This is a genomic window from Pseudomonas sp. ICMP 8385, assembly GCF_002699915.1.
GTDB classification, from domain to species: Bacteria; Pseudomonadota; Gammaproteobacteria; order Pseudomonadales; family Pseudomonadaceae; genus Aquipseudomonas; species Aquipseudomonas gessardii.
Window position 1 is genome coordinate 1 of record NZ_LKBY01000114.1, and the last position, 57,671, is coordinate 57,671.

44 protein-coding genes and 2 pseudogenes are annotated in these 57,671 nt (G+C 62.4%); 17 read left to right on the top strand and 29 right to left on the bottom strand.

Features of this window, described 5'->3' with window-relative positions; all coding sequences use genetic code 11:
• Positions 1–73: 73 nt before the first annotated feature.
• Positions 74–616, top strand: a pseudogene (locus AO268_RS21740) (LysR substrate-binding domain-containing protein); the annotation flags it as partial.
• 5 nt (positions 617–621) lie between these two features.
• Here AO268_RS21740 and AO268_RS21745 read toward each other — a convergent pair.
• The 3 genes from AO268_RS21745 to AO268_RS21755 form a co-directional block, all read right to left on the bottom strand.
• Positions 622–1,821: a benzoate/H(+) symporter BenE family transporter gene (locus AO268_RS21745; RefSeq protein ID WP_076962708.1), complete on the bottom strand. Its 1,200-nt coding sequence runs from the start codon at positions 1,819–1,821 to the stop codon at positions 622–624.
• 53 nt (positions 1,822–1,874) lie between these two features.
• Complete coding sequence (gene pdxR / locus AO268_RS21750) at positions 1,875–3,377, bottom strand: MocR-like pyridoxine biosynthesis transcription factor PdxR (RefSeq protein ID WP_099169842.1); 1,503 nt, start codon at positions 3,375–3,377, stop codon at positions 1,875–1,877.
• Between the two features lie 90 nt (positions 3,378–3,467).
• A complete protein-coding gene (locus AO268_RS21755) occupies positions 3,468–3,926 on the bottom strand; it encodes a GNAT family N-acetyltransferase (RefSeq protein ID WP_099169817.1) in 459 nt (152 codons plus the stop codon).
• Between the two features lie 193 nt (positions 3,927–4,119).
• Here AO268_RS21755 and AO268_RS21760 point away from each other — a divergent pair, with 193 nt between their 5' ends.
• Entirely contained in the window at positions 4,120–5,538 is a 1,419-nt protein-coding gene (locus tag AO268_RS21760; RefSeq protein WP_099169818.1) for an ArnT family glycosyltransferase, read from the top strand.
• A 3-nt stretch (positions 5,539–5,541) separates the two neighbouring features.
• On the opposite strand, the gene AO268_RS21765 is transcribed toward AO268_RS21760, so the two are convergent.
• The gene (locus tag AO268_RS21765) at positions 5,542–6,765 is read right to left on the bottom strand and encodes an OprD family porin (protein ID WP_099169819.1); all 1,224 of its coding nucleotides are present in this window, start codon (positions 6,763–6,765) and stop codon (positions 5,542–5,544) included.
• A 172-nt stretch (positions 6,766–6,937) separates the two neighbouring features.
• Here AO268_RS21765 and AO268_RS21770 point away from each other — a divergent pair, with 172 nt between their 5' ends.
• The 5 genes and pseudogenes from AO268_RS21770 to AO268_RS33840 all read left to right on the top strand — a co-directional run bounded on the left by AO268_RS21770 (position 6,938) and on the right by AO268_RS33840 (position 13,399).
• Positions 6,938–7,840 carry a LysR family transcriptional regulator gene (locus tag AO268_RS21770; protein ID WP_099169820.1) on the top strand — a complete coding sequence of 301 codons (903 nt, stop codon included), beginning with the start codon at positions 6,938–6,940 and terminating at the stop codon, positions 7,838–7,840.
• Between the two features lie 160 nt (positions 7,841–8,000).
• Positions 8,001–9,440: a YfcC family protein gene (locus AO268_RS21775; protein ID WP_099169821.1), complete on the top strand. Its 1,440-nt coding sequence runs from the start codon at positions 8,001–8,003 to the stop codon at positions 9,438–9,440.
• A gap of 19 nt (positions 9,441–9,459) precedes the next feature.
• Positions 9,460–11,277: a CocE/NonD family hydrolase gene (locus AO268_RS21780; RefSeq protein WP_099169822.1), complete on the top strand. Its 1,818-nt coding sequence runs from the start codon at positions 9,460–9,462 to the stop codon at positions 11,275–11,277.
• 337 nt (positions 11,278–11,614) lie between these two features.
• A pseudogene (locus AO268_RS33835) lies at positions 11,615–12,544 on the top strand (methyl-accepting chemotaxis protein); the annotation flags it as partial.
• Positions 12,536–13,399, top strand: a complete 864-nt coding sequence (locus AO268_RS33840; RefSeq protein WP_373562149.1) for a methyl-accepting chemotaxis protein — start codon at positions 12,536–12,538, stop codon at positions 13,397–13,399. The pseudogene AO268_RS33835 and the gene AO268_RS33840, both read left to right, overlap by 9 nt.
• A gap of 1,295 nt (positions 13,400–14,694) precedes the next feature.
• Here the strand turns inward: AO268_RS33840 and AO268_RS21790 are convergent.
• The 5 genes from AO268_RS21790 to AO268_RS21810 all read right to left on the bottom strand — a co-directional run bounded on the left by AO268_RS21790 (position 14,695) and on the right by AO268_RS21810 (position 21,453).
• Positions 14,695–15,063, bottom strand: coding sequence for a glyoxalase superfamily protein (locus AO268_RS21790; protein ID WP_076962699.1), 369 nt, complete (start codon positions 15,061–15,063; stop codon positions 14,695–14,697).
• A 70-nt stretch (positions 15,064–15,133) separates the two neighbouring features.
• Complete coding sequence (locus AO268_RS21795; protein WP_141562835.1) at positions 15,134–17,668, bottom strand: dermonecrotic toxin domain-containing protein; 2,535 nt, start codon at positions 17,666–17,668, stop codon at positions 15,134–15,136.
• A gap of 43 nt (positions 17,669–17,711) precedes the next feature.
• Positions 17,712–19,175, bottom strand: a complete 1,464-nt coding sequence (locus AO268_RS21800; protein ID WP_099169825.1) for an N-acyl-D-amino-acid deacylase family protein — start codon at positions 19,173–19,175, stop codon at positions 17,712–17,714.
• A gap of 1 nt (position 19,176) precedes the next feature.
• Positions 19,177–20,037, bottom strand: coding sequence for a MurR/RpiR family transcriptional regulator (locus AO268_RS21805; protein ID WP_076962696.1), 861 nt, complete (start codon positions 20,035–20,037; stop codon positions 19,177–19,179).
• Positions 20,038–20,049: 12 nt separating this feature from the next.
• Positions 20,050–21,453, bottom strand: a complete 1,404-nt coding sequence (locus tag AO268_RS21810) for a GntT/GntP/DsdX family permease (protein ID WP_076962695.1) — start codon at positions 21,451–21,453, stop codon at positions 20,050–20,052.
• A 195-nt stretch (positions 21,454–21,648) separates the two neighbouring features.
• On the opposite strand from AO268_RS21810, the gene AO268_RS21815 reads away from it, so the two are divergent.
• Complete coding sequence (locus AO268_RS21815) at positions 21,649–22,032, top strand: lysozyme inhibitor LprI family protein (RefSeq protein ID WP_076962694.1); 384 nt, start codon at positions 21,649–21,651, stop codon at positions 22,030–22,032.
• Positions 22,033–22,054: 22 nt separating this feature from the next.
• Here the strand turns inward: AO268_RS21815 and AO268_RS21820 are convergent, their stop codons facing one another.
• The 4 genes from AO268_RS21820 to AO268_RS21835 all read right to left on the bottom strand — a co-directional run bounded on the left by AO268_RS21820 (position 22,055) and on the right by AO268_RS21835 (position 25,993).
• Positions 22,055–23,500, bottom strand: a complete 1,446-nt coding sequence (locus AO268_RS21820; RefSeq protein WP_099169826.1) for a SulP family inorganic anion transporter — start codon at positions 23,498–23,500, stop codon at positions 22,055–22,057.
• 76 nt (positions 23,501–23,576) lie between these two features.
• Positions 23,577–24,473, bottom strand: coding sequence for a LysR family transcriptional regulator (locus AO268_RS21825; RefSeq protein WP_076962692.1), 897 nt, complete (start codon positions 24,471–24,473; stop codon positions 23,577–23,579).
• Positions 24,474–24,514: 41 nt separating this feature from the next.
• Positions 24,515–25,105 carry an NAD(P)H-dependent oxidoreductase gene (locus tag AO268_RS21830; RefSeq protein ID WP_099169827.1) on the bottom strand — a complete coding sequence of 197 codons (591 nt, stop codon included), beginning with the start codon at positions 25,103–25,105 and terminating at the stop codon, positions 24,515–24,517.
• Between the two features lie 123 nt (positions 25,106–25,228).
• On the bottom strand, positions 25,229–25,993 hold the full coding sequence (locus AO268_RS21835) for a sulfite exporter TauE/SafE family protein (RefSeq protein WP_099169828.1): 765 nt from the start codon (positions 25,991–25,993) through the stop codon (positions 25,229–25,231).
• A gap of 190 nt (positions 25,994–26,183) precedes the next feature.
• Here AO268_RS21835 and AO268_RS21840 point away from each other — a divergent pair, with 190 nt between their 5' ends.
• Positions 26,184–27,080, top strand: coding sequence for a LysR substrate-binding domain-containing protein (locus AO268_RS21840; protein WP_099169829.1), 897 nt, complete (start codon positions 26,184–26,186; stop codon positions 27,078–27,080).
• On the opposite strand, the gene AO268_RS21845 is transcribed toward AO268_RS21840, so the two are convergent.
• Together AO268_RS21845 and kynU are read right to left on the bottom strand one after the other, a co-directional pair.
• Complete coding sequence (locus AO268_RS21845; protein WP_099169830.1) at positions 27,026–28,432, bottom strand: amino acid permease; 1,407 nt, start codon at positions 28,430–28,432, stop codon at positions 27,026–27,028. The genes AO268_RS21840 and AO268_RS21845 overlap by 55 nt on opposite strands.
• A 149-nt stretch (positions 28,433–28,581) precedes the next feature.
• A complete protein-coding gene (kynU, locus tag AO268_RS21850) occupies positions 28,582–29,832 on the bottom strand; it encodes a kynureninase (RefSeq protein WP_099169831.1) in 1,251 nt (416 codons plus the stop codon).
• Between the two features lie 143 nt (positions 29,833–29,975).
• Here kynU and AO268_RS21855 point away from each other — a divergent pair, with 143 nt between their 5' ends.
• Positions 29,976–30,449, top strand: coding sequence for an Lrp/AsnC family transcriptional regulator (locus AO268_RS21855; protein ID WP_076962686.1), 474 nt, complete (start codon positions 29,976–29,978; stop codon positions 30,447–30,449).
• Positions 30,450–30,602: 153 nt separating this feature from the next.
• On the opposite strand, the gene catA is transcribed toward AO268_RS21855, so the two are convergent.
• The 3 genes from catA to AO268_RS21875 are packed head-to-tail and all read right to left on the bottom strand — an operon-like array spanning position 30,603 to position 33,006.
• Positions 30,603–31,532, bottom strand: a complete 930-nt coding sequence (gene catA, locus AO268_RS21865) for a catechol 1,2-dioxygenase (protein WP_076962685.1) — start codon at positions 31,530–31,532, stop codon at positions 30,603–30,605.
• Positions 31,533–31,574: 42 nt separating this feature from the next.
• A complete protein-coding gene (gene catC / locus AO268_RS21870) occupies positions 31,575–31,865 on the bottom strand; it encodes a muconolactone Delta-isomerase (RefSeq protein WP_029299901.1) in 291 nt (96 codons plus the stop codon).
• 13 nt (positions 31,866–31,878) lie between these two features.
• Positions 31,879–33,006: a muconate cycloisomerase family protein gene (locus tag AO268_RS21875; protein ID WP_076962683.1), complete on the bottom strand. Its 1,128-nt coding sequence runs from the start codon at positions 33,004–33,006 to the stop codon at positions 31,879–31,881.
• Positions 33,007–33,120: 114 nt separating this feature from the next.
• Here AO268_RS21875 and AO268_RS21880 point away from each other — a divergent pair, with 114 nt between their 5' ends.
• Positions 33,121–33,996, top strand: coding sequence for a LysR family transcriptional regulator (locus AO268_RS21880; RefSeq protein WP_076962682.1), 876 nt, complete (start codon positions 33,121–33,123; stop codon positions 33,994–33,996).
• 133 nt (positions 33,997–34,129) lie between these two features.
• Here AO268_RS21880 and AO268_RS21885 read toward each other — a convergent pair whose 3' ends face one another.
• Entirely contained in the window at positions 34,130–35,131 is a 1,002-nt protein-coding gene (locus tag AO268_RS21885; protein ID WP_076962681.1) for an AraC family transcriptional regulator, read from the bottom strand.
• Between the two features lie 309 nt (positions 35,132–35,440).
• Here AO268_RS21885 and antA point away from each other — a divergent pair, with 309 nt between their 5' ends.
• The 4 genes from antA to AO268_RS21905 all read left to right on the top strand — a co-directional run bounded on the left by antA (position 35,441) and on the right by AO268_RS21905 (position 39,953).
• Complete coding sequence (gene antA, locus AO268_RS21890) at positions 35,441–36,832, top strand: anthranilate 1,2-dioxygenase large subunit (RefSeq protein WP_099169833.1); 1,392 nt, start codon at positions 35,441–35,443, stop codon at positions 36,830–36,832.
• The gene (gene antB, locus AO268_RS21895; RefSeq protein WP_076962679.1) at positions 36,832–37,323 is read left to right on the top strand and encodes an anthranilate 1,2-dioxygenase small subunit; all 492 of its coding nucleotides are present in this window, start codon (positions 36,832–36,834) and stop codon (positions 37,321–37,323) included. The genes antA and antB overlap by 1 nt, the downstream gene beginning before the upstream one ends.
• Positions 37,324–37,473: 150 nt before the next feature.
• Positions 37,474–38,481, top strand: coding sequence for an anthranilate 1,2-dioxygenase electron transfer component AntC (gene antC, locus AO268_RS21900; protein ID WP_099169834.1), 1,008 nt, complete (start codon positions 37,474–37,476; stop codon positions 38,479–38,481).
• 71 nt (positions 38,482–38,552) lie between these two features.
• On the top strand, positions 38,553–39,953 hold the full coding sequence (locus AO268_RS21905; RefSeq protein ID WP_099169835.1) for an amino acid permease: 1,401 nt from the start codon (positions 38,553–38,555) through the stop codon (positions 39,951–39,953).
• Between the two features lie 159 nt (positions 39,954–40,112).
• Here AO268_RS21905 and kynA read toward each other — a convergent pair whose 3' ends face one another.
• Positions 40,113–40,970, bottom strand: coding sequence for a tryptophan 2,3-dioxygenase (gene kynA, locus AO268_RS21915; RefSeq protein WP_032862811.1), 858 nt, complete (start codon positions 40,968–40,970; stop codon positions 40,113–40,115).
• Positions 40,967–41,617, bottom strand: a complete 651-nt coding sequence (gene kynB / locus AO268_RS21920; protein WP_076962675.1) for an arylformamidase — start codon at positions 41,615–41,617, stop codon at positions 40,967–40,969. The genes kynA and kynB overlap by 4 nt, the downstream gene beginning before the upstream one ends.
• A gap of 376 nt (positions 41,618–41,993) precedes the next feature.
• Between kynB and AO268_RS21925 the strand changes: the two genes are divergently transcribed.
• Complete coding sequence (locus AO268_RS21925; RefSeq protein WP_076962673.1) at positions 41,994–42,338, top strand: cupin domain-containing protein; 345 nt, start codon at positions 41,994–41,996, stop codon at positions 42,336–42,338.
• Between the two features lie 48 nt (positions 42,339–42,386).
• Here AO268_RS21925 and mmsB read toward each other — a convergent pair whose 3' ends face one another.
• Together mmsB and AO268_RS21935 are read right to left on the bottom strand one after the other, a co-directional pair.
• On the bottom strand, positions 42,387–43,274 hold the full coding sequence (gene mmsB / locus AO268_RS21930) for a 3-hydroxyisobutyrate dehydrogenase (RefSeq protein WP_076962672.1): 888 nt from the start codon (positions 43,272–43,274) through the stop codon (positions 42,387–42,389).
• Positions 43,275–43,288: 14 nt separating this feature from the next.
• Positions 43,289–44,815 carry a CoA-acylating methylmalonate-semialdehyde dehydrogenase gene (locus AO268_RS21935; protein WP_099169837.1) on the bottom strand — a complete coding sequence of 509 codons (1,527 nt, stop codon included), beginning with the start codon at positions 44,813–44,815 and terminating at the stop codon, positions 43,289–43,291.
• Between the two features lie 131 nt (positions 44,816–44,946).
• Between AO268_RS21935 and AO268_RS21940 the strand changes: the two genes are divergently transcribed.
• On the top strand, positions 44,947–45,894 hold the full coding sequence (locus tag AO268_RS21940; RefSeq protein WP_076962670.1) for a LysR family transcriptional regulator: 948 nt from the start codon (positions 44,947–44,949) through the stop codon (positions 45,892–45,894).
• 89 nt (positions 45,895–45,983) lie between these two features.
• Here the strand turns inward: AO268_RS21940 and AO268_RS21945 are convergent, their stop codons facing one another.
• The 6 genes from AO268_RS21945 to recC form a co-directional block, all read right to left on the bottom strand.
• Positions 45,984–46,475, bottom strand: coding sequence for an OmpA family protein (locus tag AO268_RS21945; protein WP_099169838.1), 492 nt, complete (start codon positions 46,473–46,475; stop codon positions 45,984–45,986).
• 4 nt (positions 46,476–46,479) lie between these two features.
• Positions 46,480–47,748 (bottom strand): diguanylate cyclase domain-containing protein, encoded by a 1,269-nt coding sequence (locus AO268_RS21950; RefSeq protein ID WP_076962668.1) that lies wholly within the window; start codon positions 47,746–47,748, stop codon positions 46,480–46,482.
• Positions 47,745–48,317: a YfiR family protein gene (locus AO268_RS21955; protein ID WP_076962667.1), complete on the bottom strand. Its 573-nt coding sequence runs from the start codon at positions 48,315–48,317 to the stop codon at positions 47,745–47,747. The genes AO268_RS21950 and AO268_RS21955 overlap by 4 nt, the downstream gene beginning before the upstream one ends.
• Positions 48,318–48,455: 138 nt before the next feature.
• A complete protein-coding gene (gene recD, locus AO268_RS21960; protein WP_099169839.1) occupies positions 48,456–50,504 on the bottom strand; it encodes an exodeoxyribonuclease V subunit alpha in 2,049 nt (682 codons plus the stop codon).
• Positions 50,501–54,181: an exodeoxyribonuclease V subunit beta gene (gene recB, locus AO268_RS21965; protein WP_099169840.1), complete on the bottom strand. Its 3,681-nt coding sequence runs from the start codon at positions 54,179–54,181 to the stop codon at positions 50,501–50,503. The genes recD and recB overlap by 4 nt, the downstream gene beginning before the upstream one ends.
• Positions 54,178–57,627: an exodeoxyribonuclease V subunit gamma gene (recC, locus tag AO268_RS21970; RefSeq protein WP_099169841.1), complete on the bottom strand. Its 3,450-nt coding sequence runs from the start codon at positions 57,625–57,627 to the stop codon at positions 54,178–54,180. The genes recB and recC overlap by 4 nt, the downstream gene beginning before the upstream one ends.
• Positions 57,628–57,671 lie beyond the last annotated feature (44 nt).

Here is a 57,671-nt window from a genome sequence, read left to right on the forward strand (position 1 = left end):
TAGGACCTGGCCGTCACACAATCTCCCGCTATATCCCGGCTCATCCCACTGACTTCCTACCAGTGCCATATCTAGAACCTCCTCACAACCGATCGACTATCGCACCCGCCGTATCGACCTGGTGCTGTGCTACTCCAATGGCGAGCATCCGGGCCTGGAAAGTATCCGCCTGATGCCCGAGCGGATGGCCCCGGTGTGCAGCCCTCAATATGCCCAGGCCCATGGCTTGATCGGGCACCCGGAACGCCTGGCGCACTGCACGGTGCTGCACGATGTGGCGGCGTGGGACAACATTGCATTCGATGCAGAATGGCGTTTATGGCTGGATGCGGTGGGCGACCACAGCGAGCTGCCAAACCGCTTCATGACCTTTGACCGCTCCGACTTGAGCACCCTCGCGGCAATCAACCACGCGGGCGTCGCCATTGGCCGTGAGCAACTGGTACGCAAGCGCGTGCAGGATGGCGAGTTGGTGCTGCCGTTCGGTGAGTTCAGGGAGGCGGTGAACTATGGCTACTATCTGGTGCACCCCGCCCACGAAACCCTGCCCAGACGGCTCAAGGCGCTGATCGACTGGCTGACCGAGCAAGCCCTTTCATCCCAACGACCCGCCTGATGAGCTCACGTCACACTGCCCACGGTCCTGCGCCCACCGTGAATCACCCCATGCACCAACAACCCCGCCACCAGCCCCCAGAACGCGCCGCCAATGCCCAGCAACGTGACATTGGCCGCCGTCGCCAAAAAGGTGATCAGCGCGGTTTCCCGGGTACGTGTATCGGCCATGGCATTGGCCAGGCTTGAACCAATGGCCCCAAGCAGCGCCAGGCCCGCCAGGGTGGTGATAAACGCGCGGGGCAGGACCATGAACAAGGTCGCCAGCGTCACGCCAAATACCCCGACCAGGATATACAACGCCCCACACACCAACCCGGCGATATAGCGTTTGGACGGATCCTGATGGGTATCGCGCCCGGTGCAAATCGCCGCTGTGATCGCCGCGATATTGAACGCATGGGCCCCGAACGGCGCCATTAGCAGAGAACCCAGGCCGGTGACGGTGATGATCGGGTTCGCGCTGGTCTTGAACCCGTCGTTGCGCAGCACCAGCATGCCGGGGATGTATTGCCCAGTCAGGGTGATCACGAACAGCGGCAAGGCCACGCCAAAAAACGCCGCGATGGAAAAATGCGGCATTTCAAACACAGGGGCGGCCAGTTGCAGCTGCAGGCTGTGCAGGTCCAGCCGCTGTTGGGCGAGCAGCAAGCCCAGGCCAATCAACAGAATCCCGACCATCGCATACCGTGAAGTGAAACGGCGCAGCACCGCGTAGGACACCACCAAGGCAATCACCAGCAGCGGGTCCGCGCTGGCCCCACCAAACGCCGCCACGCCAAATTGCAGGAGAATCCCCGCCAGCAAACCCGCCGCAATGCCACCGGGGATCAGCCGCACCAAGCGCTCAAACGCACCGCTCAGGCCCAGCACGATAAAACCGATGGCGCACATCACATAGGCGCCGATCACCTCGGCATACGGTGTAAACGGCATGACCGTCGCCAGAAAGGCCACCCCCGGCGTCGACCACGCCGTGATGATCGGCTCGCGGTGGCGGTAGCTCAACCACGCGCCGGTCACGCCCACGCCGATACTCACCGACCAGACCCAGGACGCGGTTTGCGCCGCGCTCAGTTGCGCCAGGTGCGCGGCCTGGAACACCAGGACAAAAGTGCCGGCGTAATTGACGATGACGGAAATCAGCGCGCTGATGCTGGGGGACAGGTAGTCGGCGAGGCGCAGGCGTGAGGCGGGTCGGTTCATGGCGCATTCCTTTGGTTGAGGCCGCAAAGGCTAACAAGCACCGGACCGTCCTTTCAGTCCACTTCCCCACCTTGCACCAGACCACCCTTGAGGGCCTTGGCCAACTGTCGGCTGGCACTCTCTATTTCACTGGGCGTCAGCGCCGAGAACCCCAGCAGCCAGCCGCCCCGTGCCGGTGGCCGGGCATAGAGCCGCGTCAGGCCCGGCAACTGGATACCCACCCGCGCCGCCTGGCGAATCGTCTCCAGCTCCGACCATCCCTCATGCAGCACACAAGGCAACTGCAAGCCCCCGGGCGGCAAGCTGGCGGTGACCACATGGCTCAAGTGGCGGCCGACCGCCTCGGCCATGGCGTCACGTCGCTCGCCGTAGATTTTGCGCATGGCGCGTAGATGGCTGCCGAAATGCCCATCGCTCATAAAGCGCGCCAGGGTCAACTGGGTGATTTGCGGGGTGTGGCCGTCGAGGATGCTGCGGGCGTAAGTCATGGGCTTGACCAATTCCCGGGGCAGCACCATAAAGCCCATGCGCAAGCCGGGGTACAGGGATTTGCTGAAGGTGCCGAGGTACAACGTGCGCTGGTAGTTGTCCAGGCCCTGCACACAGGCGGTCGGCAGGCCTTCGTAGTGAAACTGGCTGTCGTAGTCGTCCTCGATGATCCAGCCTTGGCGCTGCGCGGCCCAGGCGATCAGGTCCAGGCGCCGCTCCAGCGCCAGGGTCGCGCCGCTGGGGTATTGATGGGACGGTGTGACATACACGGCGTTGGCGCCGCTGCGGTCGGCGCGCAAGGCGTCGATACACAGGCCCTTGGCGTCCACTGCCACCGGCACCACCTTGAGCTGGGCCATTTCAAACGCCTTGCGGGCGCCGAAGTAACCCGGGTCTTCCATCAGGATCGGCTGGCCTTCATCCACCAGCACCTGCGCGCACAAATACAGGGCCTGGCGCGTACTGGACAGCACCAGCACCTGATCCGGCGTGACCCGCGCACCGCGTTCCAGGTTCAGGTAATCGGCGATGGCCTGGCGCAGGGGTTCGGCGCCTTGCGGGTCGCCGTGCAACAGCAGGTTCGGGCGATAATCCTTCAAGGCCTGGCGGTGCAGGCGCTCCCAGATGCCCACGGGAAAAGTGCGCGTTTCCGGCAACCCCGTGGCAAATGCCTTGACCACCTGCTGGTCGGTAACGCCGCCGCTGGCGAGGATCTGCGCGCCCCTGGCACTCAACGCCGAGGCCTGGTTCGTCACCACCGGCCGGCGCTTGCGCGCCCCCAGCAGGCTCGGCCCGATCTTCTCGGAGACGAAACTGCCCGAGCCTTCGCGCCGGCACAGGTAACCGTCCAATTGCAGTTGGACGTAGGCCATTTCCACGGTATCCCGGGAGATGCCCAGTGACTTGCCCAGCGTACGCGTGGCGGGCAAGCGGCTGCCGGGCGCGAGGATGCCCTCGAGGATCAACTGGCGCAGCACGCGCTGCACCCGGACCCGCAAATCCAGGGTGGCCAGCTTGGGGTCTGCCAGACGGATCTTCAGCGTGTCCAGTTCAAGGTTGTGGGTCATTGACTTGGCCAAGAGGGTAAAAACCATGCATCTTTGTGCGATGCCGCCGATATGTCCACGACCAATATCGGCGAGCGTTGTGGGCGGGCGCTACAGGGCCATGCGATATTCGATGCAGCCCGAGTCCTCGGCGATCCAGTTGTAGAGTTTCTGCGCGCGCTTATTGGTCTGCTGGGTATGCCAGTACAACCGTGCGCAGCCGTGGTATTGCGCATAGCGCTGGACCCATTCGATCAGCAGTTTGCCGGTGCCGCCGCCGCGCACCGTGGGGGCCACGTACAGGTCTTCGAGGTAGCAGAAGTCGGCGACCGCCCAGGTCGAGCGATGCAACAGCGCATGCACCAGCCCCACCAACTCATCGCCCTGCACCGCCACGGCGCAGGTCATGGCTTCATCGGCATCGAGCAAGCGGCTGAAGGCGGTGCGGGTGGTGGCCTCATCCAGGCTGACTTGATAAAAGTCCTGGTACGCCAGCCACAGTTGCAGCCATTGCTCATAGTCTTCAGGTTGCACTGCCCTGACCACGATTGCCTGTGGATCGTTACTCATCGCGTTCTCCTATCGGGAACCCCAGGCCGGGATGGCTCGGGACAAGGCAATGGTAGGTTTCCCTGGCCGCGGCGAACCGACCACTTCGAGGCTACTTGGCAGGCCAATCCACAATAGGTTCTGCGTTCACAATTCGTTAAGGATTGCCTTCGTATACTCCAACACTGCCCCCTTGCCTGCGGTAACCCATCCCATGACCCGCCCTGCCCCACTGTTGCTGCTGCTTGCCGGTCTGCTGTTCTTCGTGGCCCTGGGCAATCACGAGTTGCAAGGCTCCACCGAAGCCCGAGTGGCGGGGATTGCCATGGCCATGCACCTGGATAACGACTGGGTGGTGCCGCGCCTGTTCGGTGAGCCCTTCCTGGAAAAACCACCCCTGAGCCTATGGCTGGATGCCGGGGCGATCCGCCTGTTTGGCGCCAGCACCGGCGCGGTACGCCTGGCCTCGGCGTTTGCCGGGTTGTTCAGTGTGATGCTGCTGTACGCCATGCTGCGCCGCTTCGGGCGGCCCAAGCCCCTGGCGTTTTGCGCGGCGTTAATGCTAGCGACCATGGCCAGTTACTGGAGCAATGTGCGCGGCGTGGGCGAGGATGCGTTGCTCAGCCTCGGCGTGACCCTGGCGCTGCTGGCGTTCTACCAGGCCACCCGGCCCGAGGCGCAACACACCTCCAACATGGGCAGCTGGCTGTTGTTTAGCGCCGGGATGGCAATCGCCACCTTGAGCAAAGGCGTGCTGGGCCTGGCGATGCCGGGCATTGTGATTTTTGCCTACCTGGCCTGCATCGGCCTGTTGGACAAGCGCGTGCAGCCCGGCCAATGGCTGCGCCCGGGCGTGTTCACTTTAGTGGCGTTGGTGCCTTTATGTATCTGGCTGGTTTTTTTGTATCAGCGCGGTGGGATGCAAGCGGTCGGTGAGGTGTTATGGACCAACAGTGTCGGACGTTTCAGCGGCTCCTTCGTCGAAGCCGGGCATTACGAGCCGATCTACTACTACCTCGCCAAATTGCCCGAAGCCTTTTTGCCGTGGAATATCCTGGTGTACCTGGGCCTGTGGCACTTTCGCAAACGCCTGGCGAGCAATCGTTACCTGCTGTTTTTCAGCCTGTGGCTGGTGGCGCAATTTACCCTGCTGACCTTCGCGTCGAGCAAGCGCACGGTCTACCTGATGTCGCTGACACCGGCGGCGGCCGTCCTGGCCACCGAGTATGGAGCCGTCCTGCTCGGGCGCCTGAGCGAACGCCTGCGCCGCCGCCTGATTGCCGGCGTGTTTACCCTGGTGATCGCCTGCTACCTGGGCGCCGCGATCTGGTATGCCCCCAAGGCCGACCGCCGTGAATCCTTCGTGCCCCTGACCAACCAGGTCCAGGCACTGCAAGCCCAAGGCCACACGGTGGTGCTCTACCAACCCAATGAGCGCGTGGCCGGCGCCACGGTGTTCTACACCATGCGCAACCTGCCGATCCTGCAATCGCCAGCGCAACTGCGCACCTATCTCGATGCCAAGCCGGGCAACGTGGCGCTGCTGGACCGCATCGAAGAACTGCCGACCCCGGTCACTCCCCTCCAGAAAATCACCGTGGGCAGCCGCCCCTACTACTTTGTCGAACAGTAAGGCCTACCAGAGCGCCAGGTCGTACGTCAGGTAGACCCGGTAGTTATCGCGGTCACTGGCATAGGTGGAACGGTAGGTGGCCTTGCGCAATTCCACGCCCAGGCCTTTGAGGGTACTGTCCTGGATCACGTAGCGCAGGTGGGTGTCGGACTCCCACTCGCGCGCTTCGCGGCCCTTGAAGTCGCCGTTCTGGCCCTTGTAGTAACGGGTCATGAAGCTCAGGCCCGGCAGCACGGCGGCGAAGTCATAGTCATAGCGCAGCATCCAGGTTTGCTCACCAGCCTGGATAAACTTGCCGACCCCAGCGTTGCTGAACGAGTACACCGTCGACACGCTGGCATAGGGCAGCGCGGTGTCGCCGCTGACTTTCTGGTAGCCCACGCCCAGTGCCTGCGGCCCCAGGCGATAGGTGAACAGGCCGCTGAACATGTCGCTGTCGACCTTGCCGTTGCGCGCCTCGCCGGCTTCATTGCTGATGAAGTAGCGCAAGTCACTGGTCAGGCTGCCCGGGCCCAGCGGCTGTTTATGCACCAGGCCGAGGAATTGCTGGCGATAGAATTCGCGCATTTCCCCGTAGTACCAAGTGCCACTGAGCGTAGGCGTGAAGGCATAGGTGGCGCCGGCAAAATCAAAGTCGCTGCCCTTTCTGCCGCTGTAGCCCTGTGGATAAATATCCACGCTGTCGGTGGAGTTGCGCTGCTTGAATTGATCCAGGTGCCCGCTGTGCAGGTACAGGTTGCGGATGCCGCTGTATTCGACCTGGGTGCCGCGAAATGTCTGGGGCAGCAGGCGCCCGTCGTTGTGCACCAGCACCGGGATCTTGGGCAACAGGGTGCCGGTTTTCACCACGGCCGCGCCGATGCGCATTTTTGCGGTCACGCCAAGGCTGGAAAACTCATTGGCGGCGCGCCCATCGTCGTGGACCGGCAACAGGCCGGTGCCCGCATGGGTGCGGCTGGAATCGAGCTTGATCCCCGACAGCCCCAGGGCATCCAGGCCAAAGCCTACGGTGCCTGCGGTGTAGCCTGACTGCAGGTTGAGCAGAAAGCCTTGCGCCCACTCCTTGCGGTCCTCGCCACCGTCGCGATAACCGTCGTTGAAATAGTAATTGCGCAGGGTCAGCTTGCCCTGGGAATCCTCCCAGAACCCCTGGGCCATCAGCGATGGCGACAGACTCGCCAGCAAGCCGGCGGTGACCGCGCCGCCCCTCGTGAAACGCTCACGCATACCTGTTTCCTCAATGCCGTATTGTCGATTTTTATGGGCAGTTGCGCCGTGTGCCAGGCTGGACGCCAGGTCACATTGGGGCGGACACTAACGGCTTGCCGAACGCCCCACAACGTTATGCGAGAAGCGCATGACGCTATGCGCAAAGCCGCCCTTCGACAGGAAACCCACGGTGAACCTCAAGCAACTCGAAGCCTTCAAGGCGATCATGTCCACCGGCTCGACCATCGGCGCGGCCACGCGCATGGGCCTGTCGCAGTCTGCGGTCAGCCGCCTGTTGAGCCAGTTGGAGGACGCCCTGGGATTTGCCCTGTTCCTGCGCAAAAAGGGTCGTTTGATGGCCACGCCAGAGGCCGAGGAATTGCTCACCGAAGTCGCCGGCCTGGTGGACGGCATGCAGCGTATCCAGCGCCTGGCGGATGAGATGCGCGTCGGCCGCTCGCGCAAGAGCCTGCTCAAGGTCGGCGTGCCCACCAGCATGACCCAGCAATTGTTGCCGCGTATTGTTGCGGACTTTCTCAAGGACCATGAAGACATCGTGGTCGAGTTGCTGACCGGCTCCTACGACATGATCGAGCGCGCCGTGCTGGACCGCGCAGCCGACCTGGGTTTTGTGCGCCTGCCCACCGAGATTCCCGACTTCGATATCGAGCCGGTGCTGCACACCGAAGGCGTGTGCGTGATGCCGGCCGACCACCCATTGAGCCGTCACGCGTTCATCGAGGTGCAGCATCTGCGCGATGTGCCCCTGGTGATGCTGGGCCGGCAACGGGCGGTGCGTACCGAGCTGAACCAGATGTTCCGCGCCGCCAACCTGACACCCCAGGTGCGGGTCGAAGTGCACTCGGTGGGCGCCGCCTGCAGCTTTGTCGCCGAAGGCCTGGGGGTGTCGATCGTCAATGGCTTGCTGGCCAGCCACTTCATGCACCTGCCGATTGTCAGCCGGCCGTTTCGCCCGGCGCTGCCCTATACATTTGGCCTGGCGTTTCGGGCCGATGAACCACGCTCGCAGCTGGTAACGGCCTTTGCCGAGCACCTCAAGCAGCGGCTGAATCTCATCGAAAAAAACCCATAACCCCACACCGACTGCGTAAAACGCATACCCCAACCCGCCCCACGCATAACGTTGTGGGCCTGCGCGCTTTGCCCTAGTGTCCGCCCAACCAAGCGTCACTACCCACAACAATAACAGCGCACACACCCCGCCCAGACGGGGTCGCGCCGGGGCCGCCAGCATGACCGAACCGCAGATCCTCCGTACCCCGCCGCCCACCGAGGCGGCCGCAGACAAACCCGTGCAACGCAAGCAAATCAACCCGGCGATTATTCTGCTGAGCATCGTCCTGCTCGCCGTGGCGTTCACCTATGCAGTGAACGCCGGCAAGTTCCAGCGCCACAATGGCCTGGTGGTGCCAGGCTCGTATCAGGTGCTGGAAAAACAGGACGCCCTCAGCCAGCTGTTCTCCCTGGAACCACGCAAGGCCGGCGACACCGTGGCCCGCCCGGTATCGTTGGTGGAAGGCTTCATGGCCATTCCCCAGGGCATCGAAAAGCGTGCGGCGCTGATTTTCATGGTGCTGTTCATCGGCGGCATGTTCGGCGTGCTGAACAAGGCCGGGGTCATCGACGCCGGGCTGGAGCGCCTGCTGGGCCTGACGCGCGGCAATATCTACGTGCTGGTGCCGAGCCTGATGCTGGTGTTTTCCGCCGGCAGTACCTTTATGGGGTTGGCCAAGGAATTCATCCTGATCGTGCCGTTGATGGTGGCCATGGCCAATCGCCTGGGGCTGTCGAACCTGATTGGCCTGGCCATCGTCACCATCTCGGTGAAGATCGGCTACCTGGCGTCCATCTCCAACCCGGTGGCCTTGTCCGTGGCCCAACCGATGGTCGGCCTGCCAATCTTCAGCGGCTTGAGCATGCGCGTCGCGGCCTATTGCACCTTCCTGCTGGTGGGCATCGCGTTTGTGTTGTGGAGCATTCGCAGGCACGGCTTTGATGCCAGCGCGCAGATCGCCTTTGAAAGCAAGCCCCTGCCGATTCGCCACCTGCTGAACCTGCTGGTGCTGGGCGGCGGGATCGGTTTTTTGGTGTATGCCTCCAACCGCTGGGGCTGGAAATACCATGAGCTGTCGGCGTTCTACCTGCTGCTGACCGTGGCCTTCGCCGTGATCGCCGGGCTGGCCGCCAGCACCGCCGCCAGCGCGTTTGTCGATGGCATGAAAAAGGTCCTGATCGCCGGCGTCTTGATCGGCCTGGCGACCGCCGTGGAAATCATTCTCAGCACGGGCCAGGTTTTGGACACCATCGTCAACAGCCTGGCCAACCTGGTGGGCGACCACGGGCCGGTGGTCTCGGCCTACGGCATGTTCTTCGCGCAACTGGGGCTGGATGTGTTGATCCCGTCCACCTCCGGCCAGGCCGCGGTGACCATGCCGATCTTCGGGCCGCTGGGCCAGTTGTCCGGGGTCAGCCCGCAAACCACCGTGTTTGCCTTTTTGATGGGCAACGGCCTGACCAACATGATCACCCCGACCTCCAGCGGCCTGCTGGTGCTGCTGGCCACCGCCAACGTCGGCTGGGGCCAGTGGGCGCGCTATATCCTGCCGCTGTTCCTGATCTATGCGGTGCTGGCGATGGTGCTGTTGGCGATTGCCGTGCACACCGGATATTGAGTCGATGAGTGTTTTACCTATGCAAACCCTGCACAACCAGATGATCGCCATGCGCGATGGCATCCACCTGGCCACCGATATCTACCTGCCGGACGGCGCAGGACCGTTTCCGGTGGTGATCGAGCGGACGCCCTATGACAAGTGCAAACCGTCGCGCTCGGAAAAACAGCTCGACGGCCAGCACATCTCCCGCGAGCAAATGGCGGCGCGTTTTACCGCCCGGGGGTTTGTCGCGATCTTCCAGGATTGCCGCGGGCGCTACGCCTCCGAAGGGCTGTTCACCAAGTACACCGCCGAGGGTGAAGACGGTTTCGACACCCTGGCCTGGATCGTCCGCCAGCCGTGGTGCAATGGCAGGATCGGCAGCATGGGCCTGTCTTACGCGGCCCATACCCAACTGGCGATGGCCTGCCTGCATCCGCCGGGCCTGAGCAGCATGGTGCTCGACAGCGGCGGCTTCGCCAACGCCTACCAGTGCGGGATTCGCCAGGGCGGCGCGTTTGAACTCAAGCAGGCCACCTGGGCGTTTCGCCAGGCCAAGGAAAGCCCGGCCGCCCTGGCCGACCCGCAGGTGCGCCAGGCGCTGGAAGCGGAAGATCTGCACGCATGGTTCCGCCGTATGCCCTGGCAGGCGGGTCAGTCGCCATTGCGCCATGTGCCCGAGTACGAAGCCTATCTGCTGGAGCAGTGGGCCCAGGGCACCTTCGGCCCCTACTGGCAGAAACCCGGGATTTATGCCGAAGGGCATTACGGGCGCTTGCCGGATATTCCCGTGTTGTTCATGTCCAGTTGGTACGACGCTTATGTCAGTTCGACCCTGGCCAACTACGCGGCCTTTAACCAGGCCAGCCGCGCACCGCAACAATTGATCATGGGGCCGTGGTTGCACGGTGACCGCAATATCAGCCATAGCGGCGATGTGGAGTTCGGCACCCAGGCCGCGTTTGACGGCCAGGTGGCCGAGGATTGGTTGAGTTGCCGCCTGCACTGGTTCGAGCAATCCCTCAAGCCCGGGATGCCGCCACCGCAGGCCCAGGTGAAGGTGTTCCTGATGGGCGGCGGCAGCGGCTTGCCGGATGAAAAGGGGCGCCTGCAACATGGCGGGCGCTGGTTGCAGGCCGAGCACTGGCCACTGCCCGGCACCCAGGCGCTGACCTTGTACCTGGATAAGCAACGGCAATTGACCGAGGTTGCACCCAGCGCTGACGAGGCCGTCTTGGGTTACTACGCCGACCCGGCCAACCCGGTGCCGACCGTGGGCGGGGCCTTGACGTCCGGCGCGCCGATCTTTGTCGGCGGGGCCTTCGACCAGCGTGAACGCGCTGACTTTTTTGGCAGCCGTGGTGACAATCGGCCCTTGTGCGAGCGTGACGATGTGCTGAGTTTCCAGACCGCGCCCCTGGCGGCCGACCTGATTGTCGCCGGGGCGGTGCAGATCGAGTTGTGGATCGACAGCGACGCACCGGACACCGATTTCACCGCCAAGCTGGTGGACGTCTACCCACCGAGCGCCGCCTACCCGGAAGGCTTTGCGATGAACATCACCGATGGCATCCGCCGCTGCCGTTATCGCGACGCTTGGGAGCAGCCCACACCGCTGACGCCCGGCCAGCGGGTGAAGGTGACTATTGAGCCCTTTGCCACCTGCAACCTGTTCAAGCAGGGCCATCGCCTGCGTCTGGACATATCCAGTAGCAACTTCCCACGCTTCGACGTCAACCCCAACAGCGGCGAAGCCGAGGGCCAGGCCAGGCACCCGCGCATCGCGCACAATCGTCTGCACATGAGCCGGGAGGCGGCGTCGTGCCTGGTCCTGAGCATCCTGCCCACAAGCTGACCCCCACCGCCCAGTGGCGAGCGGGCTTGCACGCTCGCCACTGGGCGGCCAGCGGTTGAAAGCAACCACTCATCCACGAAGCCTGCCTTGATTAAAAAACCGTTTCAGCTCTCGCCCTGCCTGCCGATACCCCCTGACTCTCCATCGGCTGGGCGATCTTCCAGCAACTGATGTACACGCAATCTGTTCCTGGAGGAATTCGATGAATACATGGTTTGGCAACATCAGCGTCAACTTGAAACTGGGCCTGGGCTTCGGCCTGGTCCTGGTGCTCACCTCGATCCTTGCGCTCACTGGCTGGACCAGCCTCGGCGGCCTGATCGACCGCAGCAACTGGATGAGCGATATCACCCAGCTCAATGCTTCGCTGACCAAACTGCGGATCGTGCGCCTGCAATACATGCTCGCCAATGGCGACGAAACCGTGGCAGAGAATGTCCAGGCCACCCTCGACAGTTTTGCCGCGCAGCAGCAACAGTTGATCAACAGCTTCAAGAGCCCGGAAAACCTCAAGCTGCTCAACGAACAGAAAGCCATCATCACCGCTTACCAGCAGTCATTGAACAAAATGCGCGAGGCCTACCGTAACGGCAACGCGGCACGTCAGACCATGGGCGAGCGCGCCGACGCCGCCGGCCTGGTGATTGCGGCCCTGGACCACAGCGTGCGCCAGATGCCTGAAAGCAGTGAGCGCTTCGCCCAGTACGAAGCGGTCAACCATGCCAAGGAAGAGTTCCAGGTGGCCCGCTATGAAGTGCGCGGCTACACCGGCAACGTCAACCCGGACACCGAGGCCCGTGCGGCGGCGCAAATCGAATCGGCGATCAATGGCCTCAAAGGCTTGAAGAACGTGTTCGGCGAGGCCCAGCAAACCGAGCTGACCGCCCTGGAAAACGCCCTGGGCGCCTACCGCAATGCACTGCAGGTGTATAAAACGGCCAACGCCAATATCGTCCTCGCCCGCCAGGAAATGACCGTGCAGGGCGCCGATATCGTGTCACGCAGCGAAGCGCTGTATGACATCCAGCTGCAACGTCGCGACGCCGAAAGCGTCCGGGCCCGCAGCCTGCAACTGATCAGCACGGTGCTGGCGTTGTTGGTGGGCATTATCGCCGCGCTGGTCATCACCCGGCAGATCACCCGCCCCCTGCAGGAAACCCTGGCCGTGGTCGAGCGTATCGCCTCCGGCGACCTGAGCCACAACATCCAGGTGACCCGCCACGATGAACTGGGCGTGCTGCAACAAGGCATCCAGCGCATGGGCAGCACCTTGCGCGAGCTGATTAGCGGTATCCGCGACGGCGTCACGCAGATCGCCAGCGCCGCCGAAGAGCTGTCGGCCGTGACCGAACAGACCAGCGCCGGGGTCAACAGCCAGAAGATCGAGACCGATCAAGTGGCCACCGCCATGCATGAGATGACGGCCACTGTGCAGGAAGTGGCGCGTAACGCCGAACAGGCCTCCCAGGCCGCATCGGCCGCCGATGGCCAGGCCCGCGAGGGCGACAAGGTGGTGGCCGAAGCCATCGCCCAGATCGAACGTCTGGCCGACGAAGTGGCGCGCTCTACCGACGCCATGGCGCACCTGCAACAAGAGAGCAACAAGATCGGCAGCGTGATGGACGTGATCAAGGCCGTGGCCGAACAAACCAACCTGCTGGCGCTCAACGCCGCCATCGAAGCCGCACGCGCCGGTGAAGCCGGGCGCGGGTTTGCCGTGGTCGCCGATGAGGTGCGTGGCCTGGCCCAGCGCACGCAGAAATCCACCGAGGAAATCGAAGGCCTGGTTGCCGGCTTGCAGAACGGTACCCAGCAGGTGGCCACTGTGATGAACAACAGCCGCAGCCTGACCGACAGCAGCGTCGAACTGACCCGCAAGGCCGGCGTCTCCCTGGAGAACATCACCCGCACAGTGTCGAACATCCAGTCGATGAACCAACAGATCGCCGCCGCTGCCGAACAGCAAAGCGCCGTGGCCGAAGAAATCAGCCGCAGCATCGTCAATGTGCGTGATGTCTCGGAGCAGACGGCCACAGCCAGCGACGAGACCGCCAAGTCCAGTGTCGAACTGGCACGACTGGGCAGCCAGTTGCAGCAGATGGTCAGCCATTTCCGGGTCTGAACAAAAAGCCGCCCCGGCCGAAACCGGGGCGGCTCCGCTTCTCAGGCCTTAACGGTCATCGAAGCTGTCTCGCAGGAATTTCCAGACGTGATAGACACGCAGGCAATTCACAACGAGGTCCCACGTACGTCGTGCAAACTTGGACATACTCAGCCCTCCAAAAGTTGGGCCTTACCTCCAGCACACTTACCGGAACACGTGAGCCTTTGGACGCGAGTCGATCGCTCCTCTTGAGGTGGCCAGGCTAATGGTCCTTCCGCATGAATCCGGCACGGATTACTAGCCCGTGGCGGCCGGTCCGGAATTCGCCCGCGTACCCGACTCACTCAAAAGCGACAAACGCAGAACGGGGAAGATCCTAACCAACATTTCGGCCAAAAGTGTGACCAACAGTGGTCAAACATCCAGTATTTGACGGTAGATTTATTGCAGCTTTTTGCAGCCAGATTTGACGCGAGAAAACCTTCAGAGACGATCATCGCTCAATCTTGCAGACCGATATGAACAGCGCTAATATCCCTGCGAGTCGATTGCTCCTTTTGAGATAGCAACCCTAGCTACTAACTGGGATTGCAATAAAAAACCGCCCACCAAGGCGGTTTTTTATTGCCTGCGATTTGTCGATCCGGCCTCGCCTTCTTCGCAATTCCAAGCAAACAGCAAAAAGCCGCCCCGGCCAAAACCGGGGCGGCTCCGCTTCTCAGGCCTTAACGGTCATCGAAGCTGTCTCGCAGGAATTTCCAGACATGATAGACACGCAGGCAATTCACAACGAGGTCCCACGTACGTCGTGCAAACTTGGACATACTCAGCCCTCCTAGAGTTGGGCCTTACCTCCAGCACACTTACCGGAACACGTGAGCCTTTGGACGCAGGTCGGTTACGTCTCTTGAGGTGGCCGGGCTAATGGTCCTTCCGCATGAATCCGGCACGGATTACTAGCCCGTGGCGGCCGGTCCGGAATTCGCGTGCGTGCCCGACGCCCCCAAAAACGACAAACGCAGAACGGGGAAGATCCTAACCAAAACTTCGGCCCAAGGTGTGACCAACAGTGGTCAAACATCCAGTATTTGATAGGTGATTTATTGCAGTTTTTTGCAGCCTGATTTGATGCGAAAAAAGCTTTAGAAACGATCGGGGCCAATCATCGTTGAACCTTGCAAACCGATATGACCAACGTTAGTATTTCCCGGCAGGTCGATTGCGTCTCTTGAGGCCGCAACCCCAGCCACTAACTGGGATTGCAATAAAAAACCGCCCACCAAGGCGGTTTTTTATTGCCTGCGATTTGTCGATCAGCCTTCGCCCTCCTCGACAAACACCAGCCGATTACCAAACGGGTCCTTGATGCTCATCTCCCGTGAGCCCCAGGGTGTTTCCTCGACTCCAGGCTTGGCGAAGCGATAATTCTTGGCCTGCAATTGCTGCTGGAACGCATCCACCCCCGGCGCCTGAATCCGTACCGCCGCGCCTGGCGAGGCGTCGCCATGGTGCTCGGATAAATGCAGCACGCACTCGCCCAGGGACACTTGCAGGTACAACGGGAAATCCGCCTCGAACCGGTGCTGCCAATCGACCTTGAACCCCAGGAAATCGACGTAGAATTCCAGCGCCTTGGTCTCGTCGAAAATCCGCAGGATGGGCGTGACTGTTCCTAACTGCATAAGACTCTCCAACTCCAGAAAACGTCCTGTCAATGCACCACCCTACCCCAAGCGCTTGGCAGTTTTGCACTCAAGAATGGGGAATCTTGGTAATCCGCGCGTTCGACAGGTCATCATTGGACAGATGTACTTCATCGAACTTGTAGGAATTTGCCGCAAACTCATCCAGACGGCCCTCCTTGCGCAGACGCTCAAGGGTGCCTGGCGCCACGCACTGACGGGCTTCGACGAACTGGGGGTTGGCCTCGATATTTTCATTGAAGGACACAGCAGGAATGCCGCGGCTATCGATTTCGTACAGATTATAATCGCCGCCGAACTCCGTATCGCCAAAGTGCATGGCCGCCGCCTTGGAGCGGGAAGCCACCACCACATTGCCGTCCATCATTTTTTCGGGACCGGAAAAGAAATTGGAATCCCTGAAACCAATATTTTCCGGATTCCCCCGGCGCTCCACGCGCTCTGCCTTTTCGACGCGGTACAGCTTGGGCAGGTCAGTGCGCTCGATCATGCCCCGACTGTTGAAATAACCACCGGCAGGCAGGGTGACGCGGTCCTTGAAGGGGTTGGTCTTGATGACATTATCCTCATAAGGCTCGTAATCCCCGGATGACGTGGCATCCGAAGCCACGGAAGGCGGCGACTGCTCATCCTCCGACAGTTCACCTTCTGACTCATCAAGCCTTGGCCTTTTGGGGTCAGGTGATTCCACGGTCTCATAGCTGGGCTGCACCGGGGGCCGCTTGGCGCCCGGCTGCAAGTAAATCTCCATGGACGGATCCCATAGCGGATTCAGTTTCCCCCCCTGCGGCTCTGGCAAACGGGGGGGAGCGGTCGGGCTCATCACGACCCCGATTTTCCCGTTCACCCGTCGGTAATTGAAAAAGGGTTTATTGCCGGATGCGCTTGCGGCCTCACCCGCCGCTGGCTGCGGGGCCGTTTCAAGAGGTGCCTCGCCGGTAGATGACCCTGACTTGCCCAGGGCATGGAAGAACGCCATGGTCGCCACGTCCATCGCGGCGGCGTGCAGGCCGTTCTTGCGCTCGGCCTGGGTATCGCCTTCGACCGCCTGGTCGATCTCCAACCCCACCTGCGCGCCATACGACGCCGCCCCAATCGCGATTCCAATCGGCCCGAGCAGGGCCATCGGAATCGAAAATACGGCGTTGCCCGCCTGCAACATACCCAAGGCATCGTCTTTATATACCTCGGCATTGGACTTCATTTCGGTGTCTGCATCGTTGTTGATGCGCTGGCGGGTCTGGCTGGCCATATAGGAAAACACGTCGCCACCGATAGGGTAATTCAGGGTGTTGATATGGCTGTCGTTGGCCGCCATGTTCCCGGTGCTTATTTTTTTCAGGGTGCTGTCCACCCCGTTGCTACTCAGGGCACCGAAGATGCCCTGCTGACGATCACGCAGGGAAAAATGCTCCTCCAGCGCCGTGGCCTTCGCCGGGTCCTTGCTCTGCTCAAGCACCCATTGATCCACCGCCGCGCGGTCCTTGAACGACAACAGGGAGGGGGTGTTCCCGGGGATATACAAGGTTTCACCGCCGTCCGAGGCCACAAACCGCAAAATATTGTTGGAGCTGTAGCCATTGATATCAAAACACAGCACCTTGGTATCCTGGGCTGGCGTGGCTTCTGCCTGCAATTGCGCCTTCGACACCGGCCCTTCGAGCGGCACGTTGGGCGCCGCCGCTTGCATGACACTGGCATACGCCTGAGGGCTCAAGCCCTGGCTGGGATCCTTTTGGTTGAGGTCCCGGGCAGCGCGAGCCTCGATGACAAACTGTTTTTTCGCCAATGTGCGCCACTCGCTGCCGTTCTGGGTCCAGAAGTCGTCCAGCTTGGCGATCACCTTCTTCTGCAGGTCACCCTCGCGCACCACATCCAACAACTCGCTGGGTTTCAGGCGCAGTTGATTGTCAGCGTTATAGCTGCCCTTTTGCGGGCCATCCAGATAGAGGCCGTAGACCGAATCCAGATCACGCCAGGCCTCCTTGGCATTGGGTACATCTTCATGAAACTTTGAATAGATGTAGCCAGGCCCGGTCCGATCAAGAATGAACAGGCCCAGGCGCTTGAAAAAGTCCGGGACACTTTCACTGTCAAGCAACGAGAACGGGCTTTTGTTCGAGGAAATGAAATGCGCGACCGCCTGGGCCTTGCCGGCGGTGCCATAGCGCTCTGCCGAAAAGAAATCGCTGGCGACGGCCTCGGTGAGGGTCATGGAGGATTCGGGTGGCCCGCTATGCTCCCAGCCCGTCACCGCGCTGGTGTTGTGCGTGCTGTTGGCGGATGAGAATTTATGCAGGTAAACCTTGTCTGGATCGATCCATTGATGGGTCAGGTTCCAGACTTTTTCCTGGATCCAGCCTTTGATCGTATCGCGGGGGAACGGAAAGGTTTCCAGCCCATTGTCGCCTGGCAAATCTGCCTCGGCCGTGCGTTTTCCGTCGGTCGCAGTGGCAGTGAAGATGGACGGGTTACCGAAACGACTGACGCTATCATATTGATTGTGCATACAGGATCTCCGTAAAAAGTCCTGCCTATCTTTAGATAGCCCCCCCACACCCACAACCCGTTTTTTGTAAGCCATCATTGACCACAATCTGACACATCTGGCGTCGTATAGCGCCAAATCACTGTAGGACAAAACCCGTCCGCAAATCACCACTACGCGCCAGGAAACGCCCTGCCCGCTGACCGTTCGCCCGAGCGTCGCAGTAGCTCAACACACCATTGACCCACACCCCTTCAATGCCCTCGGCGGCACGTTGCGGGTCCTTGAAGTCCGCCACATCCCTTACCCGCAACGGGTCGAACAGCACCAGGTCGGCCCAGTGCCCCTCGCGGATTTCGCCACGCCCGGCCAGGCCAAAGCGCGCGGCCGACAAGCCGGTCATTTTGTATACAGCTGTGTGCAGCGGGAAAAGTCCCAGGTCGCGGCTGAAATGTCCGAGTACCCGCGGGAATGCACCCCACAAGCGTGGATGGGGGAACGGGTCTTCCGGCAAGCCATCGGAGCCCACCATCGACAGCGGATGGGCGAGGATGCGTTGTACATCGGCCTCATCCATGCCGTAGTACACCGCCCCCGCCGGTTGCAGGCGACGGGCAGCGTCCAGCAGGGATACACCCCACTCGACGGCGATGTCCTGCAAGTCCCGCCCACCCATTTGCGGGTGCGGCGTCGACCAGGTGATGGTGATGCGAAAGGCATCGGTGACTTGCTTGAGGTCCAGGGTCGAGGAACTGGCGGCATAGGGATAACAATCGCAGCCCACCGGATGGTTCTTCGCCGCCTGCTCCAGGGACGCCAGCAGTTGCGGGCTGCGCCCCCAGTTGCCCGCGCCGGCACATTTGAGGTGGGAGATGATCACCGGAGCCCTGGCATGGCGGCCGATCAGGAACGCCTCGTCCATGGCCTCCAGCACCGGCTCGAATTCACTGCGCAGATGGGTGGTGTACAGCGCGCCGAACGCCGTCAGTTCTTCACTCAGTTGCAGCACTTCGTCGGTGTCGGCGTTGAACGCGCTGGCGTAGGCCAGGCCTGTGGATAAGCCGAGGGCGCCCGCTTCAAGGCTTTCCTGCAGTTGCTCGCGCATCGCCGCGATTTCGGTGGCGGTGGCGGTGCGGTGCAGGTCGTCCATATGGTTGCTGCGCAAAGCGGTATGGCCAATCAATGCCGCAACATTGAGGGCCGGCTGAGCGTTTTCCACCGCCGCGCGGTAATCGAGAAAACGTGGATAGGCAAACGCCTCGGCCTTGCCCAGCAGGTTCATCGGGTCCGGCGGATCGCCGCGCAGGCTGACCGGCGCGGCGCTGATGCCGCAGTTGCCGACGATCACCGTGGTCACGCCCTGGCTGAGCTTGGGCAACATCTGCGGCTGGCGGATCACCACCGTGTCGTCGTGGGTGTGCACGTCGATAAAACCCGGCGCTAGTACCCGGCCACTGGCCTCGATTTCATGCTCGCCCTGGGCGGCCGACAAGTCGCCGATCGTCTCGATCCGCCCGTCGCGCAGCCCCACGTCGGCGATATACCCCGGTGTGTTACTGCCATCAATGATCAGCGCCTGGCGAATCAGCGTGTGGTACTTCATCTCAATCTCCAAGCGGCAGGCTGTCAGGGCCGCCGCGATAGTCGTCCAGGGCCAGCTTGATCCGGCGCAGGCGTTCCTGGTTGTCGTCCGGCATGGCCAAGGCCAGTTCGGTGGCGAGTACATCGATGGCCAGCAGCATGCCGTAGCGCGCCGCCGTGGGTTTGTAGATAAAACTGGTTTCGGCCGGTTGCAGCGGCAGCAACACGTCGGCCAACTGCGCCAGCGGCGAGTCGGCCAGGGTGATGGCAATAATCGGTGCGCCATAGTTGCGGGCCAGTTCCACCACGCCCAGCAGCTCGGGGGTCAGACCGGTGAGGGAGCAGACAAGCAGTGCGTGTTCGGCGCTCAATGTGGCGGCGGTGACCCGCATCATCACCGGGTCATGGCAGGCGGCAATCGGGTAGCCCAGGCGTACCAGGCGCACCTGCAACTCTGCGCTGCACAGGCTCGATGGGCCGCCCATGCCAAAGGCGTGGATCATCCGTGCCTTGCCCAGCAGGTTCACCGCATCGACAAAAGCGGCCTGGTTGAAGCCCGACAGGTGCTGGCGCAAGGTTGCTTCGATATCGCCGAGGATCTGCCGATGAAACGCCGACTGCTCGGGCAACCCCGCAGGATCCAGGAAACGACTGCCCACGCCGCTGGCCTGGGCCAATTGCAGGCGCAGGTCGCGCAAGTCGCGGCAACCGACGCTGCGAGCGAACCGCGACAAGGTGGCGGTGCTGACCTCGGCGCGCAGGGACAGCTCTTCCAGGCTGGCGGATGCGGCAAAGCCCACATCCTCAAGCATCAGCCGGGCGATACGTCCTTCACCAGCGCTGAAGGAATCCTGGCGGGCGCGGATCTGGTAGAGGATGTCCATGGAGTCTCCGGGTTACAGGATGCAGGACAGACCATAAGTAAGACCGAACGCGACCAGGGAAATCAGGGTTTCCAGCACGGTCCAGGTCTTGAAGGTCTGGATCACCGTCATATTGAAGTATTCCTTGATCAGCCAGAAGCCGCCGTCGTTGACGTGGGAAAAGATCACCGAGCCGGCACCGGTTGCCAGCACCAGCAATTCCGGGTGTGGATAACCCAGGCCCAGGGCCACCGGCGCGACAACGCCCGACGCGGTGGTCATGGCCACGGTGGCCGAGCCGGTGGCCACGCGCATCAGCGCGGCAAACAGCCAGCCCATCACCAGCGGCGACAGGTTGAAGGCATTGGCCATGCCGAGGATTTCATGGGTCACGCCGGCATCCACCAGGATCCGGTTCAAGCCGCCGCCCGCCCCCACCAGCAGGGTGATGCTGGCAGTCGGCGCCAGGCACTCGTTGGTGAACTTGAGGATCGACTCGCGGTTGAAGCCCTGGGCCAGGCCCAGGGTCCAGAAACTCATCAGGGTCGCCACCAGCAAGGCGATCACCGAGTTACCGATAAACAACAGGAACTGGTTGAAGCCGCTGCCGGGCGTGGAAATCAGGTTGGCCCAACCGCCGATCATCATCAGCACCACCGGCAACAGGATGGTGCCCATGGTCAGGCTGAAGCTCGGCAGGCGGGTGCGTGGCTCGCGCTCGATGAACTGGCGTTCCAGCGGGTTTTCGGCGGGCAGGTGGATGCGCGGCACGATGAACTTGGCGTACACCGGGCCGGCGATAATCGCGGTGGGGATGCCGATCAAAATCGCATACAACACGGTTTGCCCGACCGAGGCGTTATACGCCAGCACGGCCATCATCGCCGCCGGGTGCGGCGGCACCAGGGCATGCACCACCGACAGGCCGGCGACCATCGGCAGGCCGACCATCAGGATCGACACGCCCACGCGCCGGGCCACGGTAAAGGCAATCGGCACCAGCAGTACAAAACCGACCTCGAAAAACAGCGGCAGCCCCACCAGGAAGGCAATGCACACCATGGCCCAGTGGGCATTGCGCTCGCCAAAGCGGTTGATCAAGGTGCGCGCCACCTGCTCGGCGCCGCCGGACTCGGCCATCATCTTGCCGAGCATGGTGCCCAGGGCCACCACCAGCGCGATATGCCCCAGGGTCTTGCCGACCCCCGCCTCGTAGGACCCCATGATCGTATCCGCCGGCATCCCGGCCAGCAGCGCCAGGCCGATGGACACCAGGGTGATGACGATAAACGGGTTGATCCGATAACGTGCAATCAGCACGATCAATGCAATGATGGCAATGGCAGCGTATGCCAACAGCCAGACGCCCGGTGATGCGGCCATGCGGTACTCCTCGGAAAGGGTCACGTCGAATTGGTTGTGAAACTCATAAATCATTACCGAGGAATATTTTCAAACTTTATGAAAGTAATTTTCGCCCACGGATAAGCGCTGTCGCTTTGGGACATGCCCGCAGACCCGGGATGTAAATCGGGGGATCGTTCTTACATGCAAGCAGGGCTAAGTGCGAGAAACTCGACTGCCACTGTCCGGTCTCAGATTGCACACCGCATCATCTTCAGGAAGCCCGTCATGAATCGTAGAATCGTTGCCCTCAGCGCGTTATTGCTGGCCTTGTCCGGCACCGCAACGGCCGCTGGCAGCAGCCCGGCCCTGCAACAGTGCCTGGATGCCGCCAACACCACCGCCGCGATGCTCGGCTGCAACGCCCAGGAAACCAAGGTGCAGGACAAGCGCCTGAACACGGCCTATAAAACCGCACTGCAGGCCCAGCAAGGCCCGCGCAGGCAGCAACTGCAGGATGTGCAGCGCCTGTGGATCAAATACCGCGATGCCAATTGCGCGTTTGCCGGCTCCGCGACCGGCGGCAGTATTGATCAGGTCAACGGCTCCGGTTGTGTGCTGGACATGACCCAGACCCGCGCCGAGGAACTGGAAAACCTCGTCGGCCCATAACCCCCTCCCAATCCCTGGAAGATCAGTCGTGCTGCACCCGCGCGCGCTTGAGCAGCTTCTTGCAGCGCTCCGACAGGTGCAGCACCCGCAGGTGCTTGCCGGCCTTGCTGTAGCGTTCACGCAGGGTCATCAACGCGGCAATCGCTGAATAGTCGACAAAACTCAGGTGACGGCAATCGAGCGTGACCTGGGCCGGGTCGTTGGCCGGGTCGAACTGGTTCAAGAACGGCGTGGTCGAGGCAAAGAACAAGGTGCCGTGCAGGCGATAGAGCTTGCTGCCATCGGCTTCCAGATGTTCATCGGCGTACAGCTCCCGCGCCTGCTGCCAGGCAAAATTGAGCGCGGCAATCACAATCCCGCACAGCACCGCCGTGGCCAGGTCGGTGAATACCGTGATCACCGTCACCGCCATGATCACCAGCACATCATTGAGCGGCACCTTGTTGATCACCCGCAGCGACGCCCAGGCAAAGGTCTGCTGGGATACCACAAACATCACCCCCACCAGCGCCGCCAGGGGAATGCGCTCGATCAGCGGCGACAGGAACAAAATAAACAGCAGGATCATGACCCCGGCCAACACCCCGGAAAAACGCCCGCGCCCGCCCGAGCTGAGGTTGATCACCGTCTGCCCGATCATCGCGCAGCCGCCCATGCCGCCAAACACCCCGCTGACCATATTCGCCGCGCCCAGGGCCACGCTTTCACGGTCGGGGTAGCCGCGGGTCTCGGTGATTTCATCGGTGAGGTTCAAGGTCAGCAGGGTTTCCAGCAGCCCCACCATCGCCATCAAGAACGCATAGGGCGCGATGATGCCCAGGGTTTGCAGGGTCCAGGGGATTTGCGGCAAGGCAAACGTCGGCAGGCCGCCGGCGATATGGGCCATGTCGCCCAGCGTGCGCGTGGGCAAGCCCAGCAGGTACACCGCCAGCCCCACGCCAAGAATCGCCACCAGCGCCGGCGGCACCGCGCGGGTCAGGCGCGGCAGCAGGTAGACGATGGCCATGGTCGCCGCCACCAAGGCGCCCATCACATACAACGGTGGGCCGCTGAGCCAGGCTTCACCGTTCTTGAAATGCTCCAGTTGCGCCAGGGCAATGATGATCGCCAGGCCGTTGACGAAACCGAGCATCACCGGGTGCGGCACCATGCGCACCAGCTTGCCCAGGCGCAGCAGGCCGAAGGCAATCATGATCAGGCCACCGAGCAATACCGTCGCCAGCAGGTACTCCACCCCGTGTTGCACCACCAGCGCGACGATCACCACCGCCATCGACCCGGCCGCCCCCGAGACCATCCCCGGCCGGCCGCCGAACAAGGCGGTCAAGGTGCAGATGATAAAGGCGCCGTAGAGGCCCATCAGTGGGTTGAGGTGAGCCACCAGGGCAAAGGCGATGCATTCGGGCAACAAGGCAAAAGACGTGGTGAGTCCGGCCAGGGCGTCGGCGCGCAGACGAGAGAGCTTCATGGGTTTACCGGGGGCGTGGCGGGAAATGAGGGGGCGATGGTACGGAAAACCACCACACCGGACCAGTAGGCGCCGGTCAACAGGCGTAGCGCGCCAGCTTCTCCTGGATAAAGTCCAAAAAGCACTGGATACGCAGGGCCAGTTGCGAGTTGCGGTAGTACACCGCGTGGATCGGCTGGCGATAGCCACTGTTGAACGGCGCCAGGATCGACTGCAAGCGGCCGGCGTTGATGTCGTCGCTGGTCATGAAATGCGACAGGCAGGCGATCCCCTGCCCCTCCAACGCCAGCTGGCGCAGGGTTTCACCGCTGGACGCGGCAATGCCCGGCTCGATCTGCCAGCGGTCGCCCTGCACATGGCGCAGCGGCCAGTGGTTGAGGGTTTCGGTCTGGGTAAAGCCGAGCAAAGTGTGGTTGGCCAGCTCCGCCACTGTGCCTGGCGTGCCGTGTTGCTCAAGGTACGCCGGGCTGGCGAGGATATGCAGCGGGCTGCTGCCCAGGGAGCGGGCGTGCAGGGTCGAATCCGCCAGGGCGCCGATGCGGATGGCAATGTCGGTGCTCTGCTCCAGCAGGTCGATAATCAGGTCGTTGCTGTTGAGCTCCAACTGGATATCCGGGTACAGGCGGCGGAACTCGGCGACGTACGGCACGATGGCATGCAGCATGAACGGCGAGGCGGCGTTGATCCGCAAGCGCCCGGACGGGGTTTTCTGCCGCGACGACAGGCGCTCTTCCAGCTCGTCCATCTGCTCCAGGATGCGCTTGGCCTGCTCGAAGAAGTACTTGCCCTCTTCAGTCAGGTCCATGCGCCGCGTGGTGCGGTTGATCAGGGTGGTGTCGAGCTTGGCTTCGAGCCGCGACAAGGTGCGGCTGATCGCCGAAGGCGTCTGCCCGACTTGCTCGGCGGCGGCGGAAATCGAACCGCACTCAATCACGCAGACGAAGATCTGTAGCTCATCGGATCGGGCTTTCAACGTGCATCCTCGTGAATACGGCTGCGTGGATACTAGCCGTATTACAGCGCCAGGTTAAACACCTGGGCCAGATGCTGTTCATAGCGCAACACATCGGCCTCGATGGCGGGGCGCTTCATCACGTCCACACAGAGGAACGTCGGTAGGCCGCTCATGCCGAGGAACTGGTTGGCCTTGTGGAACGGGAAGTACACCGCGTCCACGCCCTTGGCCTCGAAGAAGTCGCTCGGGTCGTCGAATGCCGCCTGCGGCGCATTCCAGGTCAGCGACAACATGTACTGCTTGCCCTGGATCAGGCCGCCGCTGCCGTATTTTTGCGAGGCATCGGAACGGGTGCGGCCATCGCTGGCGTACAGGCTGCCGTGGCCTTCGGTGAAGACCTCGTCGATGTACTTCTTGACGATCCACGGGGCCCCCATCCACCAGCCGGGCATCTGGTAGATGATTACATCGGCCCAGAGGAACTTGGCGACCTCTTCGGCCACGTCGTAGCCAGCGTCGATATGGGTGACTTTCACGTCGAGACCACCCCGGTCCAGCACGGCCAGGGCCGCATCATGCAGGGTGTTGTTGTAGCGGCCATCGGAGTGGGCGAATTGCTTACCGCCGTTGAGCAACAGAACTTTTTTCATAAGGGTTTACCTGAAGGTTGAAAATGCATGAGCCCAGGCTACGGGCAACCCTTCGGGTGAGTAAGCCTCGGATCGGCAAAACACTTTTGACCTTCAAGCACGAGTAATCATTTGATTGTTGCGCTAGCCGCCTATCAACAGGTGCCCGCCCAGGGCCGCCATGCCCATAAAGAACACGCGTTTGAACACCGTGGCACTGATGCGCTGGCGCAGCTGTTGCCCCAGCCACATGCCCAGCAGCGCCGGCACCAGCGCCAGCAACGAGGCATTCAGCTCGCCAGCGCCGAGGTTGCCGCGCCAGAACAGCCCGCCTGCCAGGGCCAGGGTGGACACGCTGAAGGACAGGCCCAGCGCCTGTACCAGTTGGTCACGGTGCAAGCCCAGTGCTTGCAGGTAAGGCACGGCCGGGATCACAAAGACGCCGGTGGCCGAGGTGATGATCCCCGTCAGCAGGCCACACAGTGGGCCCAGCCAGCGCTCGGTGCGGGCAGGCACACGGAGCGTCGGCAGCAACAGCCCGCACAGCGCATACACCAACAGCGCCCCGCCCAAGGCCCGCACCACCCAGGGGCCGCCGTCCATGCCCAGCCACAGCGAACCGAGCCCGGTGCCCAGAAAAATCAGCAGCAACATGGGCCACAGGCGCCGGCTCAATGCGCCCAAGTGCCCACCGAAGGTCAGTTGCCAGAGGTTAGTGATGGTCGAAGGGATGATCAGCAGAGCCGCAGCCTGCGCCGGCAGCATAGCCAGGCCGAGCAGGCCCATGGCAACAGTGGGCAGGCCCAGGCCAATTACGCCCTTGACGGTGCCGGCCAGCAGGAAGGTGCCGATCACCAGTAGGGTCAGGGCTGGGCCGAGGTCTTGGTAGAACGCGAGGAAGGTAGTCATGGGGGGAGTTTGCGGGTTTGGCGTGGGGTTGGAAATTCGCCATATACTGAGGCTGCCTCTTGTTTTGTGTGAGGCTCAGACCGCTATCGCAGGCAAGCCAGCTCCCACATTCTGAATGTGTTCACCCTTCCAAATGTGGGAGCTGGCTTGCCTGCGATAAGGCCCGTCCAGGCACCCGAGAACCCCAGCCATGCACTTTGACCTGATCGACCTGCGCCTCTACCTGCATATCCTCGACGCCGGCAACATCACCGCCGGCGCCGCCCGCAGCCACTTGTCCCTGGCCGCCGCCAGTGCGCGCATCCGCGCCATGGAGGCCTCACTGGGCGTCGAATTCCTGCAGCGCGGCCGCCGTGGCGTGACCCCGACGGCCGCCGGTAACGCCCTGGCCCGGCACGCGCGCCTACTGTTGCAACAAGCCGAACGCCTGCAACAAGAGCTGGCGGAATACGCCAACGGCGTCAAAGGCCAGGTGCGCCTGCTGTGCAACACCACCGCCCTTAGCGAATACCTGCCGGAGTTGCTGGCGGATTTTCTCTGCGCCCACCCCAACCTCGATATCGACCTGCAAGAGCTGCCCAGCCTGCGCATCACCCATGCCCTGCGCCAGGGCGCGGCGGACCTGGGGATTATTTCCGATGCGGTGGACACCCATGGCTTGCAGACCCGCCCCTTTCGCGACGACCCGTTGATGCTGATCCTGCCGGCAGGGCATCCGCTGACGGCCGGCGCAGTGAGTTTTATCGACAGCCTGCCTTACGACTATGTAGGCCTGGCCGCCGACAGCGCGTTGGCGGTGTACCTGGAGGAGCAGGCGCTGCACGCGGGCTTTCGCTTGCAGACCCGGGTGCGGGCCGATGGCTTTGCTGGGGTGATGCGCATGGTCGCCCGTGGCGCCGGGCTGGGGATTGTGCCGCTGGCGGCGTTGCAGCGCTGGCCCCACGCGCAGCCCTTCCAGGCCCAGCCCCTGACGGAGGACTGGGCCTGTCGCAAACTGCTGGTGTGCGCGCGTTCGTTCGAGCAGTTGCCGGGTTATGCCAGGGCCTTGCTCGATGCCTTGTCCGTGCCTTTGCGGAAAAACACGTAATACACCGCCGAGAGAATCAGCAGGAACGGCACGCCAAACACCAGGGTCATCTTGAACGCCTCGGTGAAGAACGTGGTGATCATCACCGCGCCCATCAGCACCAGCCCCAGCAGCGTGCTGTAGGGAAACAGCCGCAGTTGGAACGACAACTTCGGCCCGCCATGGCGCTTGCGGTAGCGGCGGAAGAACAGGTGCGTGAGGAAGATCATGAACCAGGTGAAGATCGCGCCAAACATCGAGATGGCCATCATCAAGGTGAAGGAGCTTTCCGGGTACACCACGTTGAGCAGGGTCGCCAGGGCGATGCCCGAGCTGGACAGCAACAGGGCATTGAGCGGGATCCCACTCTTGCTCAGGGCGCCCATGGATTTTGGCGCGAAGCCGGCGCGGGACAGGCTGAACATCATGCGCGTGGTGATGTACAGCTGGCTGTTCATGGCCGACAGTGCGGCAATCAGGATCACGAAGTTCATCACCCCGGTGGCGCCGGGAATGCCGATGGTCTGCATCACCGTGACAAACGGGCTCTGGCTCTGCCCGGCCTGGTTCCACGGCAAGATGGCCAGCATCAGCGCCAGGGTCAGCAGGTAGAACACCACCAGCCGCACAATCGTCGCACGGAAGGCTTTTTTCACCGCCTGCTCCGGGTCGGCCGCTTCACCCGCCGCCACCGCGATCATCTCCACGCTCAGGTAGCTGAAGATCGACACGATCACCGCGATCCACATGCCACTCAGGCCATTGGGGAAAAACCCGCCATGGGCCGTGTAGTTCTGCACCCCGTAATCCGGGTTGCCGGAGCCGAACACCACATACACCGCGAGGATGATAAAGCCGACGATGGCGCTGATCTTGATCGTCGAGAACCAGTACTCGAAGTTGCCGAAGGTCTTGACGCTGATGGCGTTAAGCACGATCAGCACACTGGAGAACGAGACGATCCACACCCATTCCGGCACGTTGGCGAACCAGTACTTCATGTACATCGCCACCGCCGTGACCTCGGCGCCCACCGCCAGCACAATCGCCGCCCAGTACGCATAACGCACCAAAAACCCGGCCAGGGGGCTGATATAGAACTCGGCGTAGGCGCCAAAAGAGCCGGAGGTGGAATGGGCCACCGTCATTTCCGCCAGGCAGCCCATCAACAACAAGGTGATCAACGCGCCGATGGCGTAGCTGACCAGCACGCTGGGCCCGGCATAGCCGATGGCATAGGCGCTGCCCATAAACAACCCGGTGCCGATGGCGCCACCGATGGCGATCATGCTCATCTGCCCGGAAGTGAGCTGGCGCCGCAGGCCCAGTTCGCGGTTGGTGATTGCTGCAAAGCCGTTGTCTGGCGTGGTCACGTGCGTGCCCCTTTATTATTGTGATGGTTACTGCTGGCCAAGCACCTGTGGGAGCTGGCTTGCCTGCGATGCAGGCACCTCGGTATGTCAGTGAGACCGAGGCGATTTGATCGCAGGCAAGCCAGCTCCTACATGGGTTTTGTGGTTTTTCAGGTGACGCTGTGGCGCACTTTGAATTGCGGCTGGTCCCAGGTTTTCTCATCGAGGATTTCACCAAGGATTTCTACCGCATCCCACACCTCGGTAAAGCTGGTGTACAGCGGGGTAAAACCAAAGCGCATGATCTTCGGCTCACGGTAATCACCAATCACGCCACGGGCAATCAGGGCCTGGACGATGGCGTAGCCTTGCGGGTGTTCAAAGCTCACATGACTGCCGCGCTTGGCATGCTCGAGCGGAGTGATCAGTGCCAGGTCATGGGCGGCGCAGCGGCTTTGCACCCGTTCGATAAACAGGTCGGTGAGCGCCAGGGATTTGCGGCGCAGGCTGGCCATGTCGGTCTGGGCGAAGATATCCAGGCCGCACTCGACCATCGCCAGCGAGGTGATCGGCTGGGTGCCGCACAGGTAGCGGGTGATGCCCTTGCCCGCCACGTAGTTGGACTCCATGGCGAACTGGCGGCTATGGCCGAACCAGCCCGACAAGGGCTGCGCCACCAACTCCACCAGCGCCGGGTTGACCCAGACAAACGCCTGGGAACCCGGGCCGCCGTTGAGGTATTTGTAGGTGCAGCCAATAGCGTAGTCGGCGCCGGCCAGGTGCAGGTCAATCGGCACCGCGCCCGCCGAGTGCGCCAGGTCCCAGATCGCCAGTGCGCCGCACTCATGGCTCAGGGCGGTCAGCGCCTGCATGTCGTGCATGTAGCCGGTCTTGTAGTTGACGTGGGTGATCATCACCACGGCAGTGTCCTGGTCGATGGCCGCCGGCAGTTCGTCCGGGCTGTTCACCAGGCGCAGGCTGTAGCCCTGTTGCAGCAGCGCGGCCAGGCCTTCGGCGATGTACAGGTCGGTGGGAAAGTTGCTCGCCTCGCTGACAATCACCTTACGCTGCGGCTGGCGTTGGCGCTGCACGCTCAAGGCGGCGCTGAGCACCTTGAACAGGTTGATCGAGGTGGTATCGGTAATCACCACTTCAGCCTCGCCCGCGCCGATCAGCGGCGCCAGGCGGTTGCCCAGGCGCTGGGACAGATCGGCCCAGCCGGCGCTGTTCCAGCTGCGGATCAAACCATTACCCCACTCCTCGGCAATCACCGCTTGCGCCCGCGCAAGCGCCGCCACCGGGCGTGCGCCGAGGGAGTTGCCGTCGAGGTAGATCACCCCTTCCGGCAGGGCGAACTGATAGCGCAGGGGCGCCAGCGGGTCCTGGGCATCGAGGGTCTGGCAGTGATTGCGGCTGGTCATGGAAAGTCCTGTTTTTATAGGTGACGATGGACCAAATAATGAACGAAGATTTGCAGAATTTTCGTGCAAAGTGCGCGACAACTGGCTTAATAAGCTGTAGGAAATTCTAATTTAACCTCCAAATACGCGGATTAATTCTAAGCATGATTCTCGACGCCACCGACCTGCGCCTCCTGTATTTCTTGCAACAGGATGGCCGTATCAGCAACCAGGAACTGGCGGAAAAAGTCGCCCTGTCGCCGTCCGCCTGCCTGCGTCGCTTGCGCCTACTGGAGAGTGAGGGGGTGATCAGCGGTTATCGCGCGGTGCTCAATGCCGAGCAGTTGGGGATCGAGCTGGAAGCCATCGTCCACCTGTCGTTGCGCCAGGATATGGAGGACTGGCACGAGACCTTTATCAAGAAGGTCCAGGGCTGGCCGGAAGTGGCCAGTGCCTATGTGATCACCGGCGCCAGCAACTACGTGCTGCGGGTACAGGCGCGCAACCTCAAGCACTTTTCCGACTTTATCGTGAACCACCTCAACCGCACGGCGGGGGTGATGGATATCCGTTCGGAGATTGTGTTGCAGAAGATCAAGGACCGGGATGAGGTGCTGGACCTGGTCGTGCGCAAATAGCCAAAACACCGCCGATCACCTGTGGGAGCTGGCTTTTGTGGGAGCCGGGCTTGCCCGCGATACAGACACCTCGGTTTATCTGCAATACCGAGGAGATACTATCGCAGGCAAGCCAGCTCCCACAAAAGCCAGCTGCCACAGGTTTGACTGCGTTTAGTCTTCGAGGGCGCGTACGCGTTGCATGCGCTTTTGCTCGACCGGGGCCACCGCCGGCTGCAACTCGAAGTCGAAATCGATCTGCGCAAACTTGCCCTCCACGCCAAACTCCCGCGCCAGTTGCGGGTCTTCGCTAAAGCGAATCTCGGCAATCAGCTCATCCCGCGTCGCGTAGGCAAAGTCATCATGCAGATACGGATCATCCGACAGGTTGATCTGCGTGGTCAGGTGCCGATGCCCCGGTGCCGAGATAAAGAAGTGGATATGCGCCGGTCGCTGGCCGTGGCGCCCCAGTTGATCGAGCAACTGCTGGGTCGGCCCGGTCGGTGGGCAGCCGTAGCCAGACGGCACGATGCTACGGAAACGATAATTGCCCTGGGCATCGGTCTCGATCCGGCGGCGCAGGTTGAACTCCGATTGCGATGGGTCGAACCAGGAGTAAGTCCCGCCGGTGTTGGCCTGCCACACATCCACAATCGCCCCGGCCAACGGCTTGCCGTCGACATCGCGCACTTGCCCGCGCATAAACAGCGGCACAGCCGTATCCAGGCCATCGTCCAGGCGTGCTTCGTATTTGGACAGCGGCGCACCCGCCACGTACAGCGGCCCTTCGATGGTGCGCGGGGTGCCGCCGGACTTGCCGGCTTGCTCGTCGGCGGCGTCCATCAACAGGTCCAGGTAATGCTCCAGGCCCAGGCCTGCGGCAAGCAGCCCGGCTTCCTGGTTCTTGCCCAGTTCATTGAGGTAGTTGACCGCCTTCCAGAACTCTTCCGGGGTCACTTCCAGGTCTTCGATGATATTCACCGTATCGCGCAGGATCCGGTAGATCAGCGCCTTGGCCCGTGGGTTGCCGGCGTCATTGAGGTTGCCACTGGCTTCTTCGAGAAAGCGCTGGGCATGGGCAGTCTGGGACAGTCGAATGGACATGGTGCAATCCTCATCTTGTAATTATTAAGTGGCTAGACAGACTCAGCGATCATCCTCATGGATCGACGACGGATGCCGGCACAGGGCATTCACTTCGATGGCCATGTAGGGATAGAGCGGCAGTTGCATCAACAGGTCATGCAGTTCCTGCACGCTGTCGACATCGAACACGCTGTAGTTGGCGTACAGCCCGGCGATGCGCCACAGGTGGCGCCATTTGCCCTGCGCCTGCAGGCGTTGGGCCAGGGCTTTTTCGTCGGCCTTGAGGGCCGCCGCGCGCTCGGGGTTCATGTCCACGGGCAGGTTGACGGTCATTTTTACGTGAAACAACATCGCAGGCGTCCTCTTAATGTTTGTCACGACGGAAGAACGCCAGGCGTTCCTCATCGATGGCCAGGCCCAGGCCCGGGGCGGTCGAGACATGCAGGTGGAAATCGCGATACACCAGCGGCTCGGTAAGAATATCTTCGGTGAGCAGCAGCGGCCCGAACAGCTCGGTGTCCCACGCCAGTTTGTTCAGGGTGAGAAATGCATGGGCCGACGCCAGGGTGCCGATCCCGCCTTCGAGCATGGTGCCGCCATACAGGCCGATCCCCGCCGCTTCGGCAATCGCCGCCGTGCGCAACACCGCGCGCGGGCCGCCGTTTTTCGCGATCTTCAGGGCAAATACCGAGGCCGCGCCTTCGCGGGCCAGGTTAAAGGCATCTTCGACACATTCGATGGATTCGTCGGCCATGATCGGCGCCGGGCTCGACAGGTTGAGGCGGGCCATGCCGCCACGGTTATTGCGCGAGATCGGCTGTTCGATCAGGTCGATCCCGTTATCGCCCAGCACCTTGCAGGCGCGCAGGGCCACGGCTTCGTCCCAGGCCTGGTTGACGTCCACCCGCACGCTGGCGCGCTCGCCCAGGGCTTGTTTGATCGCGATCACATGGGCCAGGTCCTGGCTGACTTCACCGGCGCCGATCTTCAGCTTGAAGATGCGGTGGCGGCGCAGGTCGAGCATCTTCTCGGCCTCTTCGATGTCTTTTGCGGTGTTGCCGCTGGCCAGGGTCCACGCCACCGGCAAGGCATCGCGCACGCGGCCGCCGAGCAGTTCGCTGACCGGTAAAGCCAGGCGCTTGCCGAGGGCATCGAGCAAGGCGCTTTCAATACCAGACTTGGCAAAGGTATTGCCACGGATGCTGCGCTCCAGGCGCAACATCGCCGCGTTGATATTGCTGGCATCCTGACCGATCAGCAGCGGCGCAAAATGTTGGTCGATATTGATCTTGATACTGTCGGGGCTTTCATTGCCGTAGCTCAGGCCACCGATGGTGGTGGACTCGCCAATGCCTTCGGTGCCGTCGGCGCAACGCACGCGGATGATCACCAGGGTCTGGTTTTGCATGGTGTGCATCGCCAGCTTGTGCGGGCGGATGGTGGGGAGATCGACGATGATGGTCTCGATCGACTCGATGGCGCAAATCGGCATGGCAATACCCGTTGGGTTCTTTATAGGTCTTGCTTGATTCTGTCGCCCATTGTTGTTGGCTTCCAATATAGAATTGGTCTCGAACAATACCCTCAAGGTATGAGAGGAACTCGTATGGAACTGCGCCACTTGCGTTACTTCCAGGTGCTGGGGGAAACCCTGAACTTCACCCGCGCCGCCGAACGCCTGCATATCGCCCAGCCGCCGTTGAGCCGGCAGATCCAGCAATTGGAAGACGAGTTGGGCGTGGTCCTGCTGGAGCGTGGCCGGCCGTTGCGGCTGACCGAAGCCGGGCGCTACTTCTATGAACACGCCAATGTGCTGCTGGAGCAATTGACCAAGACCTGCGACAACACCCGGCGCATCGGCCTGGGGCAGAAGACCTGGCTGGGGATCGGCTTTGCCCCCTCGACCCTGTATGGCGTGCTGCCAGAGCTGATCCGCCGCCTGCGCAGCCATGACGCGCTGGAGCTGGAATTGGGCCTGGCGGAGATGACCACCCTGCAACAGGTCGAGGCGCTCAAGGCCGGGCGCATCGATGTGGGGTTCGGGCGGATTCGCATTGATGACCCGGCCATTGTCCAACGCGTGCTGGTGGAGGATCGGCTGGTGGCGGTGTTGCCGGCCGGGCACCCGCTGCTGGGCGCACCGGTGACCCTCGCGCAACTGGCCGCCGAGCCACTGGTGCTGTACCCCGGCAACCCGCGCCCCAGCTATGCCGACCATGTGATCGCACTGTTCGACACCCATGGCCTGGCGATCAAGGTGGCGCAATGGACCAATGAGTTGCAGACCGCCATTGGCCTGGTCGGGGCCGGCATGGGGGTGACGCTGGTGCCGGCCTCGGTGCAGATGCTGCACCGGGCGGATATCGGCTATACGCCGATTGTCGAGGCCACCGCGACGTCGCCGATCATTCTCAGCCGGCGGGTTAATGATCAGTCGCCGGGGCTGGGTCATTGCTTGCAACTGGTGGAAGAGCTGATCTGAAACAGCCCAGCCACCACTAATACCCTGTGGGAGCTGGCTTTCCTGCGGTAGCGGTGGATCAGTCACCAGATTCTTTGACTGCCCCACCGCTATCGCAGGCAAGCCAGCTCCTACATTTTGATCTGCAGTGTGTTCAGGCACCGCGCATGCGCCGCGCACCGTTACGTTGCAGCGTCTGGCTGGGGGATTCGTCGAACAGTTTGCGGTACTCCGCCGAAAACCTTCCCAGGTGGGTAAAACCCCAGCCCAGGGCGATTTCGGAGATGGTGCGGGTTGCCCCATGCTCCAGAATCTCCTGGCGCACCGCGCCCAGGCGGTACTTTTTCAAGTAGGCCATGGGGGACAGGGCGAAGTATTTGCGAAACGCATCGAACAGCTTGAACCGCGACACCCCGGTGGCCGCCTCCAGGTCTTCCAGGTGCAGCGCTTCGCGGGCGTTATCGTGGATATATTGGCGGGCGCGGATCAGGTAGTGGGGCAACTTCACGCCCAGCACGTCGCGCAGTTCTTCGGAGTAGTTGTTCGGCTGGGCCAGGATCAGGCCCTTGATCAGCGAGCTTTCCAGGTCACGGGTAAACGCGGCCTGGTCATACAGCTCGCTGCTGTGTTCCAGCTCCGCGATAACGTGCCGTGCCATGCGCCACCACGCCGCCGGTGCACCCTGCACCGCATCCATCACCGCTTCAAAGCGCAACGGCGCATCAATCGGCCGCTGTAACAGGCCCTCCAGGATTTCGCTCATCGCCGCGCGGGTGATCACCACCTGCAACTTGCGGCAGTCGCCGGAGATCGCCAGCACCTGGTGTTCATTGGGCGAGATGATCACGCCCTGGTCGCGGTTGGAACTCAAGCGCTGGCCGCCCTTGCTCAACTCCTGCTCGCCCACCAGCGGCAGGCTCAGGCTGTAGCTGCGAAAGTGTTCGGCGTCTTCGATATCGATGGTCACGTCGGTGCCATATTCGATCACCCCCAGCGTGGTGGCGCGGGACTTGAACACATTGGCACTGTGGTGGAAGCGCAGGCGCGCAGGCGCGGTGGTTTCCAGGCGATGGGGCCCGCAGATGCCGGACATCCAGCTGCGGGCACCTTCAAGGTCGAAACGTTCAATACGGATATCGCGTGTATGGCTACTCATCAGGGTGCACTCACGGCGGTTGTGGCCAGCGCGCTCTGACGGCGCGTCCGGTGGATCAAGGCAAGTTCTGCGCCACCTCGCGCACTTGCCCACTGAGTGGATAACGAGCGTCGACTATGTGGATAAGAAACCGGCTTTTACGACCATTGCCTGGCCAGACAGTAGCGCATTCCCCGGCGGCGTTGCACCCAAGTGGGTACTTGCTCCCCAACTATGCGGCCCATCTTCCCCCACTAAGCGGATAGCTGGCCGCCCCCCTGCCCGCCTCTAATGAACCACCGATTAGCTACCCAATAAAAGGTGCCTCCCATGAGTGGTGCAAGAAGCGTCGAGCAGTGGAAAACGTTTATCGAAAGCTGCCTGGATTTCCGTCCGGCCGAGGGTGTGTTCCGCATCGCCCGTGACATGTTCACCGAGCCCGAGCTGTTCGACCTGGAGATGGAACTGATCTTCGAGAAGAACTGGATCTACGCCTGCCACGAAAGCGAACTGGCCAACAACCATGACTTCGTGACGATGCGCGCCGGGCGCCAGCCGATGATCATCACCCGCGACGGCGAAGGCCAGCTCAACGCCCTGATCAACGCCTGCCAACATCGCGGCACCACCCTGACCCGCGTCGGCAAGGGCAACCAGTCCACCTTTACCTGCCCGTTCCACGCCTGGTGCTACAAGAGCGACGGGCGCCTGGTGAAGGTCAAGGCGCCGGGGGAATACCCGGAAGGTTTCGACAAGGCCACCCGCGGCCTGAAGAAGGCGCGCATCGAAAGCTACAAGGGCTTTGTGTTTATCAGCCTCGACGTGCACGGCACCGACAGCCTGCAAGACTTCCTCGGCGACGCCAAAGTGTTCTTCGACATGATGGTCGCGCAATCCGCCACCGGTGAGCTGGAGGTGCTGCCCGGCAAGTCGGCCTACACCTACGACGGCAACTGGAAGCTGCAGAACGAAAACGGCCTGGACGGCTACCACGTCAGCACCGTGCACTATAACTACGTGGCCACGGTGCAGCATCGCCAGCAGGTCAATACGCAAAACGGCAGCGCCTCCGGCAGCACCCTGGACTACAGCAAACTCGGCGCCGGCGATGCCAATACCGATGACGGCTGGTTCGCCTTCAACAACGGCCACAGTGTGTTGTTCAGCGATATGCCCAACCCCAGCGTGCGCTCCGGCTACGCCACCATCATGCCGCGCCTGGTGGCAGAGCACGGCCAGCAAAAGGCCGAGTGGATGATGCACCGCCTGCGCAACCTCAACGTGTACCCGAGCCTGTTCTTCCTCGACCAGATCAGCTCGCAACTGCGCATCATCCGCCCGGTGGCGTGGAACAAGACCGAGATCATCAGCCAGTGCCTGGGGGTCAAGCACGAGTCCGACGCTGACCGCGAAAACCGTATCCGCCAGTTTGAAGACTTCTTCAACGTGTCCGGCATGGGCACCCCCGATGACCTGGTGGAATTTCGCGAAGCCCAGCGCGGCTTCCAGGGCCGCCTGGAACGCTGGAGCGATATCTCCCGGGGCAGCCATCGCTGGGCAACCGGGCCGACGCCCAACAGCGAGGCCATCGGCATCCAACCGGCCATGACCGGCACCGAATTCACCCACGAAGGGCTGTACGTCAACCAGCACCGCAACTGGCAGACCTTCCTGCTGGACGGTCTGGACGCACAATCCTTGAAACTGCACGAGGTGAAATGATGAACGCGCCATTGCAGTATCAGATCGAGCAGTTTTTCTACCGCAAATCCGAGCTGTGCGACGCCCAGGACTGGGACGCCTATGTGCAGTTGTTCGACCCGCAGAGTGAGTTCCACCTGCCGCAATGGGACTCGGAGCACGTCTACACCCGCGACCCCAAGCGCGAGATGTCGCTGATCTACTACGCCAACCGTTCGGGCCTGGAAGACCGGGTGTTCCGCCTGCGCACCGGCAAGGCGGCGTCCGCCACCCCCATGCCGCGCACCTTGCACCTGATCAATAACGTACGGATTGCCGAGCAGGCTGATGGCTGCCTGGAGGTGCGGCTGAACTGGCACACGCTGTTTTATCGGTTGGCGATGTCGGAGCAGTTCTATGGCCACGCCACCTATAGCCTCAAGCCCCATGGCGACAGTTGGCTGATCACGCGCAAGCATGCGCTGCTGCTCAATGACACGATCAACTCGGTGCTGGATTTCTACCACCTCTGACGTTGACGCCCTCCCTTCAACTGTAGGAGCGAGCTTGCTCGCGAAAAAACCAAGGGCTGCGCGTGCATTCAGGATGCCCGCGCCATCGTTAACGTTTTTCGCGAGCAAGCTCGCGCCTACAGGTATTACCCAATCCATGGAGAACGGTGGATGAATCACAAAGTGGCCTTCAGTTTTGCCGATGGCAAGACCTTGTTCTTTGCGGTGGGCAGCAACGAAATCCTGCTGGATGCAGCATTGCGCAGTGGCATCAAGATCCCCCTCGATTGCCGCGAAGGCGTGTGCGGCACCTGCCAGGGGCGTTGCGAGTCCGGCGACTACAGCCAGGACTATGTGGATGACGAGGCCTTGTCCAGCCTCGACCTGCAACAGCGCAAGATGCTCAGTTGCCAGACCCGAGTCCAATCGGATGCGGCGTTTTACTTCGATTTCGATTCGAGCCTGTGCAATGCGCCAGGGCCGGTGCAGGTCAGCGCCAGGGTCTGCGAGGTGCAACAGGTGTCGGCCAGCACCGCGATTCTGGCGGTGCAACTGGAGCAGGCCCTGGACTTTCTGCCGGGGCAATATGCGCGCCTGTCGATCCCCGGCACCGAGCACCAGCGCTCCTACTCCTTCGCCAACCGCCCGGGCAACCGCTTGCAGTTTTTGATCCGCTTGCTGCCGGACGGGGTGATGAGCAATTACATACGCGAGCGCTGCCAGGTCGGCGATGAAATCACCCTGGAGGCACCGCTGGGTGCGTTTTATCTGCGGCACGTCACCCAGCCACTGGTGCTGGTGGCCGGCGGCACCGGGTTGTCGGCACTCTTGGGGATGCTCGATGAATTGGCCGAGCGCGGCTGCGAGCAACCGGTGCACCTGTATTACGGGGTGCGCGGGGCCGAGGATTTGTGCGAGGCCGAGCGCATCAAGGCGTATGCCCAAACCTTGCGCGGTTTTCGCTACACCGAAGTGCTCAGCGACCCATCGCCGCAGTGGCCTGGCAAGCGCGGCTATTTGACCGAGCATTTCGACCTGGCCGAATTGCGGGATAGATCGGCCGATATGTACGTCTGCGGCCCCCCTCCAATGGTCGAATCGATCAAGAAGTGGCTGCAAGAACAGGCACTTGATGGCGTTCAGCTGTATTACGAAAAGTTTACCGAGAGTAATATCTGACCCCTCAGCAGTGAGGGGCGGGTCTGGCGTGCAGGATCAACCCTGAAAAAAACAAGTAAAAGGGAATGTTAATGGCGGATGACATGGTTAACCCGGTGGGCCTCAAGCGTGGCCTGAAAAACCGGCATATTCAGCTGATTGCCCTGGGCGGGGCGATTGGTACGGGTTTGTTCCTCGGTTCGGCCGGGGTGCTGAAATCGGCGGGGCCTTCGATGATCCTGGGCTATGCGATAGCCGGGTTTATCGCGTTTCTGATCATGCGCCAGCTGGGCGAGATGATCGTCGAGGAACCGGTCGCCGGCTCCTTCAGCCACTTCGCCCACAAGTACTGGGGCGGCTATGCAGGCTTCCTCGCCGGCTGGAACTACTGGGTGCTGTATGTGCTGGTGGGCATGGCCGAATTGACGGCGGTGGGCAAGTACATCCAGTTCTGGTGGCCTGAAGTGCCGACCTGGGTCAGCGCGGTGGTGTTCTTCGTTGCGGTGAACCTGATCAACACCCTGAACGTGAAGTTCTTCGGTGAGACCGAATTCTGGTTCGCGATCATCAAGGTAGTGGCGATCATCGGCATGATCGTGCTCGGCTGCTACCTGCTGTTCAGCGGCACCGGCGGCCCGCAAGCCTCGATCAGCAACCTGTGGGACCACGGCGGTTTCTTCCCCAACGGCGGCATGGGCCTTTTGATGGCGATGGCGTTCATCATGTTCTCGTTCGGCGGCCTGGAGCTGGTGGGTATTACGGCTGCCGAAGCCAGCGAGCCGCGCAAGGTGATCCCCAAGGCGATCAACCAGGTGGTGTACCGGATCCTGATTTTCTACGTCGGCGCCCTGACCGTGCTGCTGTCGCTGTACCCCTGGGATCAACTGCTGCAAACCCTCGGCGCGTCCGGCGATGCCTACAGTGCCAGCCCGTTCGTGCAGATCTTCTCGTTGATCGGTAACGACACCGCCGCGCACATCCTCAACTTCGTGGTGCTGACCGCCGCACTGTCGGTGTACAACAGCGGCGTGTACTGCAACAGCCGCATGCTGTTCGGCCTGGCCGAGCAAGGCGACGCGCCCAAGGCGCTGATGAAGCTCAACAAGCAAGGCGTACCGTTGCGCGCCCTGGGCATTTCGGCCCTGGTGACGTTGCTGTGCGTGGTGATCAACTACGTGGCACCCAAGGATGCACTGGTGCTGTTGTTTGCCCTGGTGGTTGCTTCGCTGATGATCAACTGGGCGCTGATCAGCCTGACCCACATCAAGTTCCGCAAGGCCATGGGCGAGCAAGGCGTGGTGCCGTCGTTCAAGACCTTCTGGTTCCCGTTCAGCAACTACCTGTGCCTGGCGTTCATGTTGGTGATCGTTGGCGTGATGCTGGCCATCCCGGACATGCGCCCATCGGTGTATGCGATGCCGGTGTGGGTGGGGATTCTCTTTGCGGCGTACTGGCTGCGCTCGAGAAAGGCCAAGACCTTGGCAACACAGTAATCCATGTGGGAGCGGGCTTGCTCGCGAAGGCGACCTGTCAGTTGATGCATGTGCTGACTGATACACCGCTATCGCGAGCAAGCCCGCTCCCACATTTTGATCTGCATTCCAAGTTCAAATCTGCCAATGAAAAAGCCCCGGAGAACCGGGGCTTTTTTATTAAAGCGTCGAACGCACCCGCCACAGCTCGGGGAACAGCACCGTGTCGAGCATCTTGCGCAAGTACCCCACACCTTCGGTGCCACCGGTGCCCGGCTGGAAGCCGATGATCCGCTCCACCGTGGTCACATGGCGGAAGCGCCATTGGCGGAACGAGTCCTCCAGGTCGATAAACTTCTCGGCCAACTGATACAGGTCCCAGTAACGGTTCGGATCGCGGTACACCTCGCGCCACGCCGCCTCCACCGATTCGTCATGCACCGTCGGCGCCGTCGGGTCGCGTTGCGCGCGCTGCGGGTCAATCGCCAGGCCCGCCTTGATCATCAGGTTGATCGCCTCGTCATACAGCGACGGCGTGGCAATCGCCACTTGCAGCTCCTTGAGCAATTCCGGGCGATGGGCGTGGGGTCGTAACAACGCCGCGCTTTTATTGCCGAGGATGAACTCGATTTCCCGGTACTGGAACGACTGGAAGCCCGACGACTGCCCCAGGTACGGGCGGATCGCCTTGTACTCCGACGGCGTCATGGTCGCCAGCACCGCCCAGGCGTGCACCAGTTGGTCGAAAATCCGCGACACCCGCGCCAGCATCTTGAACGCCGGCGCCAGCTCACCCAGGCGCACATGTTCACGGGCGGCCTTGAGTTCGTGGAGCATGAGTTTCATCCACAGCTCGGAGGTCTGGTGCTGGATGATAAACAGCATCTCGTTGTGGTCCGGCGACAGCGGGTGCTGGGCCGTGAGCACTTTGCCCAGGTCCAGGTAGTCGCCGTAGCTCATGGACTCGGAAAAATTCAGCTCGGCGTTATGCCACTCTTCAGGCGGCTGGTAATCAGGGGAAAAAGGACACTGGCTCATCGCGTGGGCTCCTTGAGCGGGCGCAGGATTGCTCGTACCGGGCTGGCATCGAGGTTGGCAAAACGCAACGGCAGCGCGATCAACTCGTAATCGCCCTGCGGCACGTCGTCGAGCACGATGCCTTCGAGAATCGCCATGCCATGCCGGGCGACGGCGTTGTGGGCATCCATGGTCTTGGACTGTTGCGGGTCCAGGGATGGCGTGTCGATGCCGATCAGGCGCACGCCGAGGCTGGCCAGCAGCTCGACCGTTTCTTTGGCAACGGCGGTGAAGTCCGCATCCCAGGTAGTCAGCGGCGCCTGTTGATAAGTGCGCAGCAGCACCCGCTCCGGCAGGTTATCCAGGCGCCCCTGCAACTGCTCGGGCTGCACCAGCGCGCCGCTGTCCAGGCAATACAGCACCCGGCACGGGCCCAGGTACACATCCAGCGAGACTTCGCCGATGGGCGCGCCGTCGGCACTGTAGTGCAACGGCGCATCGACATGGGCACCGGTGTGGGGCGACAGGGTAATGCGCCCGACGTTCACCGGGCATTCGGGGCCGAACTGCCAGACGCGTTCTTCCTGGAAGGGGGTGTCGCCCGGCCAGGTCGGGGTGGCGGTGCTCAAGGGTGGGCTGATATCCCACCACGTTTTTATTGGATTCATACGAGGCTCTCGGCTGTTTCTAAAGTGAATGATACGAGGGCCAGCGGTAAATATTCTTGCGAATTCCAGCGCGAAGGCTGATTTCTTTCGTACTTACTGCGAAGAAACGTCTGATTATTGAACAGATCCATCAGCCATCGCCGATCAAATGTGTGCGAGCTTATGTGGGAGCTGGCTTGCCTGCGATAGCATCACTGCGGTGTGACTGACACACCTCGGTGCTTGTATCGCAGGCAAGCCAGCTCCCACAGGGTTCGGTATAGGTTTGGGAAGCGTATGGCAATGCGCTTCTGGGCATCCCAGTGTCGAGTTCAGACCACAGCCATTCGGGCAAGCGCTATAGGGTTGGCCTTCACGTCCCAACCTTGGAGCCATCATGTCCCAGCCGATCACTGTACTGCGCGATACCCATCCCCTGCCGGTCCTGGATGCCTGCAAATGGCAGAAACTCGAAGGCGACCCACACACCGTCAACCTCAACGCCTACACCAGCGAAGACGGCAGCAAGATCATGGGCACCTGGATCTGCACCCCGGGCAAGTGGTACGTGGAATACGTGAAGTGGGAATACTGCCATTTCCAGGAAGGCTACTGCGTGATCACCCCGGATGGCCTGGAGCCGATCCATTTGCGCGCTGGGGATATCTTTGTGGTGGAGCCCGGTATGAAGGGCACGTGGGAAGTGGTCGAGACAGTGCGTAAGTATTTCGTGTTTGCCTGATCGAGAAAAACCCGGGAACCCGCCCGACGCGGGCTCCCGGAAAAGCCCTTACTGGGGTTTGCGATAGCTGTTGATGATCGCCGAGAAGTCCTTGCCCCCGTCCCCGCGCTGGCTCATCGCTTGATACAACTGCTGCGCCACCGCCCCCAGGATCACCGGCTGGTGCGCCTGGCGGGCCGCTTCGGTCGCCAGGCCCAGGTCCTTGAGCATCAAGTCGGCGCCAAACCCACCGGTATAGCCCCTGGATGACGGCGCGGTCTCGCTCACCCCCGGCCATGGGTTGTAGGTGTCGGAACTCCAGCAACGCCCGGTGGAGCTGTTGATGATGCCAGCCAGCACCTGGGTGTCGATGCCCAGTGCATCGCCCAGGGCCATGGCCTCGCTGACGCCGACCATGCTGATCCCCAGCAGCAGGTTGTTGCAGATCTTGGCGATCTGCCCGGTGCCGACTTCACCGCAATGCACGATGTTGCGGCCCATCTGCGCCAGCACCGGTTGCAGGGTGGCGAACAGTTCCGGGGTGGCGCCGACCATAAAGGTCAGCGTCCCGGCCTGCGCCCCGCCCGTGCCGCCAGAGACGGGGGCATCGGCCATCGCCACGCCGTGCCTGGCTGCCGCAGCCGCCACATCGCGGGCAGTCTGTGGGTCGATGGTGCTGCAATCCACCGCCGGTACGCCTTTGCCGATACCGGCGAGCACGCCGTCTTCATTCAGCCAGACGCTGCGCACATGGGCGGCAGCAGGCAGCATGGTCAACACCAGTTCGGCGCCTTCTGCTGCTGCGCGCGGTGAGGCGCTGATGGTGCCGCCCAATTCGGCCAATTCCTTGAGCACGGTCTGGTTCAGGTCGAACAGGTTCAGCGCGTGGCCAGCCTTGATCAGGTTGCGGGCCATGGGGGCGCCCATGTTGCCCAGGCCGATAAATGCAATCTTCATGCTCGTCTCCTTGATCAACGCAGGTTGATGGTGGTGTTGACGCCATCATTGACGCTGTCGTCGTCGAACCAGCGGCTGGTGACGGTTTTGGTCTGGGTGTAGAACTGCACCACTTGCTTGCCGTACGGGCCCAGGTCGCCGAGTTTCGAGCCACGGGAACCGGTGAAGCTGAAGATTGGCACTGGCACCGGGATCGGGATGTTGATGCCCACCTGGCCGACGTCGATTTCGCTCTGGAACTTGCGCGCCGCCGCACCGCTCTGGGTGAACAGGCCGGTGCCGTTGCCGAATGGGTTGGCGTTGACCAGGGCGATGGCTTCGTCGAGGGTATCGACTTCCAGCACCACCAGCACCGGGCCGAAGATTTCCTGGGTGTAGATCTGCATATCGGTGGTCACGCCCGAGAACAGGGTCGGGCCGACGAAATTGCCTTGCTCGAAGCCCGGCACCTGGATGTCGCGGCCATCCAGTTCCAGCTTGGCACCTTCTTTCACGCCGCTGGCGATCAGGTCGAGGATACGTGCCTTGGTGCGCTTGGAAATCACCGGGCCCACGTCGGTGCCGGCTTCGCTGCCGGCGTTGACTTTGAGTTTCAGCGCCAGGGCCTTGAGGTCCGGCAGCCACTGCCTGGCCGCGCCGACCAGCACCACCACCGAGGTGGCCATGCAGCGCTGACCGGCCGCACCGAAACCGGCGCCGACCAGGGCATTGAGGGTTTGCTCACGGTTGGCATCCGGCAGCACCACCGCATGGTTCTTCGCGCCCATCATCGATTGCACACGCTTGCCGTGCTTGCCCGCCAGGTCGTAGACATGGGTGCCGACAGCAGTCGAGCCAACGAAGGACACGGCCTTGATATCTTTGTGGGTGCACAGGGCATCCACCACCGCCTTGCCACCGTGGACCACGTTCAACACACCGGCTGGCACACCGGCTTCCAGCGCCAGCTCCACCAGCATCAGGGTCGACAGTGGATCCTGTTCCGACGGCTTGAGCACAAAGGTGTTACCACAGGCGATGGCCATGGGGAACATCCACAGCGGGATCATCGCCGGGAAGTTGAACGGGGTGATGCCGGCGCACACGCCGATGGGTTGGCGCAGGGTGTAGGTATCGACGCCACCGGCGACGTTCTCGGCAAACTCGCCCATTTGCAGGGTGCCGATGGAGCAAGCGTGCTCGACCACTTCCAGGCCACGGAAAATATCGCCCTCGGCATCGGCAATGGTCTTGCCTTGCTCGGCACTGAGGACGACGGCAATGCGCTTGGAGTGTTCACGGATCAGCGCTTGCAGCTTGAGCATGATGCGCATGCGCGCGCCGATCGGCGTCAGCTTCCAGGTCTGGAAGGCGCGATGGGCGGCGTCGATGGCCGCGTTGACTTCATCGGCCGTGGCGAAGGGCACACGGGCCAGGACTTGTTGGGTCGCCGGGTTGACGATGTCTTGCCACTCGGTGGTCTTGGACTCGACCCATTCACCGTTGATCAACAGTTTGGCCTGTTTCACGGTGGTATCGGCAGACGTAAGCGATGCGTTCATGGGGGTCTCCAGATCTTGTAGTTATGCAGAGAGCCAAGGCGTGAAGCGCCTTGAGGATGAGGCGTTCGGACGATTTTTGGAGTATAGATGTGCAAACTTCCAATAAGAACCCACATAAAAGCCGGTCCAACATGCAAAAAAACATCACCTCTTTAGGCTCGCTGAACTGGGACGACCTGAAGTTTTTCCTCGAAGTGGCCCGCACCCGCAAGGCCAGCGTCGCCGCCAAGCGCCTGGCGGTGGACTACACCACCGTGTCGCGGCGCATCAGTTCGCTGGAAGGCTCCCTGGGCACCCTGCTGTTCGAGAAATCCCGGACCAGCGGCTTTGTGCTGACCAACGAAGGCCAGCGCTTGCTGGGTTATGCCGAGTCCATCGAAAGCACCTTGCACATGGCCTGCGAACAAGTCTCCGGCTCCGGCGTGGCACTGTCCGGGCATGTGCGCATGGGCTGCACCGAGGGGTTTGGCAGCTTTTTCGTCACCCCGCAACTGAGCCACTTCGTCGACACCTACCCGGCGATCTCGGTCGACATCCTGCCCCTGCCCCACTTCATCAGCCTGTCCAAGCGCGAAGCCGACATTGTCATCGCCCTGGAGCGCCCGGAACACGGGCCCTACGTGTGCTGCAAACTGTGCGACTACAAGCTGCAGCTGTACGCAACCCAGGACTACCTCGACCAGCACCCGCCCATCCGCCGCCCGGCCGACCTGGCCGACCATCCGTTTATCAGCTACGTGGATGACCTGGCGTTCAGCTCAGAGCTGCTGTACCTGGCCAATGTCGTCCCGGGCGCCAGCGCCAGCCTGCGCAGCACCAGCGTGATCGCGCAGTACGTGGCGGCGCAGCAGGGGCGTTCGCTGGCGATCCTGCCGTGCTTCCTGGCCGCGCAGGATCCACGGTTGCTACCGGTGCTGGGGGAAGAGGTCACTGTGACGCGGCAGTTCTGGATGTATTGCCGAGAGGATTTACGCAAGTTGAAACGGATTACGTTGTTGTGGGATTACATCCGTGAGGTGACGGAGCAGAACCAGGGGTTGTTGATGGGGCAGACGCGGGAGATGGTGTTTGCCCAATAGCCGCCAGAACACTGGAGCAACTGTGGGAGCGACCCGACAAGCTCGCTCCCACAGTTGGGCGTATTTCAAATTTAGACCGGCCTGTCGGCTCAGTCGGCGATCACTACAATCGACACCCGACGGTTTTCGGTACGGCCCGCGGAGGTGCTGTTGGACGCCACCGGCTCGCTGCTGCCCAGGCCGCGCAGTTGCACATTCTCTTCCTTCATACCCACCGCCACCAAGACCTTGCCCACGCTTTTCGCCCGGCGCAGGGACAGTTGCTGGTTGTAGGTTTCCTTGCCCGAGGCGTCAGTGTGGCCGTCTACACGCACACGTTCGATGCCCACGCCGGTGAGGGCCTTGCCAATGCGTTCGACGATATCGGTGCTGGGCTTGTTGAGTTTTTCGACGTCGCTGCCAAACAGCACTTTGCCCGACAGGCCGAAGGCCCAGCCTTCGTCGGTCAGCTCGAAGCCTTGTTGCTTGAGCACCGCCACTTGTGCCGGGGTCAGGCCCTTGGGCGGGGCGGTTTGGCAGCCACTCAGGGTCAGCAGTGCGATAAACAAGGTGATAAAGAGAACGCGGGTGTTAGCAAACAAGGGATCAACTCCTGTGTTGAACATTGGCAGCGGGGTGCTCCGACTCCGCCGTGTGCTGGCCGCCCTGGGAAAGGCGTTTGGCCTGGTACATCGCCGCATCGGCGGCATTGAGCAAGGCGCCGGGAGTGGTGCCATGATCGGGATAAACCGCAATACCGATACTGAGTGAGGTCAACACTTGGGTGTTGCCCGGCAGCGGAATGGGTTGGTCCATGCTGGCGATGATTTTTTCGGCGATGCGCTGGGCATCTTCGAGCTTGTGCAGGGGCGAAAGCAGGATGGCGAACTCATCGCCGCCCAGGCGCGCCACCAGGTCGCTCTCGCGCAGTTGCGCCCGTATGCGCGCGGCGACGGCCACCAATACCGCGTCACCGGCGGCGTGCCCGAAGTTGTCGTTGATGTCTTTGAAGCGGTCGCTGTCGAGAAACAGCACCGCCACCCGCTCGTTGAGCTTGGCCGCGCTGCGCAAGGCACGGATCAGGCGGCCCTCGAAGAAGGCGCGGTTGGGCAGCCCGGTCAGGCTGTCATGGCTGGCCTGGTGAGCGAGGGTTTCGTTTTCGCTTTGCAGGTGGGTTTGCCAGGCTTCCAACTCATCGAGCAAGGCATTGAAGTCATTGCCCAGGTTATCGAGTTCGGCAATCTGTGCCGGCGGCACGCGGCGGTCGAAGGCCCGCTCGCTGCGCGCGGCGTGGGCAACATCGGCCAGGCGGTGCAACGGGCCGGTGATACCGCGCAACATGCGCCGCGCCAGGTAAATCGCCACCCAGCCACTGATGGCCGTACACACAACGATCCCCGCCAGGCCGCTGAGCAAAAAGCGCAACAGGCTACCGCCGTGGCCACTCAGCTCGACGGTGCCAATCTTCTTGCCTTGATGCAGGATCGCTTGGCTGATGGGTTCTTCCAGCAGCGTGTGGGCCAGTTCCAGCTCCACCTGGGACAGCATCCCGGTTTCCGGGCGCACCCAGTGGGCCAGGGTGTTGCCATTGAGGTCCAGCACCCGGGCTTCGGCCACTTCTTCGGTGGTGGCGATCAGCGCCAGGGCTTCGGTGGCCGCCACGCGGTCGTTGAATACCACCGCGGCTTCCACGGTGTAGTTGATCGAGCGGGCGATCAGGTGCAGGTTGTGGTCGGCATAGACCCGCAGGGCCAACACCCCCAGCAGGGTCAGGGACACACTGGCCATGGCAACCGCCACCAGCGCCACACTCAGGTGCCCGCGACCGAGGACTGAACGTAATGTGGGGCGGCTTGTGGCGTTACGCAGCTTCATGACTCCGGCGCCCGACGACGGGATAGCTGCAGGACGCTGGGATGAATGCGCACACCGCTGCGGGCCACGGAATCGAGGTTGACCTCGAACGACACCTGCTCATCGCTGACCCGCAGGCAGAACAGACTGCCCACGGTGCATTGGTCACCGCCTTCGCTGATGCTCAACACCGGATGGCCGATCAACGAGGTAAACAAGTGGCTGCGTTCTTCAGGGCTGAGCTTGCCGATATACAGCGCGTCGCAGGCGTTGACGATATTGGGGTTGTCCGCCAGCAGGCGCTGGACCACCACCGGTCGGCCCGTGGCCTGTGTGGTGCCTTTGACCAGGTCGTCGGTGTATTGGGTCGGGCCAACGATGCACAAACGCAGTTGGGCGGGTTCCACCGGCCAACGGGCGTAGCTGAGAATCCCCAGCACCACTTGGGTCACTGCCTGGGCCCGTTGGTCAGCCGCACTGGCAACGGACGCCTGGGCAAAAGCCAAAGGCGTGACGAGGCACAGAACGGCCAACAGCAGCATTCGTCTCCAGCTCCAACTACGCTCTGCGGGCGAGACAGCCACGTTCATGCAGCAATTCTCTTTGATCTTCTCGGGATGATGCCGCAACGATAGCATATTGGCGGAAAACCCAGCGACACGGGGCCTAGGTAGATTGCGCCATTTACCAATAAAATCCGACAGTTCGGTCAGGTTTTGCCTGCGCCCTTATGCCCCTAGCGCCAACATCAGCCCGCTCAATCGTTTCACCTTGCGCCGCACCGCTTCCTCGAAAACCCCACCACGGGTTTCGATCAAACTGAAGCGATCCTTGGCCCGGGTGATTCCGGTGTAAATCAGCTCCTTGGTCAGTACCGGGTTCAGCGCATCCGGCAGGATCAGGGCCGTGTGGGCGAACTCCGAGCCTTGGGATTTGTGCACGGTCATGGCGTAGACGGTTTCCACATCATTGAGGCGGCTGGGCAACACAAAGCGCACGCCGCCCTGGCCATCGTTGCGCGGGAAGGCAACGCGCAACACCTGCGGCCCACCGTCACTTTCGGGCAGCTTCAAGGCAATTCCGATGTCGCCGTTCATCAAGCCCAGGCCGTAGTCGTTGCGGGTCATCAGTACCGGACGGCCTTCGTACCATTGCTGGTCGCTGTCGATCAGCCGCGCCTTGAGCAACGCCGCCGTGATGCGCTGGTTGAGGCCCTCCACACCCCAGGGCCCCTTGCGCACCGCGCACAGCAACTGGAAGGCATCGAAGGCTTGCAACAACTGACGCGCCCAGTCAGTCCAGCGCGGGTCGTCGCGTGGTGTCTCGGCCGTCGGGCGCGAGGTGCGCAGCAGGTTCAGGTAGTAGCGATAGCCCTGGGCGTCGCCGCCCTGCCCGTCCAGCACCAGGCGCTCCAGGGCGCGGTCATGCTCGCCCTTGAGGCGCAGGCAAAACAGGTCGTGGCTGCCGGCGTCCAGCCGTTGGCGGGCCTGCTCGGGGTTTTGCTGGTTGACCCAGCGCGCCAGTTGGCCGATGCCACTGCCTTCGCCGAAGCGCCGGGAGTAACGCAGCATGACCACTTGTTGCGCCAGCGGATGACTGGCGTCGAGGTCTTCCTGCAGGCCGCTGCCCGCCAGGGTCTCGCCGCTGACACGTTCCAGCCATTGGCGCGTGTCGGGGCTGTACCAGCCAGCCTCGGCATCGCGACACAAATCGCCGAGCACCGCGCCGGCTTCCACCGAGGCCAATTGGTCCTTGTCCCCCAGCAGTACCAGGCGTGCATGGGGCGGCAAGGCATCCAGCAGGTTGGCCATCATTTCCAGGTCGATCATCGAGGCTTCATCCACCACCAGCACATCCAGCGGCAACAGGTTGCCCGCGTGATGGCGAAAATGCCGAGTACCGGGACGGCTGCCCAACAGACGGTGCACGGTGGTGACCTCGGTGGGGATTTTTTCGCGCACGGCCTCGGGCACTTGCAGCGAGCGCACTTGCTGGCTGATGGACTCGGTCAAGCGCGCCGCCGCCTTGCCGGTGGGCGCTGCCAGGCGGATGCGCAACACCGTACCCTGCTCCACCGCAGGTGCTTGCAGCAATGCCAGCAGGCGTACCACGGTGGTGGTCTTGCCGGTGCCGGGGCCGCCGGTGACGATGCTGAACGCCCCCCGCGTGGCCAGGGCACAGGCGAGTTTCTGCCAGTCGACCACGCCATCCGGTGGCGGCTGCTGGAACAGGCCATTCAAACGCTGGGGCAGGTCTGCCGAGACCGCTTCCTGCACGGCAAGACGCTGACGCAAGGCGCTGTCGATGCGCCGCTCATAGGTCCAGTAGCGGCGCAGATACAAGCGCTTGCCCGACAACACCAGCGGCCGGCTGTGTGCCGTCTCACTGCCATCGCCAGCCAGCGCCACCAGCGTGCTCGCCGCCAGGGCGTGGCACCAGTGCGCACCGTCCAGGCCATCGAGCAGTTGCGAAGGCAGCAGCATCGCGCCACTGGAAAGATCCCCTTCAGGGGGCAACGACAGGGCAAAATCCGGGGCGTTCAGGGTCTCGAACACGTCCAGACACACGTGGCCGTGGCCCAGTTGGTGGCTGGTCAGGGCGGCGGCCAGCAGCACCAGGGGATCGGCCTGTGGGTCGAGCTCATGCAGAAAGCCCACGAACGCCTTGTCCAGCGCCCGCAGCCAGCCGCGCTCGACCCAGCGTGCCAGCAGGTGCATCAGGTCGTCAGCGTGTGCCAGCGGTGCCAGTGCCTCCAGCGGCAGCGTCGAGAGGCTCATAGCAGGACTCCTTGTTCCCAGGCCGGTTCGACCTTGGGCGGTTGCGGCTTGCCCTGGAACAACAGGTCCAGGCGTTCGATCAGTTCCCGTGGCGGCCGGGTGAAATACGCGCCCTGGCTCACGGCTTGGCCCCCGCGCAGGAACAGGTAGAGGGCGCCGCCCACATGCCGGTCGTAATCGTAATCAGGCAGCCGCGCCTTGAGCTGGCGATGCAGGGCCAGCAGGTAGAGGACGTATTGCAGGTCATAGCGATGGTCGAGCATCGACTGTTCCATGGCCTCGCGGGTGTAGGCCGCGTCGTCGGCGCCGAGCCAGTTGGATTTGTAGTCGGCCACGTAGTAGCGGCCGTCATGTTCAAACGTCAGGTCGATAAAGCCCTTGAACATACCGTTGAGCAACACCGGCTCGGCGGCGACCCGCGACACGCCGGCGTGGGTGTATTGGCAGACCAGTTGGTCGAGGACGAGCACATCGACGGTGTGGCTGGCGAACCAGAACTCCATTTCGATCTGATACTGCTGCAGCTCGCTCAGGGTCGCCGCTGCCTGCCCATGGCCCAGGTCCAGTGGCACTTGCAGCAGGTGCCCGAGCCAGCCGCTGAGGGTGCCGATCCAGCCTTCCCAGCCGCGTCGGTTGCAGCGCCGAGCAACGGCGTCTTCGATGGCTTCGGGGCTCACGTTGAAGCCTTCGTTGCCGGCCCACTCCAGCAGGCCGTGGAGAAAGGTCCCGGGGTTGGGCCCCCGTGGGAAACGGTGGATATCGCCGCCAGACGCGGCGACTTCGCGCGGTGCATCCGGGTCCAGGCGTTCGTCGTCGAACAGCTTCTGTGCTTGTGGGCTTTCCGGGGCTTCCAGGTTGGCGGCGCTCATGCTTTCGCCGATGCGCAGGGCGCTGTAGGAAGCAATCCACCAGTTTTCCGCCGCCTTGCGCTTAGGCAGGAGCGGCGCGAGCAAGGTCGCGTCATTGCGCGGTGGCTGGTAAGTGTTGCTGTCGGCTTGGGGCATTTGCCCGTAGGCAATTGCCGCGCAGCCGTCCTGCACATCCATCAGCCAGCGGGCCAGGGCTGCGGACTCACCCAGGGGCGCGCCGCCGCCCAGCAGATAGCCCAGGGCCGAGAGGTGCAGCACCGAACTGTTGTTATTGCCGCGCTTGAGGTCGGCCACGCCGAGCCAACAGGCATGTTTGGCCCGGGTCAGCGCCACGTAGAACAGACGCAGGTCTTCGGCCAGGCGCTCGTTATCGGCCTGGGCGATCAGTTCGGCGGTGGGTTTGAGGCTGACCTGGGACTTGCCGTTGGCATCGTGGTAATGCAGCGGCAGGCGGCTGCCGTCGACCGGCTTGGCCGAGCAGATAAACGGCAGGAAAACCAGGTCGTATTCCAGGCCCTTGGACTTGTGGATGGTCACCACCTTGACCAGTTGTTCATCGCTTTCCAGGCGCAGGATCTGTTCTTCGCCGGCCTGGCCCGAGAGCGCCAGGTGCTCTGCAAGATGGCGGATCAGCGCTTGTTCGCCGTCCAGTTCTGCAGCGGCCTGTTGCAGCAATTCGCACAGGTGCAGCAGGTTGGTCAGCACCCGTTCGCCATCGCTGCGGGCGATCAGGGTTTGCGGCAACTTGAAGTCATGCAGCAGGCGCCGCAGCATCGGCAACACGCCCTGGGTGCGCCAGATCACGCGGTAGTCGCGGAACTGCATGACGCGCTGCTCCCAGGCCAGTTCGTCCTGGTTCAGTTGCTCCAGCTGGGGCAGCGACAAGTTAAGGGTGACGCAGGCCAGGGCCGCGCGTAGCGGGCGCTCGACATCCGGTTCGGCGCAGGCCTTGAGCCAGGCGAGCAGGTCGTGGGCTTCCTGGGAGGCGAACACCGAATCCTTATCGGACAGGTACACACTGCGCACACCGCGCGCGGCCAGTTCGCCGCGTACGGCCTGGGCTTCCTTGCCGTCACGCACAAGGATGGCGATGTTCGACGGTTGCACGGGGGTAAAGTCCGTCCCCTTGATAAACCCCGCCGTGCCCTGCTGGCCACCATTGAGCAACGCGACAATCTGGCTGGCGCACGCGCCGGCCAGTTGCTGGCGATACAGCACATTGGAGATCGGCTGGTCAGTGGCCAGGTGCCAGATATTCAAGGCCGGCAGTGTATGGCCATCGACCTGCAACTGCTCTTTGCGGCCCTGGGACGAGACCGGTAGGAAAGGCACCGGGTTGTCACCGTCGGGCGTACGAAACAGAAACGCCCCACGCCCGGTTTCCGCACGCTCGAACACATGGTTGACCGCCTCGACCATGGCATGGCTGGAGCGAAAGTTGGTGCCCAGGGTATGCAAGCGCCCGGCGGTGGCCTGGCGGGCGCGCAAGTAGGTGTAGATATCGGCGCCGCGAAACGCGTAGATCGCCTGCTTGGGGTCGCCGATCAGGAACAGGCCGCTGTGCGGGTTGTTGTCTTCGATGCGGTAGATGCTTTCGAAGATCCGGTACTGCACTGGGTCGGTGTCCTGGAATTCGTCGATCAGGGCCACCGGGAATTGCTCGCGGATCACACTGGCCAGGCGCTCGCCCCCCTCGGCTTGCAGGGCGGCGTCCAGGCGGATGAGCATGTCGTCAAAACCCATCTCGGCGCGCCGGCGCTTCTCTTCCTCAAAACGTTTACCGACCCAGGCGGCCGCGTGTTGCAGCACCGCCGCGTCGGGCGTGGGCAAGGCGTCGAGGCTGGCTTTGAGGCCCGCCATGGCATCCAGGCCGGGGTGATGGGGTGCATCGCCCTTCCAGGCTTCAGCCATGCCATCGGGGGTCAGGCGCGTGAAGCCGGTGCCGATATCCAGTTGCTCCAGGGTTTCGTCGGCAGCCCAGGCGCTGATTTTCTCGAACCAGGGCTCGAAATAACGGGCCTGCATCTTGCGCCCGTCCACCGCCTTGGCGGCGACGGCTTGCAGGCAGATTTCGCGCAACTCGGCGGCCCATTCCTGCCAAGGAGCCTTGAGCGCCACCAGGGCTTCGCGGCGTTCGTGCAGGCAGGTCTCGATCAGTTCGGCAGGCTCGCGGGGGTCATCACTGGGGCGCTCGCTGCCGAACAACGCGCGCACCCGGGGCATCAGCGCCGCAGGGCCGCCCCAGTTGGCGCGGACCCAGTTCAGGGCATCGCCGTGCATCGGGTAGCAGAACAGCCGCCAGTAGTCGCGCAGCACTTCGCCGAGCAGGTCGCTGTGGTCGGTTTCCAGGGTCTGGGTAAACAGGCTGCCACTGTCGAAGGCGTGTTCGCGCAGCATGCGCTGGCACCAACTGTGGATGGTCGAGACGGCGGCCTCGTCCATCCATTGCGCGGCGATGTCGAGACGGTTGGCGCAGCCTGGCCATTGCTCGGCGCTGTAGTGATCGCGCAGCTCGGCAATCAAGGCGTCGGGCTGTTCGATCTCGTCACGAAAGAAGCGCGCCGCCTGTGCCAGGCGGGTGCGGATGCGTTCGCGCAGCTCTTTGGTGGCGGCATCGGTGAAGGTCACCACGAGGATTTGCGGCGGCAGTAACTCGCGGCCAAAACCCGCCTCATCGCCACCATGGCCCAGGACCAGGCGCAGGTACAACGCGGAGATGGTGAAAGTCTTGCCGGTGCCAGCACTGGCTTCGATCAGTTGGCTGCCACGCAGGGGGAAGGCCAGGGCCAGGGGTTTGATGGCACTCATGGGCGGGCCTCCTCGCTGGTCAGTGATCGCCAGGGGGCGCTGATCAAGGGTCGATACAGGGTTTCGCACCAGCCTTCAAACTCTTCGCTGGCGACCAGGGCCGCATAGTCGGGGAACTGTCGGGTGAGGGCCGGGCTTTCGCGGCGCTCGCCATCGCTGGTGATGCCATCGCCTTCGTAGGCTTTAAGCGCGGCGGCCTGGGCTTTGTCCGGGTCAGTCTGGCCGAGCCAGGCGAAGGCGGTCTTGACCGCGATCGGTAGCGGTTCGCTCATACCTGTTTTCCAGGCCAGGAGCAGATTGCCGAGTACATCCTGGGCAAGGTTTTGCGCCAGTGGCGCCAGCAGGAGTGTGTCATCGCTGGCCACCAGGCCGGTGCTCAGGGGCAGGCCACAGGCACAGGCCACCAGATGATTGACCCATGGGCGGATCAGGCGATGCCACTTGCGGGTCTTGATCGAGCCGATGCTGTTGGGGATGGTGGTCACACTGAGCAAGCCGCCATCACTGCGCCGGTGCAAGCCGCTGACCCAGCCATCGAGCTCAATGCCCTGGTGCGCGAAACTGACGGGTTCCGCCGTGTTGTGTGGCGTAGGCCAAAGCGCCAGGAGTTGCTGGTAGCGTTGCAGCAAGTCGGGCAAGGGTTCGATCAGTTCATTGCGCAGGCATTCGCCGAAGCCGACCATGGGCAGCAGGCCACTCCCTTGCAGCCGTTGCGCCTGGGCCTCCAGGGCTTGCTCCAGATGATCCGGGTCGGTCAACGCGGCGGCGAGCAGGCTGTCGCTCAAGGTGTAGCGCTGCAAGGCGTCGAGGACGAAGGGTTCCTCATCGGCCAGGGGCACTTCGGCAGCCTCGAAAAACACTTTGAGGCGCTGACTGAAGAAATGCCTGACGGGGTTGCGCAAAAAATCCTGCAATTGGCCCAGACTCAGGGGGTCTTCCTGGATGTAGGCTGCCAGGCCGGTTGTTTCGCGGACCTCGTCCTGGCCTGCGTGCAATAGCTGCCATTCGCGGGCATAGCTGAACAGTGGATCGCCCGCGTGGAAGTAGCGTGCACTGAAGGGTTGCAGCGGGTGCTCCTGGGTCATCGCCTCCAGCAGCGGTTGCTCCTGGGCATGCTGCCAGCCACTGGCGAGGTGGTCGCGCAACTGGCCGATCAGCACCGACGCCGGGCGCTCGCTGTTATCGCGGATGCTGCGGCCAACCCAACTGATGTAGAGCTGGTCGCGTGCAGACAGCAGGGCCTCCAGCAGCAGGTATCGGTCGTCTTCACGTCGGGAGCGGTCGCCGGGACGGTAGTCGCTGCCCATCAAGTCGAAATCCAACGGCGGTTGCGCGCGCGGATAGTCGCCGTCGTTCATGCCCAGCAGGCATACCAGCTTGAAGGGAATGGCGCGCATCGGCATCAGGGTGCAGAAGTTCACGGCACCGGCCAGGAAACGCTGGGACAGGCGGCCCTGGTCGAGGCCGGCAAGCCAGGCCTCACGGACGACGGTCAGCGGTAATTCGTCGTACAGGCCAACAGACTCGCAGGTTTCCAGCCAGTCTTCCCGCAGTTGCTCCAACTGGCCCAGCAGATAGTCATCGTGTTCATTGCTGGGCAGGAAGAAGCGCTGCATCAGGTCTTGCAGGCGTGCGCCCCAGGCTTGTGGGGTTGCGGGTTGTGACAGGGCTTGATGTGCAGCGTGCAGTGCGTCAAGCAAGGCGACCAGTGGGCCAATCAGCGCGGCGTCGAGGCCGCCGATTTCGTCATAGGGTTCAATGCCATCGCAGGCTGCGCCACTGCCGACGGCATAGCCCAGCAACATGCGGCGCAGGCCGAATCGCCAGCTGTTCTGTTCCAGCGCACTGGGCAGGCCCAGGCCGGCGCGCTGCTCGGCATTGAGCCCCCAACGGATGCCCGCACCTTCTATCCAGCGGTGCAGGGTGGGCAGGTCGCGCTCCTGGATGGCGAAGCGTTCGCGCAGGGCGGGAACGTCCAGCAAGTCGAGGATTTCGCTGACAGGGAAACGGCTGTCCGGGAGTTTCAGCAGATGCTCGACGGCGATCAACAGTGGGTCGCGGCCCCGTTGGCCCTGGTCCGTCAGGGTGAAGGGGATGAAGCGTGGGTCTTTTTTATCCAACTGGCCGAAGACTGCGCGGATATGCGGTGCATAGCTGTCAACGTCGGGGACCATGACGATAACGTCGCGAGGGCGCAACGTGGGGTCCGCGCTGAAGCGCTGGAGCAGTTGGTCGTGGAGGATTTCCACTTCGCGCTGGGCGCTGTGGGCGATGTGGAAGCGGATCGAGGTGTCGTGCTGCAGATCGACGGCAGGCCAGCGTTCACGGGTTTCCGGGAGCGGGCGCAGTTCGAGGATGTCGTCCTGTAACTGGTTGAGGATGGTGGTCGGTTCGCTGTCGCTGAACAGGTCGATGCGCCCGTCGCGGAAGGCCGAACGGTAGCTGTTGGGGTCGTCGTAGCTGTCCAGCAGGTTGATGTAGTCGCGGCCTTGCTTGCCCCAGGCGGCCAGCAAGGGGTGGGCGTGCTGGTGCAGGGTTTGCGGGTCGATGGTGACGGGCATTCCGGTTTTGCGCGCCTGGCGTTTGTATTCGTTTCGCAGGAGGTCTTTGTCGGCAACGATGTCAGACCAATGGTGACGGCAAGGGTTGTGTACACAGAGCAACACCTGGCTGAAACGGGCCAGGCCGGCCAGCGCTTCCAGGGCTTGGGCGGGCAAGGAAGAAATGCCAAACACAATGACTCGGGACGGCAGGCCTTGCGGGGCGGTGTCCAGGTTATTGATACGCTCGATAAAACGCTGGTGGACCCCGGCACGGCTCTGCGCCATGCCTTGCTCGCCAACGTCCAGCAGCAACGCCCGCCATAACTCGGCCTGCCAGCAGTTGGCCGGGCTCAGGGGCTTGGCTTCGCCTCGGCCATTGCGCAGTTGGTGGCGACCAGCGGCCCAGTCTTCCAGCCAGTCCGCACGGTAGACCTGATATTGGTCGAACAGGTCGGCCAGGCGTTCCGCCAGTTGGTAGCGCTTACGCAGGTCAGTGTCGTGGGTGAGGAAACGTTGCAGGGGCTCGAAGTGCGGCTGGTCGATCAGCTCGGGCAGCAGGCGCATTAATCGCCAGGTCAGCGGGGCCTTGTCCAGCAGGGACTTGACCGGGATTTCGTCGCGGCCCAGGACCATGCGATAGAGCTGCCACATAAAGCTGCCGGGCAGTTGCACGTCGATTGCTGCGGCGATACCGCAGCCCCCCATGTCGTCCTCTTCCGGGTCTTCGGCAAGGGCCAGCTTGAGCCATTGCGCGATGCCGTTGCTTTGCACCAGGGCGATTTCGTTTTCCAGGGGAGCCAGCGGATAACGACGCATCCAACTGACAACCAGGCTGCGCAGTTCATCCAGGCGATTGCCGTGGACGACCATGAATCCAGCGCTGAGGGACGTTGCATCCGGCATAACGGCTTCCTTGGGAAAAGCAAAATCGAGGGAGGGACTTTAGC

Bases quoted from the DNA above. Each gene is read 5' to 3' on its own strand.
- AO268_RS21925 (WP_076962673.1), top strand. From the start codon at position 41,994: ATGTCCCAGCCGATCACTGTACTGCGCGATACCCATCCCCTGCCGGTC.
- AO268_RS21940 (WP_076962670.1), top strand. From the start codon at position 44,947: ATGCAAAAAAACATCACCTCTTTAGGCTCGCTGAACTGGGACGACCTG.
- AO268_RS21885 (WP_076962681.1), bottom strand. From the start codon at position 35,131: ATGAGTAGCCATACACGCGATATCCGTATTGAACGTTTCGACCTTGAA.
- catA (WP_076962685.1), bottom strand. From the start codon at position 31,532: ATGTCCATTCGACTGTCCCAGACTGCCCATGCCCAGCGCTTTCTCGAA.
- AO268_RS21755 (WP_099169817.1), bottom strand. From the start codon at position 3,926: ATGAGTAACGATCCACAGGCAATCGTGGTCAGGGCAGTGCAACCTGAA.
- recD (WP_099169839.1), bottom strand. From the start codon at position 50,504: ATGAGCCTCTCGACGCTGCCGCTGGAGGCACTGGCACCGCTGGCACAC.
- AO268_RS21790 (WP_076962699.1), bottom strand. From the start codon at position 15,063: ATGCAGTTAGGAACAGTCACGCCCATCCTGCGGATTTTCGACGAGACC.
- AO268_RS21765 (WP_099169819.1), bottom strand. From the start codon at position 6,765: ATGCGTGAGCGTTTCACGAGGGGCGGCGCGGTCACCGCCGGCTTGCTG.
- antB (WP_076962679.1), top strand. From the start codon at position 36,832: ATGAACGCGCCATTGCAGTATCAGATCGAGCAGTTTTTCTACCGCAAA.
- antA (WP_099169833.1), top strand. From the start codon at position 35,441: ATGAGTGGTGCAAGAAGCGTCGAGCAGTGGAAAACGTTTATCGAAAGC.
- AO268_RS21795 (WP_141562835.1), bottom strand. From the start codon at position 17,668: ATGGCTTACAAAAAACGGGTTGTGGGTGTGGGGGGGCTATCTAAAGAT.
- AO268_RS21935 (WP_099169837.1), bottom strand. From the start codon at position 44,815: ATGAACGCATCGCTTACGTCTGCCGATACCACCGTGAAACAGGCCAAA.
- AO268_RS21820 (WP_099169826.1), bottom strand. From the start codon at position 23,500: ATGAAGCTCTCTCGTCTGCGCGCCGACGCCCTGGCCGGACTCACCACG.
- kynB (WP_076962675.1), bottom strand. From the start codon at position 41,617: ATGAATCCAATAAAAACGTGGTGGGATATCAGCCCACCCTTGAGCACC.
- AO268_RS21745 (WP_076962708.1), bottom strand. From the start codon at position 1,821: ATGAACCGACCCGCCTCACGCCTGCGCCTCGCCGACTACCTGTCCCCC.
- AO268_RS21800 (WP_099169825.1), bottom strand. From the start codon at position 19,175: ATGAAGTACCACACGCTGATTCGCCAGGCGCTGATCATTGATGGCAGT.
- AO268_RS21805 (WP_076962696.1), bottom strand. From the start codon at position 20,037: ATGGACATCCTCTACCAGATCCGCGCCCGCCAGGATTCCTTCAGCGCT.
- kynA (WP_032862811.1), bottom strand. From the start codon at position 40,970: ATGAGCCAGTGTCCTTTTTCCCCTGATTACCAGCCGCCTGAAGAGTGG.
- mmsB (WP_076962672.1), bottom strand. From the start codon at position 43,274: ATGAAGATTGCATTTATCGGCCTGGGCAACATGGGCGCCCCCATGGCC.
- recC (WP_099169841.1), bottom strand. From the start codon at position 57,627: ATGCCGGATGCAACGTCCCTCAGCGCTGGATTCATGGTCGTCCACGGC.
- AO268_RS21840 (WP_099169829.1), top strand. From the start codon at position 26,184: ATGCACTTTGACCTGATCGACCTGCGCCTCTACCTGCATATCCTCGAC.
- AO268_RS21855 (WP_076962686.1), top strand. From the start codon at position 29,976: ATGATTCTCGACGCCACCGACCTGCGCCTCCTGTATTTCTTGCAACAG.
- AO268_RS33840 (WP_373562149.1), top strand. From the start codon at position 12,536: ATGGGCAGCACCTTGCGCGAGCTGATTAGCGGTATCCGCGACGGCGTC.
- catC (WP_029299901.1), bottom strand. From the start codon at position 31,865: ATGTTGTTTCACGTAAAAATGACCGTCAACCTGCCCGTGGACATGAAC.
- AO268_RS21810 (WP_076962695.1), bottom strand. From the start codon at position 21,453: ATGATTTATGAGTTTCACAACCAATTCGACGTGACCCTTTCCGAGGAG.
- recB (WP_099169840.1), bottom strand. From the start codon at position 54,181: ATGAGTGCCATCAAACCCCTGGCCCTGGCCTTCCCCCTGCGTGGCAGC.
- AO268_RS21955 (WP_076962667.1), bottom strand. From the start codon at position 48,317: ATGAACGTGGCTGTCTCGCCCGCAGAGCGTAGTTGGAGCTGGAGACGA.
- AO268_RS21835 (WP_099169828.1), bottom strand. From the start codon at position 25,993: ATGACTACCTTCCTCGCGTTCTACCAAGACCTCGGCCCAGCCCTGACC.
- kynU (WP_099169831.1), bottom strand. From the start codon at position 29,832: ATGACCAGCCGCAATCACTGCCAGACCCTCGATGCCCAGGACCCGCTG.
- pdxR (WP_099169842.1), bottom strand. From the start codon at position 3,377: ATGACCCACAACCTTGAACTGGACACGCTGAAGATCCGTCTGGCAGAC.
- AO268_RS21760 (WP_099169818.1), top strand. From the start codon at position 4,120: ATGACCCGCCCTGCCCCACTGTTGCTGCTGCTTGCCGGTCTGCTGTTC.
- AO268_RS21815 (WP_076962694.1), top strand. From the start codon at position 21,649: ATGAATCGTAGAATCGTTGCCCTCAGCGCGTTATTGCTGGCCTTGTCC.
- AO268_RS21905 (WP_099169835.1), top strand. From the start codon at position 38,553: ATGGCGGATGACATGGTTAACCCGGTGGGCCTCAAGCGTGGCCTGAAA.
- antC (WP_099169834.1), top strand. From the start codon at position 37,474: ATGAATCACAAAGTGGCCTTCAGTTTTGCCGATGGCAAGACCTTGTTC.
- AO268_RS21775 (WP_099169821.1), top strand. From the start codon at position 8,001: ATGACCGAACCGCAGATCCTCCGTACCCCGCCGCCCACCGAGGCGGCC.
- AO268_RS21880 (WP_076962682.1), top strand. From the start codon at position 33,121: ATGGAACTGCGCCACTTGCGTTACTTCCAGGTGCTGGGGGAAACCCTG.
- AO268_RS21875 (WP_076962683.1), bottom strand. From the start codon at position 33,006: ATGCCGATTTGCGCCATCGAGTCGATCGAGACCATCATCGTCGATCTC.
- AO268_RS21830 (WP_099169827.1), bottom strand. From the start codon at position 25,105: ATGAAAAAAGTTCTGTTGCTCAACGGCGGTAAGCAATTCGCCCACTCC.
- AO268_RS21780 (WP_099169822.1), top strand. From the start codon at position 9,460: ATGCAAACCCTGCACAACCAGATGATCGCCATGCGCGATGGCATCCAC.
- AO268_RS21950 (WP_076962668.1), bottom strand. From the start codon at position 47,748: ATGAAGCTGCGTAACGCCACAAGCCGCCCCACATTACGTTCAGTCCTC.